Source organism: Pseudodesulfovibrio halophilus DSM 5663 (assembly GCF_059568665.1).
The window spans coordinates 1-57,338 of the sequence record NZ_JCANTV010000001.1; the positions used below are offsets into that span (position 1 = coordinate 1).

Here is a 57,338-nt window from a genome sequence, read left to right on the forward strand (position 1 = left end):
GCCTCCACAGTGATATCGGCCGCGTCGTTGGTGCCGTTGACGGTAATTTGGAGCGTTTGGGTGCTTTCGCCCCCCGCTCCGTCGGAAACTATGTACTCGACCGAGAATGTTTCGCTCTGGCCCTCGGGAAGATAGTCGTAAGCTGCCGCGTTAACCGTGTAAGTACCATCCTGATTGAGCTCAAGTCCCGTCGGCGCGTTATCCGGGTCGGCAAGACGGAAGGAAAGCTCGTCCTGAGAATTGTCGATGTCTTCGGCGACGAGCCTGCCCGAAACCGAGCCATCCTCCTGCACGGAGGTAGAAGCTGCCTCGGGCACGGGAGCATCGTTAACCGGATTCACGATGACCGAACCGCCTCCATCTACCGAAAAAGCACCGTCACTCACGCTGAACTCAAGATCAAGCTCACCGTTGAAGTCGGCGTCGGGCTCGAAAAGCCATGCGCCTGCAGAAATCTGTGTCAGCGTCCCCCCGGAAACCGATACGGAAGTAACGCTCAACTCCGCCCCCGGATCAGGGTCGGTAACGACGGACAGAATATCCGCCTCGGTGATAACCTTTGAACCGTCTTCATCAAGCTCGACGGTAAGTCCGCCCGAGACACTCGGAGCAGTGACGTTTGTCTCGGCGGCAGCCGCCGCTGCGTCAACACCGGGAACGCCGCCCTCAGCCGCTTCATCTCCCGCGCCATCGGCTCCTGCGGCTCCCACTTCCTGAGGCCCGAGACCGGCAATGCCGCCATAAAGCGACCCGCTGTCATCCGAGTAGACTCCGGCACCACTGCCGCTTCCACCCGCTTCAGCCGCCGTCTCGATATCCTCCTGAGGATCTTCGATGTCCGAGAAGGCAAAAAGATATGCGTTGCCGGGGACCAGCTCTCCGCCGGCGAGTTCGAACACCGGGAACTGTCCCCCCTCATTAAGGAGAATGTAATCCTCAAAAACGATCGTGCCCTCGCCGTCAACACGGATGACAAGGTCGTTCCCGTTGCGTGAGAATACGGCATCAGTGACGTCGAATTCAAAAGAAACAAGCATGTCCGGAGACACGTTGTACGCCTGGGTACGGCCTTCGCCGGGCAGTGCGACCTGCAATCTTTGCATGTTCTGATCAGTTACGGTCTCGGGCATAGGGAAACTCCTTGGGAGTGACGTGTTGACGATCTATAGGTGTAACAGCTTTATTATTACACAGGCACGGCAGTGTCAAACATTATAGAGTCAAACATTCCATGCAGTTATGATGTTTAATCAAATTATAAACAAAAAGACTAACCACCTTAAATACAACAATAAAATCAAAAATCAATAAGAGGCAGTTATTTCCTATAGCAACATGTTTTCAACAGCTCTCTGTTTATAAAAATTGGTTGTATCTTGTGATTATTTCACCGATTAAAAGATTTTTAAGTCCACAATTAGTTGATTTTCCCGACTAATTTTAGATAATAAAAATCATTACTGTTAATAAGCCTGTACACAAAAAGGCTGTGCGCGAGACCCGAACTCAATATTTCTACGAGATGCGAAACGCGGAGGTCGGAAAATTCGATTCGCGCATTGTCAACTTGAAGCGGAGTCCGACAATGCCGGACGAAATATGCCTTTTGGCCGTGTGAAGGGTGCGAGACTGAAGCGGGGTTGGCGCGGTGGTCGGGAAGGTTTAGAAATTCAGAAACCAGTACACAAGAGGAATCATGAAAAGGACGAGGAAACACCAGGCGCCGGTTCTCCTGAGCAGATGCAGCAACTGGACTATCAGCGCGTGGTTCCAGTCACCAGAGCCGCCCATGAGGGGCTTCTGCGTGACCTTCCCGAAATAGGAGGTCGGACCTCCCATGCGGGCGCCCATGCTGATGGCGCACGCGGCCATGGGCCAGCCGGCATTGGGGCTTTCCATGCGCCGTGCCTGCTTCGTGACAGTGCGTATCGTGGCAAAGGGCTTTGAGCCGCCGGAAATCAGCACAAGCAGGAAGGCGCTCAACCTTGCCGGGACATAGTTGAGCGCGTCGTCCAGTCTTGCAGGAAACCGACCGAGGCTCCGAAACCGTTCGTTACGGTATCCCCACATGGAATCAAAAGTGTTCACCGACTTATAGAGCCACAAGCCAACCGGCCCGAGCAGGCACAGGTAGAACAAGGGAGCCACGAAACCGTCGCTGAAGTTCTCGGAGAGCGTTTCCGCCAACGATCGACGCATGTCGGCGGCATCCATATTGGAAGTGTCGCGACTCACCAAATAAGACAGACGCGTACGAGCCCCTTCGATCTCACCGTCATGCAGAAGTTTCTCCACATCGGCCCCTTCGTCCAGAAGACATCGGAGCGCCAGCCCCGAATACGCGAAGTAGACGGCCAGCACAAAACCGATCACCGGAATGGAAATCAAAAGGAAAACCGCTGCCGCGACGAGAGAGCACAGCAGGAGAGTGGCACACGCCCCGGCAACGATGAGCCCTTTTTCCGAACCGACCCTGCCCCTGATGGTCTTTTCGGCCTGGTCGATGGCCCACCCGAGCCCACGAACGGGATGATACAGCCATGCCGGATCTCCCAGCCGGGAATCGGCAAGGTATCCCAGCGCTATGGCAAGGGGGGAAAGCGCGGAAGTGAAGAGGGTTGCAAGCATCATGAAAAAAGCGGGGAAGGCGTCTTCCGCCTTCCCCGCTCGTGACGGCTAGTTTTCGAAATAGGACCGGAGCATGGCGCTGCGGACGGGATGCCGCAGTTTGCGAAGCGCCTTGGCCTCGATCTGCCTGATGCGTTCACGAGTGACATTGAACAGCTTGCCCACTTCCTCAAGCGTATGGTCGGACTTTTCACCGATGCCGAAACGCTTGCGAAGGACCTGTTCCTCACGCGGAGTCAGGTCGGAAAGCACGCTGGCTATCTGCTCGCCGAGCTTGGTGCAGACCACTTCCTCGGCGGGTGCGGCGGCCTTCTTGTCCTCGATGAAATCGCCGAGGCTGGAGTCTTCCTCGTCCCCGATGGGGGTTTCGAGGGAAATGGGTTCCTTGGCGATCTTGAGGACCTTCTTGACCTTGTCGAGCGGGTACTCCATACGTTCCGCGATCTCTTCCGGGGACGGGTCGCGACCGAGTTCCTGCACCAGGTACCGAGAGGTGCGGATGAGCTTGTTGATGGTCTCTATCATGTGCACCGGGATGCGGATCGTGCGGGCCTGGTCCGCGATGGCGCGGGTGATCGCCTGACGGATCCACCAGGTGGCGTAGGTGGAGAACTTGTATCCGCGCTGGTATTCAAACTTGTCCACGGCTTTCATCAGGCCGATGTTGCCTTCCTGAATCAGGTCCAGGAACTGCAGGCCGCGGTTGGTGTACTTCTTGGCAATGGACACCACGAGGCGCAGGTTGGCGCGAATCAGCTCCTGCTTGGCCTGCATGGCGGTGCGGTTGCCGTGCTTGATGCGCCAGAGCACTTCCTCGAGGTCGTGGACCGAGTGCTTGCACTTCTGCTGCAGGCGATCCATGATCTCGATCTTGCCCGCGAGCATCTCCTTGAAGGAGAAGAACTCTTCGACGGTCATGCCGAGCATGTCGGCCGCTTTGACCGGGTTCAACTCGCGGTCGTCGACCTGCTTGAAGATCTCCTTGATCTCGGCGCTGGTCTTGCCCACGGACAGAACGTATGCCGAGAGGTCGCGCTGACAGTTGTGCATCTGGCGCACGTAGTCGTTGACCGTCTCGATGATGCGGTCGATAAGCGTTTTCTCGAGCTTGATGTCACGCAGGCGTTCGACGATATCTTCCTTGTACTTGACGATATCCTGATACACTTCCTGCGCGCGTTTGTCGTTCGGGTCGCATTGTTCGAGCTGGTCGTACAGCTCCTGCTTTATGTCAAAGACATCGCTGATTTCGTTAAGGAGGTGGATGACCCGCTGACGCTGGTTCATCTCGTCTTCGGAGGGGTCGTCTTCCTCGATGGTCTTGACTACGTCCTTGAGCTTGACGGTGCCTTCTTCGAGGTCTTCGCCGACCTTGACCAACTCTTCGACGGCCACCGGCACTTCGATGAGCGCGTACAGCACATCCATCTCGCCGGACTCTATCTTCTTGGCGATGACGACTTCACCCTCACGGTCCAGAAGAGGCACGGCACCCATCTCGCGCAGATACATACGCACGGGGTCGGTGCTGCGGGAGGCGAGCTCCACGGGATCCTCTTCGCTCTCGCTGATGACGTTGGAGCTGTCCTCCGAGCTGTCTTCGCTGCTCTTGGCATCCTTGGGAGCGTCCACAATGGAAATGTTCATCTGCTCGAAAAGCGTGATGACCTCTTCCATCTGCTCCGGGGTGTTGGCATCGTTGGGCAGCGCGGCGTTCACCTCTTCAAAGGTGAGATGCCCCTTCTTCTTGCCCTTGGCGATGAGGGTTTTGATCTGCTGAATCTCTTTGATGTTGCTCATTGGTTCCTCCCCAGAAACTCCTGGTAAGCCCGCTGATACTGTTCCAAGAGCGCTCTATCGCCCTGCTCCTGCGCAAGGCGGATATTCTCTCTCAAATAACGCAGATAGGCCTTCTTTCGCGTTTCGTAGATCGAGTTGCAGATGAAGGACCATTCCTGCTGCAGCTCCTGACCGTTCAATGGGTTCTCCGCAAGCTGGTTGCGACACTGGATGAAAAAGCTCTTTTCTTCGGGGTTGAGCCGCGAGAGCATATCTTCGCCCGGCTGCATGACTCTGAGCTTTTCCCACAGTGCCCTGGCCCACTCGGTGGAGAGCACGGAATGCATCTCCTGCCCTTCAAGGTAGGGGATGTATTCCGGGTATTTGATGCAAAACGTCAAATATGTCCGATCGTTCCTGCTTTCCTTTTCCCGTGGCGCGGCCTTCGGTGCGGGCGACGGTGCGGAAGATGTGGCCGGCGCAGGCTCGTTGCGGCCCCGGGCCGGTGCCCTGTCTCCCGTAAACGTCCGCCTCAGCTCGGCCTCGGACAGACCGAGCCCTCCGGCCAGACGGGGCAGAAAAAACGCCGCCAAAGCGGGATCCTTCAGTTCCGAGAGAAAACTCCCGGCCCAGTCCATGATCTCGCGCGGCGAAAAGTCGTCGCGAAGGGTCTTCAGGCAGAAATCCAGCCCGTCCTTCGCATTGTCCAGACACTGTTCGAATCCGTCCCGTCCGTGTTCCTGCAGCACGTCGTCCACGTCTTTCCCTTCGGGGAGCAGCACCACACGGCACTTGGCTCCCTGCAACAGTATCATCCGGCTGCTCTTGAGCGCGGCCTTCCTGCCTGCGCCGTCCCCGTCAAAGACGAGATCGACCCGGTTGCACAGTCCGGCCAGCCGCTTGACCTGATCGGTCGTCAGCGCGGTTCCCAACACCCCGCAGGCGTCCTCATACCCGAACTGGTGCAGCGAAAGCACGTCCATGTAGCCTTCGGTGAGCAACGCCCTGCGGGTGCGGTTCATGGACCGCCGCGCCACGTCGAGGCCGTAGAGGTGCTCGCCCTTTTTGTATATGGGCGAATCACTGCTATTCAGGTACTTTGGTTCTCCATCTGTAATTATTCTGCCGCCGAATGCAATGACCCGACCCGAAAGATTTTTGATGGGGAAGATCAATCTCCCACGGAACCTGTCGTAAATATTGCCTTTCTGATTTTTCGACAAAAGTCCGGCTTCAACGCCGTCCTCGGGTTTTCTGCCCCTTCCCTTCAGAAAATTGTCCAATCCGTGCCAGTCGTCAGGGCTGTAGCCGAGGCCGAAACGCTCGATGATCTCTGGCGAGGTACCGCGACGCTGCAGATAGTCCCGTGCAGGCTGCCCCACGGCGTGCCCCAGACAGTTGTGGAAAAAATGCTGCGCCTCGTCGTGCATCTCCATCAGGAGTTTCTTGCGACGGCTGCGCTCAACATCCTGCTGGTTCTGGCGGTAGCCCTTGAGCTCCACCCCGGCCTCGGTGGCGAGCTGCTCAAGCGCGTCCCGAAATTCCAAGCCGTTGATGCGCATGTAGAAATCTATGACATCGCCGGACGCCTGGCACCCGAAACAATAAAAGAAACCTTCGTCCTCGTTCACGCTCATGGAGGGCTTGGTTTCCTGATGAAACGGGCACGCACCCATCCACCGGCCTGAAACGGGTTTCAGGTCCACGTAGCGGCGTACGATGTCCGCGATATTTATGCGGGCCTTGACGGCCTCGACAGCGCTGCGATCCACAAGCTCCCCAACAGGTTGGGGCCCGAGCCGCCCTTCGCTCGAAATCGGCGGGGGCGAATACGGGTCCTCAGGTAAGCAACACTTCCGTCATGCCGTCCCCTCCCTGATCTTCAGGCGCAAGCGAGAAGGAGGAAACCGCAGGATAATGCTTCAGAAAATCATGTACTTCACGACGCAAGGCACCGGTTCCGCGACCATGGACGATCTCCAGCCGTCCGGCGCCCTTGAGCAGGGCTTCGTCCAGAAAGCGGTCCAGTTCGGCAAGCGCCTCGTCCGCCCTTCGGCCACGAAGGTCCAGACGCAGGGTCACGAGCGAATCGGCAGGCTTCGCCTTGGGAGCGCGCCCCTTGCCGGAAGACGGCTTCGCCCCCCCGGAGGCGCCCGCAGGCTGAAGATGCTCGGCCTTGACCCACATGGCCACGCCGCCGACATCCACCTTGGCCTGCTTCTTTCGCTTATTGACCTCGACCACCTCGCCCTCGCGGTTCCAGGCGGTATAAGTGACCTTCATGCCGGGTTCGAGGTCATCGAATGAAAAAGCCTTCTCAACGGCCTCTTCCGCCTTGTCACCGGTGGAGACAAGCGTTTCGCGGGCATCTGCCAGCTTTTTCTGAGCCTGCTTGCGGCTGATGCGGTCCTGCTTCCATTGCCGGACAACATCCTGCGCCTGCCCTTGAATATCCTTGAGCAACCTGCCCTTGCGCTGCTCGAAGTCAGCCTCGAGCTTGTCATGCTTGTGCTGCATCTTGCGACGCACGGACTCGGCTTCGCGGATTTCCTTTTCACGCTCCACGGCCAGCTCGTTGAGCCGGTCAAGAACCGCGGTGGTGTCGGAACCGTCCATGAGCAGATAGCGTTCTGCACGTTCCAGAATCTCTTCCGGAAGCCCGTTCTCTTTGGCCACGTCCAGCGCGATGGATGCGCCCACCTGATCATAGGCCAGCTCGAAAAGCGGCTGTTTGGTGCGCGGGTCAAAGAGCACGCAGGCCGCACGGACGCCCTCGGTGGCCATGGCATAAGCCTTCAGTGCCGGAAAATGGGTGGCAACAACGGACATGGCCTCGCGTTCGAGCAGGCTGTCGATGACCGCCTGCGCCAGTGCGGCACCCTGCGTCGGATCAGTGCCCGCCCCGAATTCGTCGAGGATAAACAGCGTGTTTTCATCAACACTGTCCCACACGCGGCGGATGTAGGAAATCTGAGCCGTAAAGGTACTGACGCTCTCGTCGAGGCTCTGCTCATCCCCCATGACGACGAAGACGTTGCTCCACGGCGGCAGGACACTGCCCTCTTCCACTGGGACCGGAAGTCCGGAAAGCGCCATGAGCGCACACAGGCCGAGCGTCTTGAGGCACACGGTCTTGCCGCCCGCGTTGCCGCCACTGATGACGAGACTACGGGTAGTCTCCGTAAAAGAAATATTGAGCGGGTGCACATTGCCGCCCGTGGCGAGCAGCGGATGCCGCGCCCCCCTGAGAGTCGGTACGGCGCCTTCGCGAACGTCCACGGCCCGTCCGTCGAGCGCATCGCCGTAAGCCACCTTCGCCATGAGCACATCAAGCGCCACGAGACTGGTGTAGACGCCGAGGACGCCGTCGCGTTCGCGCCGCACGAGACCGGTCAGGTACCGAAGCACCTTGAGCTCTTCTTCCCGCTCTTCGCGCTTGAGTTCCTGAAGACGGTTGTTCATCTCCACGAGGAACATGGGCTCGAAATAACAGGTCTCGCCTGTCTGCGAGTAGTCGTGAATGATACCCTTGACGCGGCCCTTGAAGTTGGCCTTGAGCGGCATCACGTAACGGTCGGACGAAATGGTGATGAAGTCGTCCTGCAGCGCGTTGGAGAGATCCTCACTGAGCACGAAATCCTTGACCTTGCGGGTACAGCGCTGGTGGATGTTGCGGATTTCGCGGCGAACATCGGAAAGCTCGGGGCTGCTCTCGTCGCGGATTCGGCCGTCAGGGTCGAGGCAGCGGTTGATGCCGGACACGGCGGTCTGCGGCCACGGCGCGGAAAACAGCACGCGACCGAGTTCGTCCCAGCCGCGTTCCTCGAAGCCCTTGAGGGATTCGCGGACGGTCTCTGCCTGCCCAAAGACTATTCTCAGAGCGAACAGGTCGTCGTGATCGAGGTGCTCATGCTTGACGTCGAGGTTGGCGAACAGCCCGTCGAGACTCGGAAAAGCCGAAAGGCGAACCTGCGATTCGCCGATCCACAGCGCGGCTTGGCGCAGTTCACGGACGGACGCGGAGACGGCTTCGACATCCTTGAGCGGACGCACATCGAGACACGCTGCGGCTCCGGCTTCCGAAACGGCATACGTGGACAGCGTCTCCAGGACACGGTTGAATTCGAGGAGTCGTAATGATCTGGATTCCATAGAACCCGCAATTTGAGGATTAGGAGAGCTTCGCCTTGACGGCCTCGCTGGCAGCACGACCGTCGATCCGACCCTTGAAACGCTCGTTGAGCAGCTTCATGACCCGGCCCATGTCCTTCATGCCCTCTGCGCCGGTTTCGGCAACAAGGGCGTCGATCTCAGCGGAGAGTTCCTCGTCGGAAAGCCGCTGGGGGAGATATCCCTCAAGAACAGCAAGTTCGGCAGTCTCGCGATCGGCCAGATCGTCGCGTCCGGCCTTGGAATACTGTTCGATGGATTCGCGCCGCTGCTTGGCCTGCTTGAGAACGATATCAAGCACCTCCGCATCATCCGGCTCACGGCCGAACTCCACGGAGGCGTTCTTAATGGCCGTCTTGAGAAGCCTCAAGACGGCCACTTTAACTTCTTCTTTGGCCTTGTAGGCCGCTATGAAGTCCTTATTAATGCATTCGGAAAGCATAATTAGGACGATCTCATCTTGCGGAGCTTTTTGGCGAGACGCTTCTTCGCGGCAGCTTTTTTCTTCTTACGCTGCACGCTCGGCTTCTCGTAGTGCTGACGCTTCTTCAGTTCGGACAGGATTCCGCCCTTCTCCACCTGCTTTTTAAAGCGGCGCAGAGAAATGTCGAAGCTGTCACCATCATCAAGGTAAACACCCGGCAAGAAAATCACCTCCCTTTGTCGCCAACGGGGAATCCGAAGGCAAAGTCAAGAGAAGACTAATTACACACTGTTTCCCCGCTTGGCAAGGGAAGAATACACAAAAAAAGAGCCTGCCGCGCAAGGCGACAGGCTCCGTCTGGTCGTTTGGGATTCAGCGACCTAATGGTCGGGTTGATCCTTCACATCTTTCCAGGACTTGTAGAACGTCCAGGCCAGCCCGAGACCGATGATGCCCAGCACGGCGTACAGGACGCCGAAGAACACGAAATGATCGGGCATCCACCAGGGCAGGTCCTGCGGGAGCGGGCTGTGAACGGTTTCACCATGCAGCATGGTTATCCTCCAATGCCTACTTGACGGCTTCCTTCAGAATTTTGCCGGGGCGGAACTTGACCACCTTGGTGGCGGGAATCTTGATCTCGGCGCCGGAGCGGGGGTTGCGGCCCACGCGTTCCTTGCGTTCTTCCACCATGAAGGTGCCGAAACCGGTCAGGGTCAGCTTGCCGTCGCTCACCAGAGTGGACTCAACAGTCTCCAGAAAAGCGTTGAGAGCGCGTTCGGCATTGGCTTTGGTAAGATTGGACTTCTCAGCAATTTTCACAACCAACTCAGCCTTCGTCATCAGTCCTTCCTCCTCTAATGGTTCTGATACCTTTGGGGTCCGCCTGTCAGCGTCCGGAATAACAAGAAATTCCCTAACGCAGGCCCCCATTATTTACAACATTGGGGATCGCGGCCGATTCGGCCCTGAACAAGCAGAAAAATCACTCTGAATGTTACGAATGACGGGCATATCCGTCATCCGAGCAAGTCCCCTCCGCATCTAAAACAGATTTTTGACTGTTCCGTCAATAGGCAAACCGGGTTTTTTCGCCCGGAATCAAGAAAAAACAAGGGTCGAGAGCTCCCGGAACTGCTCGGGCGACAAATTTTCCGGCCGATCCGTCAGTTTGACGAAGCCGTTTCGGAACCATGCCTCAACCTCTTCATTCATTCTGGATTTCAATATGTTACCGAGCTGCTTCCGTCGTTTCTGAAAACAAAGCTTCAGCAGCTGCGCAAGTGCTTGCGGGTGTGACGGGCGCCGATCCGCGGAAAACGGAATAAATTCGACCACTGCGGAGTCCACCTTGGGTTTCGGACGGAAAACCGTTGGCGGCACCTTGAACAGATACCGGGTGCGGCTGAAGTTCCCCACCCACGCGGTGAGTCCGCCGTACTGCTTGCAGCCCGGCGAGGCCGTCAGCCTTGCCGCAACCTCGTGCTGAACCATGAACGCGCAGGCGCACTGCGTCTGGCTCACGATATCCCAGATGAGCTTGGATCCTATATTGTACGGAAGGTTCCCCGCCACGATCCAATCCGACTCGAGCTCGGCCCATGGATACCGGAGCGCATCCGTGCGCACCACGTCAAGCTCGGGAAACTCGTCCTCCAGCCTGTCGGCGAGATCCTCGTCCCGCTCCAGCACGCGGTAGTCGTCAAAATCGCATTCGGCCACGAAACGCGTAATGGCACCCTTGCCCGGGCCGATCTCCAGCACCCGCTCGCCGGGCAGCCCACAGACCGCATCGGCGATGCGCCTGCATGTATTCTCGTCCACCAGAAAATTCTGGCCGAGACTTTTCTTGGCTCTGTGGCCGTCGCTGGACATATTCATCTCCATGGTTGCCCGACTGTCGGAAACGAGTTGCACTACATCAAAGCGCCGCGCCGATCAACCAATTGACACGGGCCCTTGCGGGAACGTACTCAATCGGGACATTATTTCAAGGAGGAGAACCATGGATCTGCGTTCCCACATCCGCGACATTCCCAACTACCCCAAAGAGGGAATCGTCTTTTTCGACATCACTCCGATGCTCGCCGATCCCAACGCATTCCGCCACACGGTGGACTGTCTCGCAGAGAAGTTCAAGGACTGCGGCGCCACCAAGATTGTCGCCGCCGAGGCGCGAGGCTTCATCTTCGGCGCGCCGCTGGCCTACAGGATGGGCATAGGCTTTGTCCCGGTCCGCAAGCCCGGCAAGCTGCCCTACGAGACCACCTGCGTGACATACGATCTGGAATACGGCACCGACACGCTCTGCATGCACGCCGACGCCCTTGAAGAGGGCGAGAAGGTTCTGGTCATCGACGACCTGCTGGCTACCGGCGGCACCGCTCAGGGCATGGTCAAGCTCGTGGAAGACGCCGGCGCGGACATCGTCGGCATCGGCTTCGTGGTTCAGCTCGGCTTCCTCGACGGCGAGAAGAAGCTCGAAGGCCACGACTTCTGCAATCTCATCATGCTCTAGACAAGGCGGGATCATGGTCAAGATAGGCATCATCGGCGGCAGCGGACTGGACAACCCGGACATCATCGAGGGGGCCTCGGACCTTCAGGCTGAGACCGCCTTCGGCCCGCCCAGTTCGCCCCTCAAGGTCGGCACCATCGCCGGAAACGAGGTAGCCATCATCGCCCGCCACGGCAGGGAACATACCATCCCTCCCCACGCCGTGAACCACCGGGCCAACATCCTCGCCCTCAAGGACTGGGGCGCGGACATGATCATCGCCACCACGGCATGCGGTTCGCTGCGCGAGGAGATCGACCGCGGCCACTTGGTGATCCTCGACCAGTTCATCGACTTCACCCGCCGCCCCGGCAACTCCTTTCATCACCGCTTCGAGCCGCACGGCGCGGTGCATACCGCCATGGCGGAACCGTTCGACGAGACGCTGCGCGCCAAGCTCGTGGCAGCCTGCGAAAGCGGCAGCCTCGACTACCACTCCACGGGCACGGTCATCACCATCGAGGGCGCCCGCTTTTCCACCCGCGCGGAATCCAACATGTTCCGCATGTGGGGCGCGGACGTCATCAACATGAGCGTGGCTCCGGAATGTGCACTGGCCAACGAAGCCGGGGTACCTTACGCCGCCGTTGCAATGAGCACCGACTACGACTGCTGGAAGACCGACGAGGCCCCCGTCACATGGGACGACATCCTCGAAGTGTTCAAAGGGAACGTGGAAAAGGTCACGGCGGTGCTCATAAACACCATAGGCAGCCTGGACGGGTAATCGACATGACGCCTGAACGCGCGACAAACCAATGCGATCTGCTGGTGTGCGCGGACATGGCTTTTCTGGACGGCCGCGTCGTGCACGACGCGGCCGTTGCCGTTTGCGGCGGAACGATCATGGCCTGCGGCGACCGGGGCGACCTCACCGAACGATTCGGAGCAAAGGAAACACTCCGCCTCAGGGATGCGTTTCTTCTGCCCGGGCTGATCAACGCACACACCCACCTGCCCATGACGCTGCTCAGGGGAGTGGGTGATGACCGGCCGCTCCTGCAATGGCTGCGGGAAGACATCTGGCCCGTGGAGGGCAGGCTTACGCCGGAGCTGCTGCGGCTCGGAGCCGCGCTTGGCTGCGCCGAGATGATCCGCACCGGCTGCACGGCCTTCATGAACGGATACTTTCGCGAGGAGAACACCGGCCGCGCCGCGCACGACGCGGGCGTTCGGGCGGTACTCGGAGAAGGCTTCTTCGGCTTCCCCTCCCCCATGTTTCCCGACGCCGAGTCCTGCTGGGCGACGCTGAAGCAGCTTCGGCGGCAATACTCCGGCCATCCGCGCATCCGCACCTCGGTTGCGCCGCACGCCGTCTTCACGGTGGGCCCGGACGACCTCACGGCCAGCCACGCTCTGGCAGCCGAATTCGACCTGCCGTGGCAGATACACCTCGCCGAATCCCCGGAAGAGACCGCGACCTGTATCGAAAAGTATGGCAAGCGCCCTGTGGAGGTGCTGGACTCGCTGGGTATCCTCGACCACCGCTGCACTTTGCATCATTGCGTGGACGTGACGGACGAGGAGATCGAGCGGCTGTCCGCGACAGGGGCAAAGGTCGTTCACAATCCCGCCTCCAACATGAAGCTGGCTTCCGGCATCGCCCCGATCCAGAGGATGCTGGACGCAGGCGTGACGGTCGGCCTCGGCACGGACGGAGCCGCGAGCAACAACCAGCTGAACATGTTTCGCGAAATGGGCCTCGCGGCGCTGGGCGGCAAGGTTCGCGACCACGACGCCCGGGCCGTATCCGCCGCCGACGCTCTGAACATGGCCACTGAAGGATCGGCGCAGTGCCTTCGCTGGCCGGAGCTCGGGACGCTCGCCCCGGGACATCCTGCGGACATGTGCGCGCTGGATCTTGCCGCGCCCAACATGCTGCCGATGAACGACCCTGTCTCACATGCGGCCTACGCGGCTACGGGGCACGAAGTGCGCATGACCATGTGCGAGGGGCGCGTGCTGTATCTCGACGGCGATTTTCGCACATTGGACATCAAGGGCCTGAAAACCGAGGCAGACAAGGCACGACGGTGGATTTCATCCCTTCGCCGTTAAAAAATTTCCGGGAAAATGCTTGACAATTCTAGTTGATCACGCATATCCGAATCGTCTTTGACGTTACCGATACAATCATCTGCCGAACGGGCATCCGTCGAGCCGATTATTTTTAGGAGGATACACCAATGGCCAAGAAAGCAATTGCCGCCACTCTCGATGGCGCCGTCATGACCGATGAAGGTCTGAGCTACAAGGGAGTCATCCTTGAGCCCATCGTTGAACAGTGCGAAGGCTGCGAGCGCGTCATTCCCTTCGAAGACGCCAAATACTGTCCCGCTTACGCCCAGCCTGCACGCAAGTGGGCCCACGGCGTGTGCAACTTCGCCACGCACGTCCGCGCCGGCGTGGACAAGGAAGGCAAGGTCAAGGTCAACCCGCTGAAGGCTTCCAAGCGCGCCGCACGCGGCCGCTAGGCTACAGGCCGGACGGATGCACGGCGGGCCCGATCCCGCCGAGCCGGTTTTGCCAATATCGGCGCGGTGCTTTGTCGCCGCGCCGTTTTTCTGTTTGCAGCAACAAGAGAGCCGACCGCATGAAGACCATCCTTACAGCCATCGACGGCATGACCGAAACCGTGGTGGACATCCAGACCGAACTGGTCTCCCGCCCCGCCCTCTCGCCCGACAACAACGGCACCGGAGAGCGTGAAAAGGCCGACTGGATCATCGGTAAACTGCGCGAAATGGGCGTGAGCGATATCCGCGAATTCAACGCCCCCGACGAACGGACTCCCTGTGGGCACCGCCCCAACGTGGCTGCGGTCATTCCGGGCCGGGACACGTCGCGCACTTTCTGGGTCATCGCCCACATGGACGTGGTTCCCGCGGGCGACGACAGCCTATGGGACTCGGACCCGTGGACGCTCAGGCGCGACGGCGACACCATCATCGGTCGCGGCGTGGAGGACAACCATCAGGGCCTCGTCTCCGGCATGCTTGCGGCAAAGGCAATCCTCGAAGCCGGGAAAACGCCCGAAATGAACTTCGGCCTGCTCATGGTGGCCGACGAGGAGACCGGTAACGAATACGGCCTGAGCTACATCGCGAAAAACCATCTGGACCTTTTCGGCGACAATGATCTGGTGCTCGTGCCCGACTTCGGCAGCCCGGACTCGTCCCTTGCGGAAGTGGCCGAAAAGAGCATGTTCTGGCTCAAGGTCACCGTGGACGGCAAACAGTGCCACGCCTCGACTCCCGATGACGGCCTCAACGCCATGGTCGCAGCCTCGGATCTCGTGGTGCGCATCAGCCGCCTCAAGGACGAGTTCGACGACACCGACGACCTTTTCGATCCGGCACGCTCCACATTCGAACCCACCAAACGCGAAGCCAACGTGGAGAACGTCAACACCATCCCGGGCCGCGACGTATTTTATGTGGACGCCCGCGTGCTGCCGACCTACGACCTCGACAAAATCATCGGCAGGATTGGCGAAATGGGCAATGAGGTGGAAGCAGAGTACGGCTGCTCCGTGAGCGTGGAAACCGTCATGCGCGAGCAGGCGGCTCCCCCGACTCCGGTGGACGCGGAAATCGTGCAGCGCGTGGGACGCGGCGTAAAGGCCGTCACCGGGCTGGACATCAAGCCCACCGGCATCGGCGGCGGCACCGTGGCCGCCCAGCTCAGACACCGCGGCGTCGACGCCCTCGTCTGGTCCACGCTCAACCATTTCGCGCATCAGCCCAACGAGCAGGCATCAATAGCCAACACCATCTCGGACGCCAAGGTCATGACGCACGTGCTGCTGGAGAAATAAAGACTCATGAAACCCGCTTTTCCGGACATATTCGACGCCATCGTGGTGGGCGCTGGCCATGCGGGCTGCGAGGCCGCCATGGCCCTGGCGCGCATGGGACGCAGCACCCTGCTGCTGACCATGAACGTTGACCACATCGGCCAGCTCTCCTGCAATCCCGCCATCGGCGGGCTTGCCAAGGGGCACATGGTCCGGGAAATCGACGCGCTCGGCGGCATGATGGGCCTCTGGGCCGACGCCGCCGGCATCCAGTTCCGCACGCTCAACACCCGAAAGGGCCCGGCGGTGCGCGCCACCCGCGCCCAGATCGACCGTGACGAATACATGCGCGTAGTCAAGCGCGACATCTTCTCGCAGCAGTCGCTCTGGGTCTGGCAGGACACCGCCGAATCGCTCCTCGTGGAGGACGGTCGCTGCGCCGGCGTCACCACTCGTCTGGGCGAGACCTTCAAGGCCCGCAACGTAATGCTGACCACCGGCACCTTCCTGCGCGGCCTGTTGCACGTGGGCCTGAGCAACTTCTCGGGCGGCAGGCTCGGCGACCCGTCGGCCGAAGGCATCTCTGGCAGCCTGAGCGAGCTCGGCTTCGAGCTGGGGCGGCTGAAGACCGGCACCACGCCCCGGCTGTTGAAGGACTCCGTGGACTTCGGCAAGATGGAGGTCCAGCCCGGAGACGACCCGCCGCCGCCCTTCAGCTTCCGCACCTCGCACATCCCCATGCCGCAGCTGCCGTGCCACATGACGTGGACCAACGAGGACGCGCACGAGGCCATCCGTTCCGGTTTCGAGCGCTCGCCCATGTTCACCGGCGTCATCGAAGGCACAGGCGCGCGGTACTGTCCTTCCATCGAGGACAAGGTAGCCCGGTTCCCGGACAAGGAAAGGCACCAGATTTTCGTGGAACCCGAAGGACTGAACCATCCGGAAGTCTACCCCAACGGCATCCCCACTTCGCTGCCGCTGGACGTGCAGAAACGGATGATCAACGCCTGCGTCGGCCTTGAGAACGCCCAGATCGTCCGTCCGGGCTACGCCATCGAATACGATTACATTCCCCCGACGCAATTGCTGCCCACTCTCGAGTCCAAGCCGCTGCCGGGTCTTTGGTGCGCCGGGCAGATCAACGGCACCTCCGGATACGAAGAAGCCGCCGCGCAAGGGCTGTGGGCAGCCATGAACATTCAGGCGGACATCGAAGGGATGGAACCGTTTCTCCTCGGGCGTGATCAGGCCTACATGGCCGTTCTCGTGGACGATCTGGTAACCAAGGGCACCAAGGAGCCGTACCGGATGTTCACCTCAAGAGCCGAGCACCGCCTGCTGCTTCGCGAAGGCAATGCCGACCAGCGGCTCACGGAAACAGGCCGCAGCTTCGGCCTTGTAGACGACGAGCACTGGAATCTTTTCAGCCGTAAACGGGAACAGATCGACAAGCTCTTGCGGGCCATGCACGAAACCGGCGTCAAACCGGACCGTGAAACCCGCGAGACGCTCGAAGGCATCGGCGCCTCGGTGCCCGGCAAAATGGTGGAGCTGGCCTCCATCCTCCGGCAGCCGCAGGTGAACGTCCGCGACCTCGCCCCGCTGCTGTCCATGGTGGAACAGTGCGACGAGGCCGTGCTCGATGAAGTGACCACGGAGATCCGCTACGAAGGCTACCTGCAACGCCAGAAAGAACTTGTAGAGCGTTTCCGGGAACTTGAAAACCTCTCCATCCCCGAGGGCATGGATTATTCACACGTGGCAGGGCTTACCCGTGAAGCCGTGGAGAAGCTCGGAGCCATCCGTCCCATGACCCTTGGTCAGGCGTCGCGCATTTCCGGCATCACCCCCGCCACCATCTCCTGTCTCGAAGTGTACATGAAAAAAGCGGGACTTCTGTAAGTCTCCGTTGACAGACGGTTTTCCGGTGAATACATATTGAAGTCAAAATTGGCCGCCCGTGTCACTGACGCGGGCCTCGTTCCCAACCGCAAAAAGGAGACCCGCCTTGGAAGACGGCTCTGACAGTCCTTTGCGATCCTTCTTCAAGTCGATCTTCAACAAAAACGGCCACGACCTCGAAGACCACATACTCGAAGCGCGCGAAGAAGGCGAAATCGAGGGCGAGGAAGTGTCCATGCTTCTCAACATCCTCGAGCTCGACAGCAGAAAGGTCACGGAAGTCCTTGTTCCGCGAATGGACATGACCTGCGTCGAGGCCGCAAGCACCGTGGCGGAAGCCGCCGCCGCGATCGTTAAACAGGGCAACCATTCCCGCATCCCCGTCTATCACGAGACACGGGACCACATAGTCGGCGTGGTGCACGCCAAGGACCTGCTCCCTCCGCTCATGGAGGGCGACGGCCGTTTTCCCATTTCGGACATCATGCGCCCGGCCCTTTTCGTGCCGGAAGAGACGCAGCTCGACGAGATGCTCAGCCTTTTCAAGAAGGAAAAGGTTCATATCGCCGTGGTTCACGACCATTACGGCGGCACCTCGGGCATCGTGACCATGGCCGACATCCTTGAGGAAATCGTGGGTGAAATGGCTGACGAGCACGAAGCCGAACGCCCTGACGAGATCGAATACACCGAGGACGGCGCCCTGCTGGTGGCGGGGAAAGTTCCCCTCGAAGACGTCTGCGAACTCTGCGCGGTCCACATCGAATCCGAACACGTGGACAGCATCGGCGGCTATCTCGCCGCGCTGGCCGGACATATCCCGAGCCCGGGCGAACATTTCGACCTGGAAAACCGCCGGTTCACCATAATGGCGGCTGACGAACGGCATATCATCCTCATACGCATCGACTCTCTCGAACAAGAGGGAGAAGAAACACAGCAGGTCGAAGACTGATCATGCCCACCCTCGCCTTCATAGCCGTCTTCGGCGCATGGCTGGGGTTCGCCAACCCGGTCTTCCAGTTCCCGGCAGCAGCGCTCGGCTTCCCCCTCGGGCTGGCGTGGATAGGCTTCAGGGCAACCGGATCGCGCAAGGCTTTCCGCTGGGGCTGGCTCACCGGGACCCTCGCCTGCACTGGCCTGCTGTACTGGATGGTCATCCCGGTGGCCATCTACGGCAATCTGCCATGGTACGTGGCGTTGCCCTGCCCCCTGCTTGCGGGGGGCGCCCTCGGACTGCTGTACGGACTTTTCTCCCTGCTTATGCACCACGCGGGACGCGCAAGTGTCTCGCTTTTCGTCGTCCTGACCGCGGGACTCGGCTGGGCATCGCTTGAAACGATCATGTCCTTCATTCTGACCGGTTTTCCGTGGGTCAACCTCGCCTCGGCCTTTGCACCGTGGCCGATCGCCATCCAGTCCGCTTCGGTCGTGGGCGCATTCGCCCTGTCAGGCATTCTCGCGGCGCTGGCGGTCTCCATTCTGCTTTATCGCACCATCCCCGGAGCAGCGGCCGCAGCCGTGACCGTGGTGCTTCTGCTCACGGCCTTCGGCGGCTGGCGCATGTGGACGTTCGACCCTGACGGCGCCCCAGTCAGAGTCGGCCTGATTCAGGGCAACGTAAACCAGAGCTTCAAATGGGACCCCGAATATCAGCGGGCCACGGTTCGAAAATATTTGAACCTGAGCCGCGAAGCACAGGGACAGGGCGCCGAGCTACTCGTCTGGCCGGAGACGGCAATGCCGTTCTACCTTCAGGATCGCACGCCGTATGGTGCGCTGGTCCGCCAGTTCGCCCGCGACAACGAGGCCGAGATCCTCACCGGTGCGCCCGCGTACCGCATCACCAACCCGGACACCCGGCATTACGTCATGCTCAACCGGGCCTTTCTGGTGAAACCCGACGGCTCGGCCGCCACTTGGTACGACAAGGAACACCTCGTACCGTTCGGCGAATACATGCCGTTTCGGGAGTGGATACCGTTTGAAAAACTCGTGCAGGCCGCCGGGACGTTCAAGGAAGGCGACAACACGGCCTCTCTCATCACCGAGGCCGCCCACTCATTCGGCGTCCTCATCTGCTATGAGGCGATTTTTCCGGATCTGGCCCGCAAACAGGTTGCGCTCGGCGCCTCGTTTCTCGTAAATATCAGCAACGACGCATGGTTCGGAAAAACCTCCGCGCCGCGGCAACATCTGGCCCTGACCACCTTGCGAGCCGTGGAGCAGAGCCGATGGCTGGCTCGCGGCACCAACACCGGCATCACGGCCTTCATCGACCCGCTGGGCCGCATAGCATCCCGAACCGAGCAGTTTGAAAAGGCGCAGCTGACCGACACCCTCATGGCCCGATCCGACAAGACGCCTTTCTTTCACGCCCAGCCGTGGCTTGGCGGTGTGATTTTTGCCTGTACGGCCGGGTGCATCCTTTTCATTGCGGTTGCCCTGCGCCGTGGAAAACGGCACAATCGACAGCGAACCATTTAACGACCGATCGAGACTATGCTTGAATATCCAGAAATAAAGTCCCTTTCCACAGAACTGATCGAGAAATTCGACACACTCTGGGGGCGGCTTTGACTATCGTGAATCCTCTGACAGACTCAAGGAAATAGAAGCCGAGCTTTCGCGTCCCGGCGCATGGGACAAACCCGACAGTCTGACTCCGGTACTTCGCGAAAAGAGCCAACTCGAGAGCAGGCTCGCCATGTACGACGAACTCAAAACCGCGCGCGAAGACCTCGATGAATGGCTCCTGCTGGCGCAGGAGGAGACCGACGAGGAGACCGTGCAGGCGCTCAACGAGTCGCTGGAAACCTTTCGCTCCTGCCTCGGCACCACGGAGATGGCGACCCTGTTCACCCACTCCCACGACAAGAACGCGGCCATTCTGGAGATCCATCCGGGGGCGGGCGGCGTGGACTCGCAGGACTGGGCGGAAATGCTCATGCGCATGTATACCCGATGGGCCGAGCGGCGCGGCTTCACGCTGGAACTGCTCGACCTGCAGCCCGGCGACGAGGCGGGCGTGAAAAGCGCCACCCTGCGCATCGAGGGCCTTTACGCCTTCGGGCATCTGCGCGGCGAACGCGGTGTGCACAGGCTGATACGAATTTCACCCTTCGACGCGTCCGGACGGCGCCACACCTCTTTCGCTTCCGTGGACGTGGTCCCGGACATCGAGGAGGATGTGGAGGTAGACGTGCGCGACGAAGACCTGCGTGTGGACGTATTCCGTTCCTCGGGCCCGGGGGGGCAGCACGTCAACAAGACGAACTCCGCCGTGCGCATCACCCACCTGCCCACAAACATCGTGGTGCAGTGTCAGAACGAGAAATCGCAGCTGCGCAACAAGCAGGCGGCCATGAAGGTCCTCAAGGCACGCCTGTACGAAATCGAGATGAAGAAGCGCGAGGAGGAGCAGCAGTCGGACTATGCCGACAAGACCGCCATCGCCTTCGGAAACCAGATTCGCACTTACACGCTCCAGCCTTACAGGCTGGTCAAGGATCACCGTTCCAACTTCGAGGTCAGCAACGTCGATGACGTGCTCGACGGCAACCTGGATGAAATCATCCGAAGCAACCTGATCCACAACCATGCCGAACAATGATCCGCTCAAGCCCAACGAGTCCGCCCTGCTGCGCGAGATGAACGAACTGCAGCAGGAGCTTTGCAATCGGGCCAACGAACACTGCGCGGGCACCGAGGAAGACTCGGCCCTGTGGGTCTGCCGCCTGTTTCCCGGCGTTGATTTCAACGACTGGGAAGAACTCACGGCCAAGAACGCCCTCGAGGAGTGGCTGACGCTGCCCCTTGACGGCTCGGCGGTGCCGAACGTGCGGCTTGTCCAGCGCAACCTGACGAGGCTTTCATACGAGACACGACACGATCCGCTCACGAACCTCGCCAACAGACGCGCCTTCGACCGCATCCTGGATGTGGAAATCGAACGCTCCCGCCGCAACGGCACCCCCTTGAGCCTCGCCCTGCTCGATCTGGATGATTTCAAGCAGGTCAACGACTCCATGGGCCATCCTATTGGAGACCGGGTCCTCACCGAGATCGGGGCAATCCTCAGCAAGGCCGTCCGCCGTTACGATCTGGCGGCCCGTTTCGGCGGCGAAGAATTTGCCCTCGTACTTCCGGGCACCGGGCTGGTCAAAGCCAGACGAGTGCTGGAGAGAATCCTGCTTGCGGTCCGCTCCGCCACCTTCACGGGCGACAAGGGCCAAGAGTTCTCCATGACCATTTCCGCAGGGCTGACCTGTTACAAGGGCACCCGGGACATGTCGGTCAAGAAGATCGTCTCCACGGCTGACGAGGCCCTCTATGCGGCCAAGGACGCCGGCAAGGACAGGGTGGAAGTCGTCAGACTGCCCGAGATGGACGGCGTCCCGCGCGAGTCGCTGGTTCAGGCAAATGAAAAGCAATTTCTCTTCGGAAAATAGAGGATATCGATCATGAACAACGACAACAGCACCCTCAGCCTTTCCATCCTCAGCGGAAAGGGCGGCGTGGGCAAGACCAACATCGTCCTGAACCTCGGCTACGCACTCATCGAGGCCGGATATTCCTCCATGCTCATGGACTGCGACCTCGGTCTCGCCAACCTCGACGTCCTGCTGGGCCTGTCGCCGGAAAGAAACCTTCAGGACCTGCTCCAGTCGGACATGTCCCCTTCCGAGGTGGCGGTCCCCATCGAAGAGGGGCTGGACATCCTGCCCGCCACGAGCGGCGTCCCAGAACTGGTGGAAATGGACGAGGACATGCAGGACATTCTTTTCGGAAAGCTCGTGACGCTCGCGGGTCAGTACGATTTCCTGATGCTGGACCTCGGTGCCGGCATCAACCATACCGCCATGGCCTTTGCCAGCATAACTCAGCTCAGGCTCGTGGTGGTCACGCCCGAACCGACCTCCCTCACCGATGGATACGCCACCATCAAGGTGCTCAATACCCAGCACGGAATCGACGATTTCCTGCTGCTGGTCAACCAGGTGAGTTCGGCCAAGGAAGCCAAGCAGACCCATGAACGACTTGCTGCCGCATGCAAGAACTTCCTCGGCGTGGAGCTGCGCAATCTTGGACATATCCGTCAGGATTCCAACGTTTTGGAATCCGTGCGTCGCCAAACGCCCTTCATGAAGTTCGCCCCCGACTGCAACGCCGCCAAGGACATCCGCAGCATCGCCAGAAAGCTCATCCGCTATCGCAGCGACAACAGCGAGCGCATAGCCGGAAGACACATTCTGAAAGAATTCCCCGTTTAATTGCGAAAGGGGTTGACGAAAAGCCACGGGTTTCGGCATAGTTAGTAAAGTTAAGTCTCTCGAAACACGTTCTCGGACCGATTCCACGCCGAATGTGGAGAACGCAACCCATGGGGGAAAGGAATGAACAAGAGCGAACTGATCAAGGCTCTGGCTGAGGAGAAAAAACTCCACGTTGACGAGTCCACCCAGATCGTGAGCGCCTTCGTCGACTCCATCAAGGAGGCCCTTGTCCGGGGCGACCGCGTCGAAATTCGCGGCTTCGGCAGTTTCAAGATCAAGGAATATGACGGCTACACCGGTCGCAACCCCAAGACGGGCGACGTGGTTCAGGTCAAACCCAAAAAACTGCCCTTTTTCCGTCCCGGCAAAGAGCTCAAGGAATATATCAACGATTAGATGTATCGGATTCTCGCACTTTTTCTGCTTCTGATTCTCGCATTTCCCCACTGGGCTCATGCGGAATCCGTCCTGACGCTTCTTTATACGGGCAACACCCACGGGACCATTGAGCCCTGCCCCACGTGAGGAGGAAAAACGTTGGGCGGGCTGGCCCGGAGGGCCGCCTATCTTCTTGATAAAAACACTGACTCACCGCGCCTCGTCGTCGGTGGGGCTTACGAGTTCACTCACAAGGTCGGAGACGATCCCGGTGCAGCCACTCTGGATGCACTTGCGCAAGCTTACGATTTCATGAATTATGACGTCTCGCTGCTTGCCGATGAGGAACAGCGGATGCTGAAAAATGCCGGGGTACACCCTCCGGCAGCGTGGAAAACTGCCGCAGAGCAGCCCGTCAGCATCATCCGGACTTCCGGCGGCACGGTCGGATTCCTGCGCTTTCCGCCTCTGCCCGAGGACACCGACATCCCGGGCGCGATGCTGGTGGAGCAGGTAACCCGTCTCGTCGCCAAGACCCGGCCCGAAGTCGATCTGCTGGTCGGCCTGAGCTCATGGGGAGCTTATGGCGAAAAGGCCTATCTGGATCAGGGGCCGGACGAGGTTCCGGACATTCTTCTCGGCGGCGGCCGCGGCATGAGCTTCGTCAAGCGTTTTGCTTCAGGGGATCGGGTTCTCTGGTCAAGACCCTATCCTCGCGGGAAAACGGTCACCCGCGTCTCCATCGGGCAGATGCCTGAAGGAGATGACTTCGAATGGAGCAATGACATCATTTCGGTAGGCTCGATCCTGCTTGACGACTCGATCTACGAGCATCCCGACGTCCGCGGGATATTCGAAAAAGCGGACACCAAGTAAGGAAGGAGAGTTACTAATGCAATTCACTGGCGCATACACCGCCCTATCCACCCCTTTCGTCAATCACGAAGTCGATGAAGACGCATACCGCAAGTTCATCGACTGGCAGATAGAACAGGGCATCGACGGCCTCGTTCCCTGCGGCACCACCGGCGAAGCGGCTACCATGACTCACGAGGAGCAGGGCCGCATCATCCGTATCTGTGTCGAACAGGCCAAAGGCCGCGTTCCGGTCATCGCCGGCGCCGGCTCCAACAGCACGAACGAAGCCGCTGAACTGACCCGGCTCGCCAAGGATGCCGGAGCCGACGGGGCGCTGCTCATCACCCCCTACTACAACAAGCCCACTCCCAACGGACTGGTGCAGCATTTCCGGGCCATCGCAAAAGAAGCGTCCATGCCCATCATCGTTTACAACGTGCCGGGACGCACCGGGTTGAACTGCACGCCTGAAACGCTCAAGCGCATCAAGGACGCGGTCCCCGAGGTTGTGGGCGTAAAGGAAGCCTCCGCCGACCTGAAGCAGTGCGCCGAGGTGATCGAACACTGCGGCAAGGACTTCCAGATGCTTTCCGGCGACGACTTCACCACGCTGTCCTTGTTGGCGGCTGGCGGATGCGGTGCGATCTCCGTGGTTTCCAACATCATGCCCGCTGAAATGGCCGGAATGTGCAAGGCTTTCCGCGAACGCGACATGGAAACAGCGCTGGACCTGAGCCTGAAGCTGGCTCCCGTTTGCCGCGCCATGTTCCTGGAGACCAACCCCATTCCGGTCAAGACCTCGCTTCACAAGATGGGCCTTTTCCCGAACCTCGAATTCAGACTGCCCATGGTGCCGCTCGAGCCCGAGAACGACCCCAAGCTGGAGGACATGCTCAAGGAAGCCGGTCTGCTCTAGCACTTGACACATCTACTGATAAAAAGGCCCCGTTTCGCTTGAAACGGGGCCTTTTTCTGTGGATCAGAAAAACAATTCGAGCGCCGTCACGCCTGACTGCAAATATGATCGCCGCCTTCGGACTTGGCTTTGTACATGGCCAGATCAGCCCGGTGGAAAAGGTCATCAAGCGAATCTCCCGGACGGTATTGCGACAGACCGCAGCTTATCGAAATAGGCTCCGGCGCCTCCACCGCCCCAAGCGCGGTCCGAAATCGCTCCACCGCCCGAAGGGCCTGGTCCACATCCCCTTCAAGCAGCACCATGAACTCATCCCCGCCCCATCTGGAGACCGTATCCATTGGACGAACGTCGTTGCTGATGGCTTCGGCCGTGCTCCGAAGGATTCGGTCGCCCTCCAGATGGCCGTGCCTGTCGTTGATGTCCTTGAACCCGTCGAGATCAATGAGCACCATGGTGTAGTCGGTGCCGTTTCGTTCATTACGGTTCACAGCAAGCTCAAAGGCTTCCTCCAAGCCCCTGCGGTTCACTGCTCCGGTCAGCGGATCGGTCTTGATGAGGCTTTCCAGCCGCCCTTGATAGTGGTTGACGAGAGCGACACACAAAAGAATTATCAGCAGCGAGGCGATGCCACCTATGAGCAGGGTACGATAGAGGTTGTCTCTGGCCGCGCGCAGTGCATTTCCCTCGTTCTGCTCGACAAGCAGGTACCACTCGAACTCCGGCACATAGAGCGCGGAAAGCAGTATGTGCTCTCCGTTGCGGTCGAACTCGAAGCTCTCGGGTTTCACTCGGGGTCTGAGCACCTCGTCGGCTATGGCGCCGAGTCCCTGCTCCTTTACAATGGAGTGCGTCTTGATCTTGCCTACGTCAGGGTGAACCTGCACCAATCCGTCGCGATCCACCAGATATACATCCCTGCCGTACTGCTCCCGCGCTTTGGCGAGCAGAGCAGCGGCTTCCGTCATATCCACACCCACCCCGGTGACGCCGAGCAGTTTCCCTTCCGCATCCCGGACCCGGTGGTTGACGAAGATGCTCAAGCGTCCGTTTTCCGCTTCGCTGTGGTCCACGTTGAGCATGTATTCCTTACCGGTTCGCAGAAAGGCATAATACCAGACGTCCAGCGGATCACGGGCGCCGATCTTCTTGAGGACACCCCCATTGTAATAATAGGTGTCACTCAGGTGGGATACGAAAAACGAAAGCAGGAAGTCGTTCTTGTGCCGAAGCTCTTTCAGGTATCTCGTGATGACGCCGATGTTCTTCTCGCCGCCCTTTACCCAGTCCCAGAGAAAGGTGTCGCTGGCCATGGATGAAGCCACAAGAATGGGGCGCATCATGTCGCCATGAATCTCGGAGTAAATGTTCTTGCCCGTCAGCGGCAGGGAAGAATTCATCAGTTCCTCGCGCACCGATTCGCGCGTGACCTGATAATTGATCAGGCTGGTCACGAAAAAAGAGGTCAACAGGATGACCGTCAGAGAGGCAAGAAGTTTGGCCTTTAGGCTTATCCGAATCACAATGCACTCCAGACAAGGAGAACGGGGCGAGATACCCCTAAAAACACAGACGCATGCCGCTGTGCATGGGCCGCACTACGGCATCAAGTCGCTTCATCAATTCAGCTGTGGCTTTTTCGCCGGTGCAGTGCCCCGGAACCACCAGCCCTGCGCCGCACTCGCGCAGCGCCTGTACCGACTGGTCGAGCTTGTCGCGGTCGGCATTGTACAGGTGCAGGCCACCCACAACGGCGTGCACGGATTCAATGCCGTGACGCTCTTTCAGGACGGCAAGGCTGTTGGCAAGCCCGGCATGGCAGCAGCCGAGCAGCACCACCGGGCCGGGGGCGGTTTCCAGCAGCAGGAACGCGTCATCAGGGACGGAGTCCGGGAGTGTACCGGCACGATCCCAGGCAAAGCCGTCCACGGCCTCGAAATGACCCGGAAGTCTGGGTATGTCCGTAACCATGGTGACTCCGGGAATCAGTTCGCTCGAACCGCGAACCGTCTCGAATACGGGCAGCTCGAACGGAATCCCGATCGGCTCGGGTGAACCGCCGGAGACACTGAACCGCTCTTCACGGATAGCACGATGTCCGTAGATGGTCCCTGTGAACCCCGCGTCAAGAAGCGCTTGCAGTCCGCCGGCATGATCATAGTGACCATGGGAGATGGCCAGCGCCCCCAGTTCGGACATTTCCACGCACAGTTCACTCGCATTATCCAGAAAGGCGCCGGTCTGGCCGCAGTCCCAGAGCAGCGCTCCCCCGGCCCCTTCCACAGCGCATGAAAATCCCCACTCCGATGCCAGCCCGTCCCCGGCAACGTTGTCCATGAGTACGCTTATGTGCATTGGCACTATTTCCCGATTTTACGCATATCCTCTCGGAACAGCTTGTAATTGTACGAGTCCACCACGGCCTGCCAGCTGGCCTCGATGATGTTGTGCGACACGCCAACCGTGGTCCAGCGTTCATGAGAGTCACCGGATTCCACGAGAACCCTGACGAACGAAGCGGTACCGCCGGTATCACGAACAGCCCCGGAGAGCACCCGTACCTTGAAGTCGAGCAGGCGAACATCCGCAAGGCAGGGGTAGAACCGTTCCAAGGCCTTGCGCAGCGCCCTGTCGAGCGCATTGACCGGCCCCATGCCCGTGGCTGCGGTGTGCTCCTCCTGATCGCCGACATGGACCATGACCGTGGCCTCGGAGAACGGCTCCGCGTCCTCCTCGCGCTTGGCGTCCACAACGAAGAAGTTACGGAACTTGAAATAGTTGAAATGCGTCCCGGACACGATCTTGTGGAACATGAGTTCGAAAGAGGCCTCGGCGACCGAGTATTCGAACCCTTCGCTCTCGCGCAGCTTGAGCTCCCGGATGAGCTGATCCAGCCTCGGGTCTCCCTTTTCCAGCGGATGCCCGAACTGCTCCGCCTTGTGCAACAGGTTGCTGCGGCCTGCGAGGTCGGAAAGCAACACGCGCTGCATGTTGCCAACATCCGTGGGGATGATGTGCTCGTAGGTGCGGGAGTCCTTGCGGACCGCGCTCACATGCACACCGCCCTTGTGCGCGAAAGCGGAGGCGCCCACGAAGGGCTGGCGCATGAACGGCCGCAGGTTGGCAATCTCGCTGATGTAGTGACTCACTTCCGTGAGCCTGCGCATGTTCTCCGCCCCGATGCTCTCCAGCCCGAGCTTGAGCTCCAGGTTGGGGATTATGGAGCAAAGGTTCGCGTTGCCGCAGCGTTCGCCATAACCGTTCATGGTTCCCTGCACATGTACGGCACCGTGTCGGATGGCTTCGAGTGAGTTCGCCACGGCAAGTTCGCCGTCGTTGTGGGCGTGGATGCCTATCGCTGCGTTCGGTATCCGTGTGCGTACCGCATTGACGCCTTCGGCGATCTGATACGGAAGGGAGCCGCCGTTGGTGTCGCAGAGGACCAGCACATCCGCTCCGGATTCATGGGCCGCCTCAAGGCAGCTGAGGGCAAACTCGGGGTTGGCCCGGAAGCCGTCAAAGAAATGCTCGGCATCGAAAAACACCTCGCGGGCGTGGGGCCGCAAATGCGCCACCGACTGCCGGATGATCTCGATATTGCGCTCGGTATCGATGTTGAGAGCGAGAGTGGCGTGGAGGTCCCAAGTCTTGCCGAAGATGGTGAAGACCTCTGCGCCGCAGCTGAGAAGGGATTGGAATATGGGGTCGGAGTCCGGGTCGGCCTTCGGGTTGAATGTGCTCCCGAAGGCCGCGATGGACGCATTTGTGAAAGTATGTTCGGCGATTTCGTCGAAGAACTGCCGGTCGGTGGGGTTGGAGCCGGGCCAGCCCCCTTCGATGTAATGCACGCCGAGCTCATCGAGCTTTTCGGCTATGCGCACCTTGTCCTTGGTGGTGAGATTGAGTTCCTCGGCCTGGGTGCCGTCCCTCAGCGTCGTGTCGTATATTGCTATCCTGTGCATGATTCCGGTTGTATCCCGCCCTCGTGAAGGGCAAATTCCTTGTGCAGCGTTCGCACTGCGAGTTCCGTGTATTTCTCGTCGATCAGGAACGATACCTTGATCTCCGAGGTGCTGATCATCAGTATGTTGATGTTCTCGTCGGCAAGCGCCCGGAACGCACGGGAGGCGACACCGGAGTGATTGCGCATGCCGACGCCGATAATCGAGACTTTGGACACGTCACTCGATGATAGCAAATCCTCATAGCCGATCTCGTAGCGGAGATCCTCGAGAATCTTGACGGTCTGTTTTATATCCGCCTTGGGAACCGTGAAGGTCATGTCGGTCTTGCTGCCCTTACTCGGGTTCTGGACGATCATGTCCACGAGAATCTTCTTTTCCGCAAGCGGGCTGAAAATTGCCGCGGACACGCCGGGACGGTCCTCCACGTGAACGAGGGTTATCCTGGCTTGATCCTTGTCGTACGCGATACCCGAAACGAGAACTGCTTCCATGTCGTCATCCTCCTGACAGACCAAAGTGCCCTGCTCGTCGGAGAAGGTCGAGCGGACATGCACGGTTACATTGTATTTCTTGGCAAATTCCACGGACCTGATCTGGAGCACCTTCGCTCCCATGCTCGCCATTTCGAGCATCTCGTCGTAAGCAATGCGGTCAATCTTGGTCGCATCGGTGCAGATGTTGGGATCAGTAGTGAATACGCCGGGAACATCAGTATAAATTTCACACACTTCTGCATCCAGAGCGGCAGCCATGGCCACAGCGGAAGTATCGGAGCCGCCACGCCCGAGAGTGGTTATGCGCCTGCCGTCCTCGCAGCCCTGAAATCCGGCCACGACGAGCACGTCATGCTCCTCCAGCATTTCAAACAGCGCAGTGGTGTCGATATCCACGATCCGCGCTTTCCCGAAGCTGCAGTCTGTACGGATCGGTGCCTGAAAGCCCAGGACAGAGCGGGCGCGGATACCCTGATTCTTGAGCAGCATCGAAAAGAGCGCACAGCTCACCTGCTCGCCGGTGGAAACGAGCGAATCCATCTCCGCCGCGTCGGGCGTCGTCACCCACTCGTTCGCAAGCGCCAACAGCCGGTTGGTTTCTCCTGCCATGGCCGAAAGCACGACCACGACCTTGTTGCCCTCCCGGTAAGGGCGCATGACCTTTTTCATGACCTCAAGCTGAGTGCTCAGGCTGGCGACCGATGTGCCGCCGAATTTCTGTACGACGATATTCATTACGATTCCAAGTGTTCTGTATATTCGGCAAGTGCTGGCGCGAGGGCTTCAAGATACTCCCCGGCTCGCCTTCCCATTGCATGCAACCTGAGGACTCGTCCAGTCCTTTCATCTCCCCAGACAAGGTGCAGGGCCTCGTCCGGCCATTCGCCCCCTGGGAGATATTCGATCCACTCCACCAGCGCAACGCTGTGTTCGTCGGCCAGCTGATCGAGCACTTCATCGCCCGGCGGCATTCCCTCCAGACGGTACAGGTCGAAATGGGCCACGGGGGGCGTGGTGGGATACAGGTTGAAAATATTGAAGCTCGGACTCGACACCTCTGCTTCGGCCGCGCCGGGGAGCGACTCGACAAGGCCCCTGACGAGGGTCGTCTTGCCGGAACCGAGTCCGCCCTGAAGCAGGATGGCCGGAGGAGCCGCGGTGTTCGAGAGAAAGCCGGCGAGCGCGCGCCCCAGTTGGAGGGTTTCGCGCTCGTCCCGCAGTCTGATGTCCAGATGCATCGGGCTTCCGCTACTCCTTGGCGATGAGCGTGCCGAGCACGTCTTCCTTGCCCACGACGCCGACGAGCGCGTCACCGTCCACAACGGGCAGGGTGTAGAGCTTCTTGTCGCTCATGATGGCCGCCAGCTCGTCAAGCCCGGTGTCGGGACCGACGGTCACTGCGGGTTTGGTCATGGCGTCATTCACGGTCAGGGCCGTGATCTTCTGCATCTCGCTGTCCAGTTCGTTCAGCGAGGCAAGCGGAAATACACCGTCGAGCAGGGTGAAGAACGAGGGCAGCGACAGTTTTTTCTGCTGCGCCACGAGATCGGTCTGGGTCAGAACGCCCACCACCTTGCCGTCATCCACCACGGGAACGCCGTTGATGCGATTCCCCAGCAGGGTCTTCACTGCGGTGCTGATGTCGGTGTCGGAGGTGAGGGTTATGGGCTCGTTGGTCATGATATCCATTGCTTTCAGCATATTCCGTACTCCTTTGCCGCGCGTGGCAGCATATCGGCTATTTCGCCTGCGAGATTGCCGCGCAGGGGGTGGTCCTCTTCCAGCATCCTCCCGGATACCGCGTGCCAGTAAACACCGAGCGTGGCGGCGTGCATCACGTCCATTCCGGAAGCGGCGAGAGCCGCGATAACACCGGAAAGGACATCGCCGGAACCGCCAACGGAAAGGCAGGGAGCTGAGACGGGGCAGAGCCTCGTCTGCTCCGCATCGACCACAAGGGTCCCGGCTCCTTTGAGAACCAGCGTCGCTCGCGTCTTTTCCACGAATGATTCCGCGGTTTCCAGTCGAGACTGCTGAACCGATGCCGTATCGGTTCCCGCCAGACGGGCCATTTCACCGGGGTGGGGAGTCAGGACGGTTCCGGGCGGGAGCTCACCGGCAAGTTCGGGAGCCTGTGCCAGAGCGTTCAGCCCGTCGGCATCCAGCACGAGCGGCACCGGACACCTTGCAATAAAATGTCGCAGGAAATCAACATTTTTCCCGCCCTGCCCCCAGCCGGGGCCGAGAACAACCGAATCGAAACGAGAGAGTTCCGCAACAACTTTTTCCGCATTTTTTTGGTCCCAATTCTCAAAATCGCGCAACGGAAGCGTCATTATCTCGGGTCGCCCGAACCGGACCTCGGCGCAGGCGTCTCCGGGACAGGCCACAGTGACCAGCCCGGCTCCCGCCCTGAGCGCTCCCAGCGCGGAAAGATGCGGGGCGCCGGTCAGTCCGGGGGAGCCGCCCACAACGAGCACATGGCCCGCCCTGCCCTTGTGGGAATCCGGGACCGGGCGGGGGATGGTCTTCATGACCTCCCGGCCGATCACGAACCGACGCACGGGGCGCGCCTCCCGGACCGCACGGGGGATGCCTATGTCCGTGACGAAAAGTTTACCGGTCCACTGCTCGGCTCCGGGCATGGCCAGCCCGGTCTTGGCCGCCTGAAACGTGACTGTGGCGTCTGCGCGGACGGCTTCCGGAGCCGGGGCGCCGGTATGCCCGTTCAGGCCCGAGGGAACGTCGATGGAATAGACAAAGGAACGCTCGCCCATGCGGTTTATCGCCCGCACCAGCTTCAGTGTGTCGGCGCGCAGGCGACCCTTGAATCCCGTGCCGAGCAGTCCGTCCACGATGATGTCGGGCTGCGGCAGGGAGCCGAGAGTTGCGGTGGCGAGGTGAAAAAGAGGTATGCCGAGCTTTTGGGCCAACACAAGGTTGGCTCGGGTTTCTCCGCGATAATTCTTCTTGGGGCGGGTATGAAAGACCGCCACGGTTCCGGCGCGCTCCACCAGATACCGGGCCATGGCGAAGGCATCGCCACCGTTGTTGCCGGAACCGGCGAAAAGATAGACCGTCTTTCCTTCCAGCGGTCCGGCTTCGGATTCGAGCGTCCGCACGGCCTCTCGGGCCGCGTTTTCCATCAGGACCATGCCGGGAATGCCGAATTCGCCGATGGCTTCGGCATCCCAGGCGGCCATTTCGCCGGGCGTTGGCAGCGGATGAAGCATGGCTCCTCCTAATCTTCTATGATCACCACGGCCGCGGCATTGTCCCGCGAGTGAGTGATCGAAACGTGGGCCCGCCTGCCGCCGAGGGAACGCATGACTTCGCGCCCCTCGTCGCAAAAGGTTATCTCCGGTTTGCCTGAGGAGCCGTGCAGCACCTCTACGCACTGGAAGGTCACGCCCTCGGCAAAGCCTGTTCCCAGGGCCTTCACCCCGGCCTCCTTGGCGGCAAAAAGCGCGGCCAGACGAGAGACCGGATGCTTCGGCAGCTGGGCTATCTCGGCGTCGGTAAGCACTTTCTCGACAAAACGCATCCCGTAACGGCCCCAGGCGCTCTCGATGCGCTCCAGCTCGACAAGGTCGATGCCCATTCCGAGGATCATTCGCTAGTCCTTGAAGGTCCTGATGATTTCGGCCATGTCGCGAACCGCCCGGTCGATGCCCACATAGACGCTGCGAGCGATGATGCTGTGCCCTATGGAGTACTCGCTGATGCCGGGCACGTTCTTGAACGCCATGACGTTGCGATAATTCAGGCCGTGCCCGAGGTTCACCTTGAGTCCCAACGCGCGCGCGTGCCGGATGCCTTCGAGGATCTTTTCCAGCTCCACGTGGCGCTCGCGAATATCCTTGGCGTCGGCATAGTGGCCGGTGTGAATCTCGATAAACTCGGCGCCGCAGGCGTGTGCCGCGTCGATCTGGGCGATGTCCGCGTCAATGAACAGACTGGAGCGGATGCCCTTTTCATGCAATGGTGCCAGAAACTCGGCCAGCTCCTCTTCCCTGTCTATGCAGTTCAGCCCGCCCTCGGTGGTGAGCTCTTCGCGTTTTTCCGGGACGAGGCAGACGGTTTCGGGGTCGGTTTCCAAGGCGATGGACTGCATCTCCCGCGTGGCGGCCATCTCGAAGTGAAGCCGTGTGTTGCAGGTCTTTCGAACCAGCTCGATGTCTCTGTCCTGCACGTGCCTGCGGTCTTCGCGCAGGTGCATGATGATCCCGGCGGCTCCGGCCATTTCGGCCATGTAGGCAGCCGTGACCGGCTCGGGCTCAATCCCCAGCCGGGCCTGACGAAGGGTGGCGACGTGATCGACGTTGACGCAGAGTACAGGCATTATACTATCTCCTTGTGCGGATGATTCATTCGAAGCCACCTGATTACGCCTTCCGGGCGTTGATGGCAACCGCGTGAAGGCGTTTCCCCAGTATTGACAGGAGCGAAGCCACCCGCTACCAACCCACAGAACTGACCAAGACATTACATACGGAGTAATATACATGAAAGTTTGCATCGTCGGAACCGGTTATGTCGGCCTCGTATCCGCTGCCTGCCTCGCTGAAATGGGCAACACCGTCCGTTGCGTGGACGTGAACCCCAAGGTGGTGGAAAAACTCAGGGAAGGACACGTTCACATCTACGAGCCGGGGCTCGAGGAGATGGTCAAGCGCAACCACGCCGAAGGACGTCTTTTCTTCACCACGGACATAGCCGAAGGACTCGAGGGGGCCCGCGTGGCTTTCATCACCGTCGGCACCCCCAGCGGTCAGGACGGCCGCTGCGACCTCTCCTACGTGGACGCGGTCGCCCGCGACATCGGCGCCAACATGCAGGAACCCAAGATCGTGGTGGACAAGTCCACCGTCCCCGTGGGGACGGCGGACCGCGTTCGCGGCATCGTCGCCGGCGAGCTGGAAAAGCGTGGCGCATCCATTGACTTCGACGTGGTCTCCAACCCTGAATTTCTCAAGGAAGGCGACGCGGTCAACGACTTCATGAAGCCCGACCGGGTCATCGTGGGCACCGAGTCCGAAGAGTCCGCCAAGGTTCTGCGCGACCTTTACTCCCCGTTCGCCAGAAGCCGCGAAAAGCTCATCGTCATGGGCACCCGCAGCGCGGAGATGACCAAGTACGCCGCCAACTGCATGCTGGCCACCAAGATTTCCTTCATCAACGAAATCGCCAACATCTGCGAACGCGTCGGCGCCAACGTCACTGAGGTGCGCGCGGGCATCGGGTCCGACTCGCGCATCGGCTACAGCTTCATCTATCCCGGCGTGGGCTACGGCGGCTCCTGCTTCCCCAAGGATGTGAAGGCGCTGATCAACACGGCCCGCGAAGTGGAATACGACGCCAGACTCATTCAGTCCGTGGACACGGTTAACGACGCCCAGAAGCTCGTCATCTCCGACAAGATTCTCGACTACTTCCAGCCGCAGGGCGGCGTCGAAGGCCGCACCCTCGCCCTCTGGGGAATCGCTTTCAAGGCCAATACCGATGACATCCGCGAAGCCCCGGCCCTGTATCTGGTCAAGGCGCTCACCGACGCCGGCATGAAGGTCCGTGCCTTCGACCCCGTGGCATGGGAACGCGGCGCCGAGTACTTTGCCGACAACCCCAACGTTGAGATCGTCCGCGACCAGTACGAAGCCTGTGAAGGCGCAGACTGCCTCGCCGTGGTCACCGACTGGAACCAGTTCCGCGACCCGGACTTCGACGAGGTCAAGGGGCTGCTCAAGACCCCCATCCTCTTCGACGGACGCAACCTCTACAGCCCGCGTCGCATGGGCGACGAAGGTTTCGCCTACTTCAGCATCGGCCGCACGCCGGTCAAGTAGCGCATTCGCCCATACCGCTTTCAACGGCCTGCTCCCATAACCGGGGGCAGGCCGTTTTATTTGGATGCCTCCGCTTGGTCCACCCATCGGCACTGTCCTTGCTTATACCCCGCGGCAGCGTGCCATAAAAAAAGGAACGGCTCCAAACCACTCATGAAAACTCTGTTTGCACCCGAACGGCTGGCCGGGTATCACAGACCTATCGGCGGATTTTCGCCTACTTCCTCCGAAGGCGGTTCATGACCGGCTCATCCGCCATCCAAGCTCACACGAAAGCCACGAGAGTGAAGCCGCATGAGATACTTCAAGGACAGCAGACGAAAAGCCCTCCCCGGCATCATGGGGTTTCTCTCCATGCTGCTCGTGCCGCTGGTGGTGGCGCTGGTGGTGCAATACGACTACCTGCAGGACCTTGAGCGTGTTTCAGAAGAGCGGCTCGCCCTGTACGAGCGGACACTCAATTCAGCCCTGCAGAAGCACGAATACCTGCCCTACCTGCTCTCGCAGACCGGCATCATCAAGGACCTGCTCGCCGACGGAGGCGACAGGATCCGCATGAACTCCTTCCTCCAGTCCGCCAACGAGCGCGCCGAATCCGAGGCCATCTACATCCTTGACACCGACGGCATCGTCATCGCCGCCAGCAACTGGATGAAAAAGACGAGTTTCATCGGACTGGACCTGAGCTTCAGACCCTACTTCAAGGACGCCATGAACGGAGCGGCGGGCAAGTTCTTCGGGGTCGGCATCATGGCGGGGCGGCCCGGTTTCTACATTTCCCATCCAGTACGCGTGAACGGACGCATCGTAGGCGTCGTAGCCACCAAGATCGTGCTCTCGGCTCTGGAGACACTCTGGCAGGAGGGCGGAGAAACCGTGTTCGTGGCGGATTCCAACGGCGTCATCGTGCTCTCCAGCCGTCCGTCGTGGAAATATCGCACCCTCGCCCCCCTGTCCGAAGAGACGCGCAACAAGATCCACGAGCGATGGCAGTTCCCGGACCCCAAGCTCAAAAGCCTGCGGTCGCAGTCCTCCACGCTACTGGGCTTTCCTGAGACCATCATCGACAAGGAGCGGTTTCTCAAGAACTCCCGCTCCATCCCCGACATGAACTGGGAGATAACCTACCTCATGAACGAGGCCCCTCTCTGGGAGCGTACGCTGGGCATGGCGCTCACCTCATTCATTCTCGTGGGACTGGCTATTCTCACCCGCATGTTCGTCCGGGAGAGAAGCCAGCGGGAGCTGTCTCGGCAACAGGCCCTCGAAGCGGAGAAAATCCGCAGCATGAACAAACAGCTCGCTTTGGAGATCGAGGAACGCAAACGCACGGAGCTTGAACTGCGCGAGGCGCAGGAGGAGCTGGTGCAGGCCGGTAAACTCGCGGCTCTTGGGGAGATGGCCACAGCCGTGGCCCACGAGCTGAATCAGCCCATAGCGGCGTCCAAGACCTACATCGCCAGCTGCCGCCTGATGCTCAACCGCGACAAGCTCGACGAGCTGGAACCGACGCTGAACAAGATTTCAGACCTGTGCGACCGCATGGCGAAAGTCACCGGCCAGCTCAAATCCTTCGTTCGCAAGTCGTCCAACAAGAAGACCAGGTTCGACCTGCGGCGCGCGGTCAACGAATCCCTCACGCTCATGCGCCACCAGTTTCAGGTGGAGAACTGCGAGCTACAGCTGGACATGCCGGAGCACCCCATCTTCATCATGGGCGACCACGTCCGGCTTGAGCAGGTACTGATCAATCTTTTCCGCAACGCACTGGACTCCATGCTGCATACGGCCTCGCCCGTCATCGGCGTGGAAATGGCCCACGAGAACGGGCACGCCACCATCCTCGTGCGGGACAACGGTCCCGGCATCGGCACGGAGATAGGCAAGCGCCTCTTCGAGCCGTTCGTCACCAGCAAGAAGGAAGGCGTGGGCATGGGCCTCGGCCTTTCCATCTCATACAAGATAATCAAGGACATGGGCGGAGACATCCGCGGCAGGAACCGCGACGAGTGCGGCGCAGAGTTTCTGCTGACCCTGCCAGTTGCCGACCACGACACCTCCGGAGCCGAAGCATGATGCAGGTCATTCTCGTTGATGATGAAAAGTCAGTCAGGGACTCGGCCAGACAGTGGCTGGAGCTCTCCGACTTCACCGTGCAGGACTTCGAGGACGCCGGCGAGGCGCTCGGAGCCATTCATCCCGACTACGCCGGCATCATCCTTTCCGACGTCAAGATGCCGGGCATGGACGGCCTGCAGTTCCAGAAGGAAATCGCCAAAATCGACCCGCACATCCCGGTCGTCCTCTTCACCGGACACGGCGACATCGCCATGGCCGTAGAGGCGATTCGCGGCGGCGCGTACGACTTCGTGGAAAAGCCCTTCGACCCGGAACGCATCATCGAAACCATCAAGCGCGCGCTGGAGAAACGTCGGCTCGTACTGGAGAACCGCCAGCTCAAGAAGGCGCTGGAAGAAAACGAAGGACTCGACTCCAGACTGGTGGGCACCTGCAGGCCCATGCGCGAACTCAAGCGGGAGATAAACCACCTCGCCCCGACCATCGCCAATGTGCTGGTCCTCGGCGAAACGGGCACGGGCAAGGAGGTCGTGGCCCGCTCCATCCACGAACTCAGCGACCGCCGCAAACGCCCCTATCTGGCCCTCAACTGCGCCACCATCCCGGTCAACATGGCGGAGAGCGAACTCTTCGGCCACAAACACGGGGCATTCACCGGAGCCCAGAGCAGACGCATCGGCAAGCTGGAGGCAGTGCAGGGCGGCACTCTCTTTCTGGACGAACTGGGCTCCATGCCCTTGGACGTACAAGGGAAGCTCCTGCGGGCACTGGAGTGCCGCGAGATAACTCCGCTCGGCAGCAACACGCCGCGCCCGGTGGAGTTCCGGCTCATCTCCGCCATGAACGAGGATCCGCGCAAGGCCATCGAGGAAGGGCGCCTGCGCGAGGACCTCTACTTTCGGCTCAACACCATGGAGATAACCGTGCCCCCGCTTCGGGAGCGCAAGGAAGACATCCCCCTGCTCTTCTCCTTCTTTCTCGATCGGGCCGCAGACACCTACGGCCGCCCCGCCGACTCCCTGCCGCCGGAAAGCGCCGCCGCCATGATGAGCCACGACTGGCCCGGGAACGTGCGCGAGCTGAAGAGCCTCGCCGAACGCTTCGTGCTCTCCAGCCTGCCGCCCGACCAACGCATCCCGAAACTGCTCTCCGGCACCGTGGTGGACTGCGGCGACTCCTCGGTGTCCCTCAAGGAGCAGATCAACCTCTTTGAACGGCACCTCATCCAGAAGTCACTGGCGCGGCATGACGGCAACATAAAGTGCGTCATGGACGAGCTGCGAATCCCCCGCCGCACCCTCAACGAGAAGATGGCGAAATACGGCCTCTCCCGAACCTGACGTCACATCGGCGGAATTCCGCTCACGCTCTCCGGGCGCATCGGCGATTTTCCGCCGATGCGCTTTTTTATGGCGAGTCAGACCCAGCGCTGACGGGAACAATCGCGTTACGGTCCATGGCACACCTGTTGCTCTGTCGGGATGTTGCGATCCGGTTTTCCGCCAACCTTCTCACCGGAGGATGCCTCAATGCACCAAGGCGACTCTGCCGCCATCTCCCGAAGGGACAAGGGATTGCCAGCCGGAGAATCCCCTTGAGCCCCCTTTTCACACCGCTTCGGAAAACGGCCTTGCCCTCTTCAATTCCACAACCCCACAGGTGAACCCTATGATGAAAGCCAATCCGACATCCGCCGCGGGCACATCCCGTCTGGACGCAGGGCTCGACTGGCTGCAGATGCTCACCGGCGCCGGGCTGATCCTCTTCATGTGGTGCCACATGATATTGGTCTCCTCGGTGGTCATCTCACCCAGTATCATGAACGCCATCGCCCACTTCTTCGAAGCCACCTACATGGCTCAGGTGGGCGGCCCGCTGATCTTCCTTACCTTCCTACTCCATTTCGTCCTCGCCGCCCGAAAGATTCCGTTCCGCGCCGAGAGGCAGGGAGTCATCCTCGGACACGCCAGAATGCTCAAACACCGCGACACGTGGCTCTGGGTCGTTCAGGCCGGAACCGCCATGATCATCCTGATACTCGGCGCCATCCACATGTGGGTGGTGCTCACCGACCTGCCCATCACCGCAGCCAAGTCGGCCGCGCGCATCCAGCAGTTCTGGTGGTTCATCTTCTACATGATCCTTCTGCCCTGCGTGGAGCTGCACGTGAGCATCGGCTTCTACCGCATCGGCGTGAAGTGGGGCTTCGTCAAATCCGAGGACCGCAAGGGATTCAAGAAGTTCGAAAAGACGCTCTTCACCATCTTCATGGTCATCGGCGTCATCACCCTGATCCGTTTCGCAACGTTAGGCTAGCGAGGTTTCTTCAATGCAAACGCACTACTCAGATCTGCTGGTCATCGGCGCCGGACTCGCCGGAGAACGCGTCGCCTGCGAAGCGGCACAGAACGGCTTCAAGGCCACGTGCCTGTCCATAGTCCCGGCACGCCGCTCCCACTCCTCTGCGGCACAGGGCGGCATGCAGGCCGCGCTCGGCAACTGCGCCAAGGGCGACGGCGACTGTCCGGACGTCCACTTCATCGACACGGTCAAGGGCTCCGACTGGGGCTGCGATCAGGAAGTGGCGCGACTCTTCGCCGACACCGCGCCAATCGAAATGCGCCGCCTCGCACACTGGGGCGTCCCGTGGAACCGTGTGGTCCCGGGCAAATCCACCTTCTTCAAGGGCGGCGAAAAATTCGAGAAATACGAAAAGGAAGAGAACGAAGGGCTGATCACGGCCCGCTCCTTCGGCGGCACCGCCAAATGGCGCACCTGCTACACCTCGGACGGCACCGGCCATGCGGTCATGTGCACCATGGACAACCGCTGCGCCGAGCTGGGCATCGACGTCTTTGACAAGAAGGAGGCCGTCTCGCTCATTCATGACGGCGAGACCTGCACCGGCGCCGTGGTTCGCTGTCTGCGCACCGGCGAGCTGGAAGTCTTCCTCGCCAAGGCCACGGCCATCTGCACCGGCGGATTCGGACGCATCTACAAGGCCACCACCAACGCCGTGATCTGCGACGGCGGCGGACACATCATCGCCCACGACACGGGCGTCGTCCCCATCGGCAACCCCGAGGCAATCCAGTTCCACCCCACCGGCATCGTCCCCACGGACATCCTCGTCACCGAGGGCTGTCGCGGCGACGGCGGCACGCTCCTCGACGTGAACGAAGAGCGGTTCATGAACATCTATGAGCCGGACAAGGCCGAGCTGGCCTCCCGCGACGTGGTATCGCGCTGGATGACCCACCACATGCGGCAGGGCAAAGGCGTGAAGAGTCCCTACGGCGAACACCTCTGGCTCGACATCCGGCACCTCGGCAACGAGCACATCTCAACCAAGCTGCGCGAAGTGGACGAGATTTGCCACCACTTCCTCGGCGTGGACCCGAGGCACGAGCTCATCCCGGTCCGTCCCACCCAGCATTACACCATGGCCGGCATCCGTACGGACAAAAACGGTTCGGCTTACGGCCTCAAGGGTCTGTTCTCCGCGGGCGAGGCAGCCTGCTGGGACATGCACGGCTTCAACCGCCTCGGCGGAAACTCGCTGGCCGAAACCGTGGTCGCGGGCGGCATCATCGGTGCCAAGATCGTCGAATTCCTCAAGGGCTACGAAACCACCTTCAATACCCAGACCATCAATCAGGCGGTCACCAAACAGCGCGAACGCATCGACAACCTGATCCGTGGCAAGAACGGCAGACTCAACGTCTATGAAGTGCGCAACGAGATGCAGGATGCGCTCATGAAGGGCTGCTTCGTCTTTCGGAATCAGCAGGGACTGGAAGAATGCGTGGAAACGCTTCAGGGCACCCTCGACAAGGCCAAGCGCGTGGGACTGGTCTCCGACGGCACCGGGCCGAACTACGAGCTCGCCGCCGCGCTCAAGATCAAGGGACAGGTCAGGCTGGCACTGTGCATCGCGCAGGCCGCCCTGCAACGCACCGAATCGCGCGGGTCGCACAACCGCGAGGACTACCCCGAGCGCAACGACAAGGACTGGCTCAACCGCACGCTGGCCTACTGGCCCGAAAACGCGGACATGCCGGAGCTCTCCTACGAGGACACCACCGCCAGATTCGAAATTCCTCCGGGCGACCGGGGCTACGGCGGCGGAACCATCATTCCGGCCGACGAGGAATACGTGCGCGAACGCACCGTGGAAAGTCCCGTGAACGAACTCGGCACGAAGAAGTAACCCGGTTCAAGGAAGGAACGCATCATGGGTAGACAACTCGAATTCGAAATATTCCGATTCAATCCGCAGAAGCAGGGCGACGTGCCGCGCATGCAGACGTACGTCCTTGAGGAAACCACCAACATGACCCTGTTCATCGCCCTGAACAGGCTGCGCGAAGAGCAGGACCCGAGCCTCGTCTTCGACTTCTGCTGCCGCGCGGGAATCTGCGGGGCGTGCGCCATGGTCATCAACGGCCGCCCCGGGCTGGCCTGTCAGACAAAGACCAAGGATCAGCCCGGCAAGATCACCCTGCATCCGCTTCCGGTGTTCAGGCTCGTGGGCGACCTGGCCGTGGATACCGGCGTCTGGTTCCGGGAAATGTACGACAAGACCGAGTCGTGGATTCACACGAACCGCACCTTCGATCCCGCAGCGCAGGAAGAGCGCATGGACAATGCCGTGGCGGAACAGATCTACGAGCTGGAGCGCTGCATCGAGTGCGGCTGCTGCGTGTCCGCCTGCGGTACCGCACGCCTGCGCGACGACTTCATGGGAGCCGCCTCCCTGAACCGCATCGCCCGGTTCGTGGTGGACCCGCGCGACCAGCGCACCGACAGCGACTACTTCGAGATCATCGGCAACGACAACGGCATCTTCGGCTGCATGGGCCTGCTGGCCTGCGAGGACGTGTGCCCCAAGGGACTGCCGCTTCAGAACCAGCTCGGCTTCCTGCGCCGCAAGATGGGCATCACCGCAATCAAGGAAATATTCAGGAAGTAGACGCCATGCGAATCATCCATACCAACGACATAGTGGACGCCGTCGCAAGGATGTGCGTCAAGGCCAACACGGAATTGCCGGACGACGTCCGCAACAGGCTCTCACAGGCCATGGAAGAGGAAACCAGCCCCTCGGCCAAGGAGGTGCTTCGCCAGCTTCTGGAGAACGCCGACCTCGCCGCTGAGACCAAATTGCCCCTGTGTCAGGACACCGGGCTCGCCGTCTTCTTCGTGGAAGTGGGCGATGAAGCCCGCGTGGAAGGCGGAAACCTTCGCGACGCCATCAACGAAGGCGCACGCAAGGGCTATCAGGAAGGCTACCTGCGCAAATCCGCATGTGACCCTTTCAGCCGCGCCAACACCGGCGACGGCACCCCGGCAATCATCCACTTCGATTTCGTCCCCGGAGACAAACTCAGGATCGTTTTCATGGCCAAGGGCGGCGGCAGCGAGAACATGAGCCGCGTGACCATGCTGGCCCCGGCGCAGGGCTGGGAAGGCATCAAGCAGTTCGTGATCGAACGAGTGGCCGAGGCCGGGCCGAACCCCTGTCCGCCCACGGTGCTGGGCATCGGCATTGGCGGCACCTTCGACCACGCTGCCAAGATCGCCAAGAAATCCCTGATGCGTCGCCTCGACGATACGCATCCCGACCCGGAGATAGCGGCGAAGGAGAAGGAACTGGAAGAGGCCGTGAACAAGCTGGGCATCGGCCCCATGGGACTTGGTGGAAAAACCACCGTGCTGGGTGTCAAGATGACCGTTGAACCGTGCCATCTGGCGAGCCTGCCGCTGGCCGTCAATGTCCAGTGCCACTCCCAGCGGCACGAGGAGGTTGTTCTGTAATGGCGGAATACAAGCTGAACACCCCGCTGACCGATGCAGACATCGCCCCGCTCAAGGCCGGAGACGTGGTCTTTCTCACCGGCACCATCTACTCCGCCCGCGACGCGGCGCACAAGAAGCTCGTGGAGCTGCTGGATCAGGGCGAAGACCTGCCCTTCGATCTGCAGGGCGCGGCCATCTACTACGTCGGTCCGAGTCCGGCGCCTCCGGGGCGTCCCATCGGCGCCGCCGGGCCCACCACCAGCTACCGCATGGACTCGTACGCGCCCCGCCTTCACAGGCTCGGCCTCAAGGCCACCATCGGCAAGGGCAAGCGCAACGAAGCCACCAGAAAAGCCCTTCAGGACCACACCGCCGTCTACTTCGGAGCCACCGGCGGCGCGGGCGCCCTGCTCTCCAACTCCATCAAGGCGTCCGAAGTCATCGCTTTCGAGGAACTGGGACCCGAAGCGATCCGCAAGATGACCGTGGAGGACTTCCCCCTGCTGGTCATCAACGACTCCCACGGGCAGGAACTGTACGCCGTGCCTGACCGCAAGGCCGCAGGCATCGAATAACGCATCGAAATCACGAGGAGATATCACAATGGCACTGTTCACCAGACAGGAAGCGCTCGACTACCACTCCATGGGCAGAAAGGGAAAGGTCGAGGTCGTGCCGGTCAAACCGTGCGTGACCCAGAAACACCTTTCCATGGCCTACAGCCCGGGCGTGGCCGAGGCCTGCAAGGAGATCGCGGCCGATCCCGAGAAGTCCTTCGAGTATACCGCGCGGGGCAATCTTGTGGCGGTCGTCTCCAACGGCACCGCCGTGCTCGGCCTCGGCAACATCGGCGCCGCCGCAGGAAAGCCGGTGATGGAGGGCAAGGGCGTACTGTTCAAGGTCTTTGCGGACGTGGACGTTTACGACATCAACCTTGCCGTCACCGACCCGGACCAGCTCATCGAAATCGTCAAGGCCATGGAGCCGACTTTCGGCGGCATCAACCTTGAAGACATCAAGGCACCGGAATGCTTCTACATCGAGGAAAAGCTCAAGAAGGAAATGAACATCCCGGTGTTCCATGACGATCAGCACGGCACCGCCATTGTCACGGCGGCGGGCATGATGAATGCGCTGGAGATCTCCGGCAAGAAGGCCGAGGACCTGCGCGTGGTCGTCTCCGGAGCCGGAGCATCGGCAATAGCATGCACCAACCTCTACAAGAGCATGGGCGTGCACCCCGAGAACATAGCCATGTTCGACTCGCGCGGCCACATCAACAAAAGCCGCTCTGACCTGAACGAAACCAAGCAGGCTTATGCCACCGAAAAGGAATACGGCTCACTGGCCGAGGCCATGCAGGGCGCAGACTGCTTCCTCGGACTCTCGGTGGCGGGCATGGTCTCCAAGGACATGGTCAAATCCATGGCCGACAATCCGATCATCTTTGCCTGCGCCAACCCGGACCCGGAAATCACCTACACCGATGCCAAGGAAGCCCGCCCGGACGCCATCATGGGCACCGGACGCTCGGACTTCCCCAATCAGGTCAACAACGTGTTGGGCTTCCCCTTCATCTTCCGCGGCGCGCTGGACGTGGGCGCCACGGCCATCAACGAAGAGATGAAGCTCGCCGCGGCCAAGGCGCTGGCGGATCTGGCCAAGCAGCCCGCCCCGGAATACGTGTGCAAGGCCTTCGGGGTGGACAGCCTCGAATTCGGCATCGACTACATCATCCCCAAAGCTCTTGATCTGCGCCTGATCGAATACGTTTCCGTGGCGGTCGCCAAGGCGGCGATGGAAACAGGTGTGGCGCGCAGGAGCATCGACCCGGAAGCATACGCAAGCGAACTGCGCCACCGCATAGCCGATTCCACGGCGCGGGTGAGCAGCTACGTTGAGTCGTACAATCTGGGCATTTAGCATCCCGGGGGCGGAATGTGAGGAGTTCCGCCCCTTCGACCGGCACGGGCATGCTTCCATCAATCGCGGTCCGCCGCAGCAACCCAAGGAGAGGAATCCATGAGCGCACAAGCAGGAGACAGCGGAAACGGCAGAAAAGTCGGCTTTTTCCTCGGTCCCATCGTTTTCATCCTGATGCTTCTCATCCCGGCCCCTGAGGGAATGAAAGTCGAAGCATGGCGAGTGGCAGCCGTCACCGCCCTTATGGCCATCTGGTGGATCACCGAAGCCATCCCCATCCCCGCAACGTCATTGCTGCCCATCGCCCTTTTCCCGCTTCTCGGCGTTATGAAATCCAACGCGGCCACCGCTCCATACGCAAACCATCTCATCTACCTCTTCATGGGCGGCTTCTTTCTTGCCGTGACCATGGAACGCTGGAACCTGCACAGGCGCGTGGCCATCCACACCATCCGCACGGTGGGGACGAGTCCGGGCAGAATGATCCTCGGGTTCATGATCGCCACTGGCTTTCTGTCCATGTGGGTCTCCAACACGGCAACGACCATGATGATGGTCCCCATCGGCCTCGCAGTGGTTCAGCAGGCCACCGGGTTCGACTCCAAGGACATCCGCGCCTGCGTCAGCAACGCCGGTCCCGAGTCCAACTTCGGTAAATGCCTGATGCTCGGCATCGCCTACGCTGCCTCCATGGGCGGCGTGGCCACCATCATCGGCACCCCTCCGAACACGGTCATGGTCGGGATGGTGGAAAAGATGTTCGGCGTGCAGATCGGCTTCGGCCAGTGGATGCTCTTCGGCGTTCCCCTCGCCGTGATCATGGTCGCCCTGTCCTGGATCCTGCTCACAAAGCTGCTCTTCCCCATGGGCAAGATGGAGCTGGCCGGCGGAAAGCAGATCATCGAGGAAGAGCTGCGCAAGCTCGGCCCCATGGCATCGGAAGAAAAGAAAATCGTCATCGTGGGCTGCTTCGTGGCGGCCTTCTGGCTCTCCCGCGGCTTCCTGAAGAAAATGCCCTTCGTCCTCGATATGATGCCCAACTTCGGATACATCCACGATGCAACCATCGGTATCCTCGGTGCGCTGGTGCTCTTCGCCATCCCCTCAAACTTCAAGAAGGGCGAGTTCCTGCTTGACTGGAAGACCGCGGTCAAGATTCCCTGGGATGTCATCCTGCTCTTCGGCGGCGGTCTCGCCATCGCCAACGGCTTCGCCAAGACCGGACTGGCGAACTACATCGCCGCACAGCTTGGCGGGCTCGAAGGCGCGAGCATCCTCGTCTTTGTGGCCACCGTGGTGCTGATTACCATCTTCCTGACGGAGATCACCTCCAACACCGCCACCGCCACCCTGCTTGTCCCCATCATGGGCAGCGCGGCCATCGCAATGCACATCCATCCGTTCGCGACCATCATCGGGGCTTGCGTGGCGGCGTCCTTCGCCTTCATGCTCCCGGTGGCGACGCCGCCCAACGCGGTCGTCTTCGGCAGCGGATGCATATCCATCAAGCAAATGGCCAAGACAGGCATATGGCTCAACATCCTCGGCACGATCCTTATCACGGCCTTCGTGGTCTACATCCTGCCCGCAGTGTGGGGCGTTGACCTCGCCACCCTGCCTGAGTGGGCGCCTGCCCCGTAACCCGCGCCACTCTCCGGGCGGCCCCGGCGGCCGCCCGCAGCAAACAAAAAGGGCTCCTCAAGAGGAGCCCTTTTTCAGTGCAAAAGATCATCCCCTTTCCGGAGATGACAGGTGTTCCGTCTAGCTGCGCAGTACCTGCCTGACGACTTCGTCGATGCCAACCTTTTCCACGAAACGGGCGGCGCGCTGGCGCTTGCCGGAATTGTCACGGTAGAAATCGATGAAACGAGTCAAGACTTCGCGGGCTTCGCCACGGCTCAGGTCTTCGGCAAGGACGTCGCCGATGCGCGGCCTGCCGGAAGCGTTGCCGCCGACAACCACGGTCCAGCCCTTCTTCTTGCCGATGAGGCCCACGTCGCGAACGTAAGACTCGGCACAGCACATGGGACAGCCGGAAATGCCGATCTTCAGTTTGGCGGGCATCTCGTAACCCACGAAATGGTCTTCAAGCTCAAGGCCGAAGCCGAGAGAATCGCGCTGACCGAGGCTGCAAACCTCGGTGCCCGGACAGGCTTGAACATAGTGAACGCAAAGTCCGACCGCCGGACCGATTTCCATCTTGAGGTCTTCCCAGACCTTGTCCACGTTCTCCTGCTCGAGTCCAACCATGGCGATGCGCTGGCCCGAGGTGATCTTCATGATGGGAACGTCGTATTTTCTGGCCGCCCGCGCGATCGCTTCGAGGGAGTCGGGGGTCACGAGTCCCACCGGCGTGCGCGGGACGATGGCGTATGTTTTCTTGTCACGTTGAAGGATGGCGCCTTTGGGCGTGGCGGACATGCTTTACTCCTTGGGGTCACTCAGGCTCGGGGTTCTGCGCCGCCTGCCGGACGGCTTCCATGCCGACCCTTTCCGCAAAGCCTGCGGCGCGCTCCCCTTTCTTGGCGTTTCCCGCAAAAAAATCAAGCGTTCGCTTCACATATTTCAATACATCTCCGGCGCAAAGGTGTTTTGCCACAATTTCACCCGGTCGCGCCTTGCGCCCTGCGGCACCGCCGAAAAGCAGCGTCCAGCCTTTCGCATCACCGAGAAGCCCGATGTCGCGCACCCAGCTCTGTCCGCACCCGCGTGGGCAGCCGGACACCCCGAACTTCGGCCGCACCGGGATGCCGGCCATCCCTTCGAGCATGTCCTCTAGGGCTGATGCCATGGTGCGAGTGTCCTGCAGGCCGCGCGAACACTGGCCCTTGCCGAGGCAAAGCGTCATCATGAACGGGCATCTTCCGTCGAGCGGCCCCACAGCCTCGGCCACCGCGTCCACGGATTCCGGCGGAATCCCGTGGATTTCGATCCGCTGGGCACCAGTGGCACGCACGCCCGGAAGACCGTGATCACGCACCACTTTCGCGACTCGCATGAGCGACTCGGCGTCCATGAATCCCTGCGGCATTGCCGGGCGGAGAGCGCAGAGCCCGTCCGCCCGGCAGGAAGCCGCTCCGAAGGTGTCATGAACCGTTTTCATGGCCTTTGAACCTAGATCGGGGGCGCGATGTGGACCAGCAGGCGGGTGCGGCTCTCGGCGCGAAATCCGTGCGGATCCGCGATTTCGCTCACCAGCACGTCACCGGGCTTGGCCGGGATTTCCGCGCCGTCGGCACCGAGGAACTGGCCGCCGCCCTCAAGCACGGTGATGGTCAGCTCGCCTTCGATGTCGTGACTGTGCACGGGCAGCTCCTGCCCCGGTTCGAAGTTGAAGTTGATGACCTTCACGTACGCGCAGTCGTGCACGAGCATGTTGCTGAAAGTCTTTTCCTTGAATCCGTTTTCGGCGATGAGGTCGATCTTGCGCATGGTTATTGCCTCCTTACGCTTCGATGGTTTCGGTGTTGATGACGCGGCCGTCCAGCGAGACGGTCAGCTTTGTCACGGGGACCCGCCTTCCCGCCATCTCGAAAGCCTTGTCCAGAATGACGCTCATGGTGGAGCAACAGGGAACCTCCATCTCCATCACCGTGATGGAGTTCAGGTTCGCGGTGTTCACCATGTCCGCCAGCTTGTTGGCATATTCCATCTGGTTGTCGAACTTGGGGCATCCCATCAACACGACCTTGCCCGCCACGTAGTCCGAGTGGTAATCGGGCAGCGCAACGGGTACGCAGTCCGCGGTCAGCAGCACATCGGCGTTCTGCAGAAACGGCGCGGTCGGCGGGACAAGGCGCAGTTGCACGGGCCAGTGGGACAGGCTGGAGCCCTCGGCGGTCTTCTGTTCCTTGGGCTGATTGGCCTGACCGCAGGGCGTCATCTTGCGCAGCTGGGAACCGGGACAACCGCCGCCCATGGGTCGCACGGGGGTGCCGCGCACTTCCTCGGTGGTGGGCAGGTGATCCGGGATATCGCGTCCCTGCTTCTTGAGGTGCTCCTTCACGGCTTCCGGTTCAAAGTCCTCGGCCGGACGCTCTTCGATGGTAAGCGCACCCTGCGGGCATTCGCCGATGCACGCGCCGAGGCCGTCGCAGAAGTTTTCCTTCACGAGCCGCGCCTTGCCGTCGATTATCTGCAGGGCGCCCTCGTCACAGCCGGTGACGCACAGGCCGCAGCCGTCGCACTTCTCTTCGTCGATGCGGATTATCTTTCTATTGGTAATCATATCGTCCTCCTGATTCTTGCTTATTGCTATATTCTTGCAACGCCGAGGAATACGGCGTGCAGGCCGACAACCATGACCACAAACGCTGCGCGCGCTGTCTCGGCGGTCAGGCCGGGAAATGCATATCCGAGCTGCCCGTGACGGCAGGCTCCCACGCAGTCACCGCAGAGCGTACAGCTCAGGGACGGTCTGCCTTCCTGCAGGGCCCGGGCATCCAGAGCAGAGTACCGGCAACGGCTGAAGCAGACGTTGCAGCCGGTGCAATCCTTGCCGATGCGGATGCGCCACGGGGAAATTTTTCCAAACACATTTGCCACCACACCCATGGGGCAAAACGTCGTGCAGTGTACCATGGTTCCCATACGTCGAGAGACCGTCGCCATGATAATCACGCCCACCATGCCGAAGAGCGCCGCGCTCCATGCCGCCGTCACCCAGGAGACTCCGGCAAGACGCATGGCGTATGCCGCTGCAACGACCACCACGAGGGACGCGACGCGGGTCAGCAGGACGGTCCGCCGCCCCAGATTGGCCGGACGTCGCGATCCCGTGCGGGAAGCGGCGTCATCCCACGCGCCGATGTAGCAGAGATGACTGCACCATGCAGGGCCGACAAGGATAAGAGTCGCGCCGAACAGGATCGGCATGAAAAATCCTTCACCACGGAAGATCGGCCCGGCAGCGATCAGCGCGGGGACAGGCAGATGCAGTTCGCCAGTCATGAGCATACGGTCCGCGCCAAGCAGCCCCATGAGCAGTTGCAGGAAGAAGACTGCCGAAAATCCGGCCCAGATGCGCCTGCGGACGATCGGCTGCTTTGTGCGGTCCAGCATCATGTTAACGATCCACTGGGCATAGACGGCGAGGAGGATGATCTCCAGCCAGCCCCAGCCCGGAGCAAAGCGGTCAAGCAACAGTACGGGGAAAGACACCTTGGCGCTCGCGATGCCGAGTCCGATGCAGGTCAGCACAAATACGGTTCCGCGAGCCTGTGCGTTTTCCGTGGCCTTGCGATACCAACGTCCGTTCGCGGGGGCGATGTTCAGCAGCACGGCGGCCAGCGTTACCAGCATCACCGCACCCATTATTACCACCAGTCGCTCCCAATCTACTCCCATGAGGATGCGCATGCGGACGAAACCGTAAGTAGCGTCGGCCCATGTCCAGGCACCCCAGAAGAGCGCGAAGAGCACCGGCAAACGCACCCATGCACGGCGGGCGAGGAACAGCGCCGCCAGAGTCAGCATTGCGGCGGTCAACCCCGGTTCGCCGAAGCGAAGGTGATGCGCGCCGAGCAGAACCAGCGACAGGGATGTCAGTATGGCGATAAGGATATTCATGTGTCTCTCCACGGCCCCACAATGGACAAATCAGGGGCATCGTGACATGATTCAAGTCAAATCGACTAGAATGAAAGCAATTTTTTTGGAGATAGATAATGGAGAGCATTGACGCGGTACGTTCGGTTTCCCTGTTTCAGGGGCTGCCGGACAACCAACTGGAGCGGCTGGCGCAAATCGCCGTCTGCAAGCACTACAAGCGAAACGAGCTGATCTTTGAATCCGACACCCCGGCAAACGGTTTCTACGCCACACTTTCGGGACGGGTGAAAATCTTCCGCATGTCCCCCTCCGGCAAAGAACAGATCCTGCACATTTTCGGAGCGGGTGAATCCTTTGCGGAAGTCCCGGTCTTTCAGGGCTCCACCTTCCCGGTCCATGCCCAGACGCTGGACCCCTCCGAGCTCATGTTCATTCCGCGTCGCGAGTTCGAACGCATCATCAGCCAGGATCCCGACCTGGCCATGAAGATGATGGGACAGCTTGCGGAGCGGCTGAGAATCCTTGTGAACAAGATAGAGGAACTAAGCCTCAAGGAAGCCCCGTCACGCGTGGCCTCGTATCTGCTTCTGCTGGCATCCTCTCACGACTCCAACACATTCAGACTGGACCTGCCCAAAGGCCAGATCGCCTTTTATCTCGGCACCATTCAGGAAACACTCTCCCGCATACTGAAACGCTTCACCGAGGACGAACTCATCGAAATGTCCGGCAAGGACATAACTGTTCTCGACCCTGACGGGTTGCGCGAAATTGCGGACGAAGGACGCTGAGGTCACAGGTCATACAAGCTGAGAGCTGTCCCCGCGGACGGCATCCCAACCAGAAGGGCCCCGCCATAAAAACATGGCGGGGCCCTTCTGGACGTCTTCTTAAGACAGCAAGCACGAAAACCCGCCCTGCCGAAGCAGAGCGGGTTCTAAAAGTCGGATGACGTCCGAGCAGTTAGCCGATCTTGTTGACGGCCTGCTGCAGACGGGAGACGCGGCGCTGAGCCTGACGCCAGTGGATGACTTTCTTGCGGGCGGCCTTGTCCATGACGGAAGTGACTTCCTTCATGGCTTCGGTTGCCTTGGCGGCATCCTTTTCTTCAATGGCAGTCTGGACGGCCTTGACGGAATTCTTGATGCGGGTCTTGGCCATGCGGTTGCGCAGGTTGCGGACCAGGCTCTGGCGGTGCCTTTTTACGGCGGACTTGTGGTTAGCCAACGGTACTTCTCCTCAAGCTTGTCTTATTCTTATGCGTTAAAAAACGGTATTTTCAAAGCGAAGGCAGAGCTACTTATCTAGCACTGCCCCCGTTTGTCAAGCATTTTCTAGACCTGAAGGGCATTGAAGTCGGCAAGGCGTCCCAGCCTATCGACCAATGCCTTCAGCAGATTCAGGCGGTTGGCCCTGAGTGAAGGATCTTCACACATGACCATGACATTGTCAAAAAAGGCGTCCACGCTGGGCCGCAGCTCGGCAAGCTGACCGAACAGGCCGTCGAAGTCGCCGTCGGCCCAGAGCTGCTCGAAGCGCGGAGCGGTCTCGTCCATGCGCTGGGCAAGCGCCTTTTCGGCGTCGTCCTCAAGCATGTCGACCTCAAAGCCGCCGGTAAGCTCCTGACCGACCTCCTCGCCCTGCTTGCGGATGATGTTGGCGGCACGCTTGAAGGTCAGCACCGCCTGTTCGAAGCCTTCGCCCTCACTGAAGCGGGACAGGGCCTCAAGGCGTGCCTTGAGGGTGTGAATGTCGCTAAACCCGGCGCCGATGGCGGCATCGACCACGCGGGTGGCGAAGCCCTGTCCGGTGAACATGGCGCGCAGCCGCTGGGCAAAGAAGTCCAGCAGCATTTCGAGCGACTCCTCCTGCGACACCTTCCACTTCACGTCCTCGGAGTACGCGGCCTGAGCATGGCGCAACAGCTGCTCAAGGTCGAGGTCAAGGCCGTGCTCCATGATGATGCGGCAGATGCCCAACGCGCAACGGCGAAGCGCGTAGGGATCGTTGGCGCCCGTGGGCACCTTCTTGATGCCGAAGCAGCCCGCGAGGGTGTCGGCCTTGTCCGCCATGGAGAGGACGGCTCCCGGCAGCGTGGAAGGAACCGGGGTTTCCGGTCCGGCAGGCAGATACTGTTCCGCCACGGCATCGGCAACGATGTCACCCTTTCCGGCGCGGCGGGCATAGATGCCGCCCATCAGGCCCTGAAGCGAATCGAATTCGTTGACCATCTCCGAAACCAGATCGGCCTTGGAGAGTCGTCCGGCGCGAGCGAAGCGCTCGATATCCGCGGGCAGGAGTTCCTTGGAATCACCCAGCTCGTCAGCCACCCAGCCACAGACCTTTTCCAGCCTGCGGGTCTTGTCGCCCATGCTTCCCAGCGGTCCGAGGAACACGACCTTGTCCAGTTTGGCGAGCCAGTGTTCAAAGTCAGTCTTGATATCCGCTTCCCAGAAGAAACGCGCGTCTTCAAGACGAGCCTTGAGCACCCGCTCCCAGCCCTTCTTGACCAGCGCGCGGTCACGCGGCTCGATGTTCAGGGTGGTCAGGAAATGCGGCAGCAGCGAGCCGTCATCCTTCTGCACGCCGAAGCTCTTCTGGTGCGACTGCATGCTGGTGAGCAGCACCTCGCGCGGCAGCTCGAGATACATCTCCCCGATGTCCCCGAGAATGGGGACGGGGTACTCGACGAGGTTGGCGACCTCGTCCAGCAGCGCATCCTTCCAGACGATGCTTCCGCCCGCTTCGGACGCGAGGCGGTTGCCTTCCTCGACGATGAGATTCTTGCGCTTCTCGGGATCGATGACGACCTTGCAGTCCTCTTCCATGATGCGGAAGTAATCGGCTGCGGCAGCCACTTCAAAGGGACCCGGCCCCATGACGCGGTGTCCGCGGGTGGTGCGGCCCGAGGTCAGGTTCTCAAGCGTGAACTCGACCACCTTGTCATCGAGCAGCGCCAAGAGCCAGCGGACCGGACGCCCGAAAAGCAGGTCATAGTCCCCCCAGCGCATCCGCTTGGGAAAACTTAATCCATCCAGCGCATTGGAGCAGAGCGCGGGGAGAATGTCGAAGGTATCACCGCCGCCGACGGTCTTGGTGGCGGCCAAATATTCGCCCTTGCCTGTTTCCAGCTTGTAGAGCTGATCCTCGGCCACGCCCTGCGTCTTGGCAAAGCCCTGCCCCGCCTTGGTCAGGTTGCCGTCCTCGTCAAAGGCAATACGCACCGGAGGCCCGGTGACGGTCTCCTCCTCGGAGCGCTGCTTCGCGGCGATTCCCACCACATGGGCGGTGATGCGACGCGGGGTGGCGTAAGTGTCCACGCTTTCGAAGCCGATCATGGCTTCCTTGAGCGAGGCGCGGAAAAGTTGTTTCAGTTCAGCCGCGAGCTTCGGCACGAAGCGGGCGGGCATTTCCTCGGTTCCGATCTCGAAAACGAATTCGGCCATGGTGTGTCTCGTCTATTTGATGGCGTGAGCCGCCGTTATTTACCCAGCATTGGATAACCCATTTCCTCGCGCTGCGCGGCGTAGAGGTGGGCGATCTTCGAGGCCAGATTGCGCACGCGACCGATATAGGCGGCCCGTTCCGTGATGGAAATGGCGCCCCGGGCGTCCAGCAGGTTGAAGCTGTGCGAGCACTTGAGGCAGTAATCGTACGCGGGCCAAGGCAGTCCCTCTTCGCACAGGTTCAGACACTCGGCCTCGAACTTGTCGAACAGGTCGAAAAGCATGTCCTGATTGGACAGCTCGAAATTGTATCTGGACATCTCCACCTCGTTCTGGTGGTAGACATCGCCGTAGGTGACCCGGTCGTTCCACTGCAGGTCGTAGACGGATTCCTTTTCCTGCAGGTACATGCAAATGCGCTCCAGCCCGTAAGTCAGCTCCACGCTCACCGGCTTGAGGTCGATGCCACCCACCTGCTGAAAGTAGGTGAACTGCGTAATCTCCATGCCGTTGAGCCAGACTTCCCAGCCGAGGCCCCATGCGCCGAGCGTCGGGGACTCCCAGTCGTCCTCCACGAAACGGACGTCGTGCTCATCGGCCTTGATGCCAAGCGCGGCGAGGCTCTCCAGATACAGCTCCTGCACATTGTCGGGCGAAGGCTTCAGGATCACCTGAAACTGGAAGTAATGCTGTAAACGGTTCGGGTTCTCCCCGTAACGCCCGTCGGTGGGACGGCGGGAAGGCTCGACATAGGCCACGTTCCATGGCTCCGGCCCGATCACCCGGAAAAAGGTGGAGGGGTTGAAGGTCCCCGCGCCCACCTCGATATCAACGGGCTGAGTGACGACGCAGCCGTTTTTGGACCAGAAATCCTGCAGGGTCAGAATAACATCCTGAAAATTCATTCAATAACTCCGAATCAAACCTTTTTGTAATACCCGTTCTCCCATTGGAGCCCGAGGTGGTAGGCAACGAACGCCTCGATGAGGCGGCGGCTTTGACGGGCCACGTCCGCTGTCATGCCGAGACGCGCCCAGTCGGCGGGGCGGGAGTTCCGGATCCATTCCAATGACCTGAGGACTCCCGGCGAGACCCGGCGAACCACTCCGTCTACCGCTTTCCGCCGCGATTGACAAGCGGCGCAGAACACCTGTCCGGACTCCACGCTCACCAGCGGAGCGCGCATGCCCTCTGCTTCCTTTCCGCACGAGGCGCAGATATCGAAGGCCGGACGATATCCGAGATCGAACGCCGCCTTGGCACGGAACAAAAACGGCACCATATCGCCGGAAGGCAGCTTCTCCTCCAACATCTCCAGCGTTTCCAGAAGCAGGTCATAGACAATGCGCGAATCCTGCCCCGGCGAAGGGTCAAGCATCCGCGCGAACTGCACGCAGTTGATCGCCAGCCCCTGCACGGCAGGGTTCTTCTTGACCTCCTGAAAACCGTGAATCAACGATCCTTCTTCAAGGGAGTAATAGGTGCCGGTCTTGTTGGCCGCTATGGAAAAGAGAACGTGGTTGAGGGTGTCGAGGCAGCCAGTGAAGCGTCTGCGGCTGCGAAGCCCTCCGAAGGCGAATGCGTTGAATATTCCGTGGGTGGGGGTCAGGATGCGGACCCAGGCATCGGCTTCCCGGAACCGGCCGACCTTGAGCACTATGGCTTTTTCGGTGGACCGCATGAAGCCGCCGGGTTAGGGGACATCGAATACGAGCGTCTTGACGCTGCCCTTTTTCGCATTGAGTTCCATGGGTTCGCCGTTGTGCGTCACTTCGACGCCTCCGGCGTTGCCGATGCGGATACGGCGCTTGCTGTTGAACTTGAGGCGAAGCGGTTCCCCGTTTTGCAGTATGAAATCCCTGTAAAGATCTTCCTCGTCGCCCTTCCAGACACCGACCCACGTGCCGGCCTCGGTCACTGCGCGGATGACGATGTTGTGCGCATAGCGAAACTGGTCCTGCGGCTCGCCAGACTCCTCCCCAACGGACTCGACGTCGTCGGGAATCGTCGCCTCGACGGTTTTTGCCACATCATCAGCCTCACTCGCGGCCGGGGCTTTTTCGACAGCCTCGGCCGCAACCGTTTCAGCCTCTTGAGCGGACTCTGCAACATCAACCGCTTCCTGCCCGGCCTCGCCAGCGTCGGCGACCGGGGCTTCTGCGGCATTGTCTGCACCTTGCTCCGCCTCGTCAACGGCGTCCGCCACCTGCTGCTCTTCCGAAGCGGGCGCGGGAGCGACCTGCTGCTCAGGGGCAGCCGCCGATTCATCCGCGCTCGCTGTCTCAGCCTGTTCTTCCACCGATGCGGTCGGCTGCTCCAGCACGGTGTAGAGCTTGCCGAAGTAGATGACCGCGCCTATGAGCGCAGCGAGCAGGACGATGAACAGCAGAATGGAGGGCAGCCGGCTTTTGCCGGATCCGCCGGAGGACTCATGCGCGGCAAGGGCCCTGTCGGCCTCTCTGGTGTCCCCGTACCCGGAGGGGAGGTTGTCCTCGTGCTCAGGAATGATCTGATCCACGACCATCGCCAGTTCTTCGGCGTCGAGCCCGAGCAGCCGAGCGTAGCTCCTGACGAATCCCTTGGCGTAGACCGGGTGCGGCAGATGATCGGTATTGCCCTCTTCCAGCGCCACAATGTTTCTGCGACTTATCTTGGTGATTTCGACGACTTCGTCCAGAGACATGCCCCGGCTTTCGCGCGCCTTTCTGAGCTCCTCGCCCATTTCCTGAAATGTCATGCCGTTTATTCTCCGCCTTTATTACTGTCCATGTACGTAATGACTGCCTTTTCGTGCAGTTCCTCGAAGTATTCCTCGAAAATTTCCCTGCGACGTTCGCCCATCATGCGCTTGAGGAGCTTGTCTTTGACTTCCTTGAAGGGGGTCACCTTGCCCGGTTTGACTTTACGAAGCAGGATGATGGTCTCCTTGCCGCCGATGAGAGTGGGCTCCGTCATCTCGCCCGTCTCCAGCCCCTTAAGGGCGTCCTGCCACTCCTTGGCGAGCGCCTCCCGCATGACGTCGTTGACCTTGCCGCCATCTCCGGCGCCGGGGCCGATGGAATACTGGTCGGCCGCCTCGGCAAAGGTCATCTCACCGTCGCCGATGCGCTTGAGCACCTCTTCGCTGGCAACGTCCGCAGGCAGGACGATCACCGAAATATCAACCATCTCTCCGGTGGAGTATTTGTCGATATTCTCCTCGTATTCCTTCTTGAGCTCCGTATCGGTAACCAGCACCTTGTTGTGGACCATGTGGTTCACGATGCGGTTCTTCTTGATGGTGTCGCGCAGCTGTTCGCGGAAGTCCGCGATGGTCAGGCCATCCTGCGAGAGAAGCTCAAGCAGGTCGTCGTCCGAGAGATTCTGCTTGCTTTTGATGTAGGCGATCTCCTCGTCGATGTCCTCGTCGTCCACCGTGATGCCGTAGCTCTGCGCCTCCAGATCGAGCAGCAGGTCTTCGACCATTTTTTCCAGAATCTTGGACCGAATCTGCTTCATGGCCTCGGGGGATATTTCCTTGCCCTGCTCTTCGGCTTTCTTCTTGATGTCCTT

55 protein-coding genes (1 of these 55 running past the window's edge) are annotated in these 57,338 nt (G+C 60.4%); 25 read left to right on the forward strand and 30 right to left on the reverse strand.

What is annotated here, in order from left to right:
- From BR24_RS00005 to rsmA, 10 genes are all read right to left on the reverse strand, one after another.
- Window positions 1-1,130 (reverse strand): cadherin-like domain-containing protein (locus tag BR24_RS00005; protein ID WP_496539461.1); only part of this gene is annotated, 1,130 nt, incomplete at its 3' end.
- A gap of 532 nt (window positions 1,131-1,662) precedes the next feature.
- Window positions 1,663-2,631, reverse strand: a complete 969-nt coding sequence (gene cbiB / locus BR24_RS00010; RefSeq protein ID WP_496539462.1) for an adenosylcobinamide-phosphate synthase CbiB — start codon at window positions 2,629-2,631, stop codon at window positions 1,663-1,665.
- Window positions 2,632-2,676: 45 nt separating this feature from the next.
- Window positions 2,677-4,428 carry an RNA polymerase sigma factor RpoD gene (gene rpoD, locus BR24_RS00015; RefSeq protein ID WP_496539463.1) on the reverse strand — a complete coding sequence of 584 codons (1,752 nt, stop codon included), beginning with the start codon at window positions 4,426-4,428 and terminating at the stop codon, window positions 2,677-2,679.
- Window positions 4,425-6,179 (reverse strand): DNA primase, encoded by a 1,755-nt coding sequence (gene dnaG, locus BR24_RS00020; protein WP_496539464.1) that lies wholly within the window; start codon window positions 6,177-6,179, stop codon window positions 4,425-4,427. The genes rpoD and dnaG overlap by 4 nt, the downstream gene beginning before the upstream one ends.
- Before the next feature lie 67 nt (window positions 6,180-6,246).
- Window positions 6,247-8,559, reverse strand: coding sequence for an endonuclease MutS2 (locus BR24_RS00025; RefSeq protein WP_496539465.1), 2,313 nt, complete (start codon window positions 8,557-8,559; stop codon window positions 6,247-6,249).
- A gap of 19 nt (window positions 8,560-8,578) precedes the next feature.
- Window positions 8,579-9,019, reverse strand: coding sequence for a GatB/YqeY domain-containing protein (locus BR24_RS00030; RefSeq protein ID WP_496539466.1), 441 nt, complete (start codon window positions 9,017-9,019; stop codon window positions 8,579-8,581).
- 2 nt (window positions 9,020-9,021) lie between these two features.
- The gene (gene rpsU / locus BR24_RS00035) at window positions 9,022-9,222 is read right to left on the reverse strand and encodes a 30S ribosomal protein S21 (protein WP_496539467.1); all 201 of its coding nucleotides are present in this window, start codon (window positions 9,220-9,222) and stop codon (window positions 9,022-9,024) included.
- Between the two features lie 159 nt (window positions 9,223-9,381).
- Window positions 9,382-9,555 (reverse strand): hypothetical protein, encoded by a 174-nt coding sequence (locus BR24_RS00040; RefSeq protein WP_496539468.1) that lies wholly within the window; start codon window positions 9,553-9,555, stop codon window positions 9,382-9,384.
- Between the two features lie 16 nt (window positions 9,556-9,571).
- The gene (locus BR24_RS00045; protein ID WP_496539469.1) at window positions 9,572-9,934 is read right to left on the reverse strand and encodes an HU family DNA-binding protein; all 363 of its coding nucleotides are present in this window, start codon (window positions 9,932-9,934) and stop codon (window positions 9,572-9,574) included.
- Between the two features lie 168 nt (window positions 9,935-10,102).
- Complete coding sequence (rsmA, locus tag BR24_RS00050) at window positions 10,103-10,888, reverse strand: 16S rRNA (adenine(1518)-N(6)/adenine(1519)-N(6))-dimethyltransferase RsmA (RefSeq protein ID WP_496539470.1); 786 nt, start codon at window positions 10,886-10,888, stop codon at window positions 10,103-10,105.
- 118 nt (window positions 10,889-11,006) lie between these two features.
- Here rsmA and BR24_RS00055 point away from each other — a divergent pair, with 118 nt between their 5' ends.
- The 14 genes from BR24_RS00055 (at window position 11,007) to dapA (ending at window position 24,687) form a co-directional block, all read left to right on the forward strand.
- Window positions 11,007-11,519: an adenine phosphoribosyltransferase gene (locus BR24_RS00055; protein ID WP_496539471.1), complete on the forward strand. Its 513-nt coding sequence runs from the start codon at window positions 11,007-11,009 to the stop codon at window positions 11,517-11,519.
- A 13-nt stretch (window positions 11,520-11,532) separates the two neighbouring features.
- Window positions 11,533-12,285 carry an S-methyl-5'-thioadenosine phosphorylase gene (mtnP, locus tag BR24_RS00060; protein WP_496539472.1) on the forward strand — a complete coding sequence of 251 codons (753 nt, stop codon included), beginning with the start codon at window positions 11,533-11,535 and terminating at the stop codon, window positions 12,283-12,285.
- Between the two features lie 5 nt (window positions 12,286-12,290).
- The gene (locus BR24_RS00065; RefSeq protein ID WP_496539473.1) at window positions 12,291-13,616 is read left to right on the forward strand and encodes an amidohydrolase family protein; all 1,326 of its coding nucleotides are present in this window, start codon (window positions 12,291-12,293) and stop codon (window positions 13,614-13,616) included.
- 128 nt (window positions 13,617-13,744) lie between these two features.
- Window positions 13,745-14,032 (forward strand): PxxKW family cysteine-rich protein, encoded by a 288-nt coding sequence (locus tag BR24_RS00070; protein ID WP_496539474.1) that lies wholly within the window; start codon window positions 13,745-13,747, stop codon window positions 14,030-14,032.
- 119 nt (window positions 14,033-14,151) lie between these two features.
- Window positions 14,152-15,375, forward strand: coding sequence for a M20 family metallo-hydrolase (locus BR24_RS00075; RefSeq protein ID WP_496539475.1), 1,224 nt, complete (start codon window positions 14,152-14,154; stop codon window positions 15,373-15,375).
- A gap of 6 nt (window positions 15,376-15,381) precedes the next feature.
- Window positions 15,382-17,259: a tRNA uridine-5-carboxymethylaminomethyl(34) synthesis enzyme MnmG gene (gene mnmG, locus BR24_RS00080; RefSeq protein ID WP_496539476.1), complete on the forward strand. Its 1,878-nt coding sequence runs from the start codon at window positions 15,382-15,384 to the stop codon at window positions 17,257-17,259.
- A 106-nt stretch (window positions 17,260-17,365) separates the two neighbouring features.
- Window positions 17,366-18,214, forward strand: a complete 849-nt coding sequence (locus tag BR24_RS00085) for a hemolysin family protein (protein ID WP_496539477.1) — start codon at window positions 17,366-17,368, stop codon at window positions 18,212-18,214.
- Between the two features lie 2 nt (window positions 18,215-18,216).
- Window positions 18,217-19,746 (forward strand): apolipoprotein N-acyltransferase, encoded by a 1,530-nt coding sequence (lnt, locus tag BR24_RS00090; protein ID WP_496539478.1) that lies wholly within the window; start codon window positions 18,217-18,219, stop codon window positions 19,744-19,746.
- A gap of 15 nt (window positions 19,747-19,761) precedes the next feature.
- Window positions 19,762-20,872 (forward strand): peptide chain release factor 2 gene (gene prfB, locus BR24_RS00095; protein WP_496539479.1). Its coding sequence is split into 2 segments (ribosomal slippage): window positions 19,762-19,836 and window positions 19,838-20,872, totalling 1,110 coding nucleotides; the frame shifts between segments, so codons are not numbered across the junction.
- On the forward strand, window positions 20,859-21,710 hold the full coding sequence (locus tag BR24_RS00100; protein WP_496539480.1) for a GGDEF domain-containing protein: 852 nt from the start codon (window positions 20,859-20,861) through the stop codon (window positions 21,708-21,710). The genes prfB and BR24_RS00100 overlap by 14 nt, the downstream gene beginning before the upstream one ends.
- Before the next feature lie 12 nt (window positions 21,711-21,722).
- A complete protein-coding gene (locus tag BR24_RS00105) occupies window positions 21,723-22,532 on the forward strand; it encodes a MinD/ParA family protein (RefSeq protein ID WP_496539481.1) in 810 nt (269 codons plus the stop codon).
- A gap of 123 nt (window positions 22,533-22,655) precedes the next feature.
- A complete protein-coding gene (locus tag BR24_RS00110; protein ID WP_496539482.1) occupies window positions 22,656-22,931 on the forward strand; it encodes an HU family DNA-binding protein in 276 nt (91 codons plus the stop codon).
- Window positions 22,932-23,072: 141 nt separating this feature from the next.
- Complete coding sequence (locus BR24_RS00115) at window positions 23,073-23,789, forward strand: UshA-like (seleno)protein family 2 (RefSeq protein WP_496539483.1); 717 nt, start codon at window positions 23,073-23,075, stop codon at window positions 23,787-23,789.
- 16 nt (window positions 23,790-23,805) lie between these two features.
- Window positions 23,806-24,687: a 4-hydroxy-tetrahydrodipicolinate synthase gene (gene dapA, locus BR24_RS00120; RefSeq protein ID WP_496539484.1), complete on the forward strand. Its 882-nt coding sequence runs from the start codon at window positions 23,806-23,808 to the stop codon at window positions 24,685-24,687.
- Between the two features lie 86 nt (window positions 24,688-24,773).
- Here the strand turns inward: dapA and BR24_RS00125 are convergent, their stop codons facing one another.
- The 9 genes from BR24_RS00125 to BR24_RS00165 all read right to left on the reverse strand — a co-directional run bounded on the left by BR24_RS00125 (window position 24,774) and on the right by BR24_RS00165 (window position 33,488).
- Complete coding sequence (locus BR24_RS00125) at window positions 24,774-26,141, reverse strand: sensor domain-containing diguanylate cyclase (protein WP_496539485.1); 1,368 nt, start codon at window positions 26,139-26,141, stop codon at window positions 24,774-24,776.
- Window positions 26,142-26,247: 106 nt separating this feature from the next.
- Window positions 26,248-27,042: an MBL fold metallo-hydrolase gene (locus tag BR24_RS00130; protein ID WP_496539486.1), complete on the reverse strand. Its 795-nt coding sequence runs from the start codon at window positions 27,040-27,042 to the stop codon at window positions 26,248-26,250.
- 5 nt (window positions 27,043-27,047) lie between these two features.
- Window positions 27,048-28,649: a citramalate synthase gene (gene cimA / locus BR24_RS00135; RefSeq protein WP_496539487.1), complete on the reverse strand. Its 1,602-nt coding sequence runs from the start codon at window positions 28,647-28,649 to the stop codon at window positions 27,048-27,050.
- Window positions 28,637-29,881, reverse strand: coding sequence for an aspartate kinase (locus BR24_RS00140; protein ID WP_496539488.1), 1,245 nt, complete (start codon window positions 29,879-29,881; stop codon window positions 28,637-28,639). The genes cimA and BR24_RS00140 overlap by 13 nt, the downstream gene beginning before the upstream one ends.
- Window positions 29,881-30,384 (reverse strand): tRNA (adenosine(37)-N6)-threonylcarbamoyltransferase complex ATPase subunit type 1 TsaE, encoded by a 504-nt coding sequence (gene tsaE / locus BR24_RS00145; protein WP_496539489.1) that lies wholly within the window; start codon window positions 30,382-30,384, stop codon window positions 29,881-29,883. Before tsaE ends, BR24_RS00140 begins: the two co-directional genes overlap by 1 nt.
- A 10-nt stretch (window positions 30,385-30,394) precedes the next feature.
- A complete protein-coding gene (locus BR24_RS00150; RefSeq protein WP_496539490.1) occupies window positions 30,395-30,847 on the reverse strand; it encodes a CBS domain-containing protein in 453 nt (150 codons plus the stop codon).
- Window positions 30,841-32,379, reverse strand: coding sequence for an NAD(P)H-hydrate dehydratase (locus BR24_RS00155; protein ID WP_496539491.1), 1,539 nt, complete (start codon window positions 32,377-32,379; stop codon window positions 30,841-30,843). Before BR24_RS00155 ends, BR24_RS00150 begins: the two co-directional genes overlap by 7 nt.
- 8 nt (window positions 32,380-32,387) lie before the next feature.
- A complete protein-coding gene (locus BR24_RS00160) occupies window positions 32,388-32,759 on the reverse strand; it encodes a holo-[acyl-carrier-protein] synthase (protein WP_496539492.1) in 372 nt (123 codons plus the stop codon).
- 3 nt (window positions 32,760-32,762) lie between these two features.
- On the reverse strand, window positions 32,763-33,488 hold the full coding sequence (locus tag BR24_RS00165; protein WP_496539493.1) for a pyridoxine 5'-phosphate synthase: 726 nt from the start codon (window positions 33,486-33,488) through the stop codon (window positions 32,763-32,765).
- 163 nt (window positions 33,489-33,651) lie between these two features.
- Here BR24_RS00165 and BR24_RS00170 point away from each other — a divergent pair, with 163 nt between their 5' ends.
- The 10 genes from BR24_RS00170 (at window position 33,652) to BR24_RS00215 (ending at window position 46,431) form a co-directional block, all read left to right on the forward strand.
- Window positions 33,652-34,989: a UDP-glucose dehydrogenase family protein gene (locus BR24_RS00170; protein ID WP_496539494.1), complete on the forward strand. Its 1,338-nt coding sequence runs from the start codon at window positions 33,652-33,654 to the stop codon at window positions 34,987-34,989.
- Between the two features lie 294 nt (window positions 34,990-35,283).
- A complete protein-coding gene (locus BR24_RS00175; protein ID WP_496539495.1) occupies window positions 35,284-37,065 on the forward strand; it encodes a sensor histidine kinase in 1,782 nt (593 codons plus the stop codon).
- Window positions 37,062-38,408 (forward strand): sigma-54-dependent transcriptional regulator, encoded by a 1,347-nt coding sequence (locus BR24_RS00180; protein WP_496539496.1) that lies wholly within the window; start codon window positions 37,062-37,064, stop codon window positions 38,406-38,408. The genes BR24_RS00175 and BR24_RS00180 overlap by 4 nt, the downstream gene beginning before the upstream one ends.
- A gap of 328 nt (window positions 38,409-38,736) precedes the next feature.
- Window positions 38,737-39,384: a succinate dehydrogenase/fumarate reductase transmembrane subunit gene (locus tag BR24_RS00185; RefSeq protein ID WP_496539497.1), complete on the forward strand. Its 648-nt coding sequence runs from the start codon at window positions 38,737-38,739 to the stop codon at window positions 39,382-39,384.
- A gap of 13 nt (window positions 39,385-39,397) precedes the next feature.
- Window positions 39,398-41,278: a fumarate reductase flavoprotein subunit gene (locus tag BR24_RS00190; RefSeq protein WP_496539498.1), complete on the forward strand. Its 1,881-nt coding sequence runs from the start codon at window positions 39,398-39,400 to the stop codon at window positions 41,276-41,278.
- Between the two features lie 24 nt (window positions 41,279-41,302).
- Complete coding sequence (locus BR24_RS00195) at window positions 41,303-42,040, forward strand: fumarate reductase iron-sulfur subunit (RefSeq protein ID WP_496539499.1); 738 nt, start codon at window positions 41,303-41,305, stop codon at window positions 42,038-42,040.
- 5 nt (window positions 42,041-42,045) lie between these two features.
- Entirely contained in the window at window positions 42,046-42,885 is an 840-nt protein-coding gene (locus BR24_RS00200) for a fumarate hydratase (RefSeq protein ID WP_496539500.1), read from the forward strand.
- Complete coding sequence (locus tag BR24_RS00205) at window positions 42,885-43,442, forward strand: Fe-S-containing hydro-lyase (RefSeq protein WP_496539501.1); 558 nt, start codon at window positions 42,885-42,887, stop codon at window positions 43,440-43,442. Before BR24_RS00200 ends, BR24_RS00205 begins: the two co-directional genes overlap by 1 nt.
- Window positions 43,443-43,470: 28 nt before the next feature.
- Complete coding sequence (locus BR24_RS00210) at window positions 43,471-44,790, forward strand: malic enzyme-like NAD(P)-binding protein (protein ID WP_496539502.1); 1,320 nt, start codon at window positions 43,471-43,473, stop codon at window positions 44,788-44,790.
- A 99-nt stretch (window positions 44,791-44,889) separates the two neighbouring features.
- Window positions 44,890-46,431, forward strand: coding sequence for an SLC13 family permease (locus BR24_RS00215; protein ID WP_496539503.1), 1,542 nt, complete (start codon window positions 44,890-44,892; stop codon window positions 46,429-46,431).
- Between the two features lie 120 nt (window positions 46,432-46,551).
- Here BR24_RS00215 and BR24_RS00220 read toward each other — a convergent pair whose 3' ends face one another.
- From BR24_RS00220 to BR24_RS00240, 5 genes are read right to left on the reverse strand one after another with little or no spacing between them, the layout of a single operon-like run.
- Entirely contained in the window at window positions 46,552-47,211 is a 660-nt protein-coding gene (locus tag BR24_RS00220; protein ID WP_496539504.1) for a ferredoxin-like domain-containing protein, read from the reverse strand.
- A 16-nt stretch (window positions 47,212-47,227) separates the two neighbouring features.
- Window positions 47,228-47,893 (reverse strand): ferredoxin-like domain-containing protein, encoded by a 666-nt coding sequence (locus BR24_RS00225; RefSeq protein WP_496539505.1) that lies wholly within the window; start codon window positions 47,891-47,893, stop codon window positions 47,228-47,230.
- A gap of 11 nt (window positions 47,894-47,904) precedes the next feature.
- On the reverse strand, window positions 47,905-48,222 hold the full coding sequence (locus BR24_RS00230; protein WP_496539506.1) for a cupin domain-containing protein: 318 nt from the start codon (window positions 48,220-48,222) through the stop codon (window positions 47,905-47,907).
- 13 nt (window positions 48,223-48,235) lie between these two features.
- Complete coding sequence (locus tag BR24_RS00235; protein WP_496539507.1) at window positions 48,236-49,018, reverse strand: ATP-binding protein; 783 nt, start codon at window positions 49,016-49,018, stop codon at window positions 48,236-48,238.
- A gap of 26 nt (window positions 49,019-49,044) precedes the next feature.
- Window positions 49,045-50,358, reverse strand: coding sequence for a 4Fe-4S binding protein (locus tag BR24_RS00240; protein ID WP_496539508.1), 1,314 nt, complete (start codon window positions 50,356-50,358; stop codon window positions 49,045-49,047).
- Window positions 50,359-50,456: 98 nt separating this feature from the next.
- On the opposite strand from BR24_RS00240, the gene BR24_RS00245 reads away from it, so the two are divergent.
- Window positions 50,457-51,131 (forward strand): Crp/Fnr family transcriptional regulator, encoded by a 675-nt coding sequence (locus BR24_RS00245; RefSeq protein WP_462966044.1) that lies wholly within the window; start codon window positions 50,457-50,459, stop codon window positions 51,129-51,131.
- A gap of 172 nt (window positions 51,132-51,303) precedes the next feature.
- On the opposite strand, the gene rpsT is transcribed toward BR24_RS00245, so the two are convergent.
- The 6 genes from rpsT to BR24_RS00275 all read right to left on the reverse strand — a co-directional run.
- Complete coding sequence (gene rpsT / locus BR24_RS00250) at window positions 51,304-51,567, reverse strand: 30S ribosomal protein S20 (protein ID WP_018123570.1); 264 nt, start codon at window positions 51,565-51,567, stop codon at window positions 51,304-51,306.
- A gap of 107 nt (window positions 51,568-51,674) precedes the next feature.
- Window positions 51,675-53,786, reverse strand: a complete 2,112-nt coding sequence (glyS, locus tag BR24_RS00255; RefSeq protein ID WP_496539509.1) for a glycine--tRNA ligase subunit beta — start codon at window positions 53,784-53,786, stop codon at window positions 51,675-51,677.
- Window positions 53,787-53,821: 35 nt separating this feature from the next.
- On the reverse strand, window positions 53,822-54,691 hold the full coding sequence (gene glyQ / locus BR24_RS00260) for a glycine--tRNA ligase subunit alpha (protein WP_496539510.1): 870 nt from the start codon (window positions 54,689-54,691) through the stop codon (window positions 53,822-53,824).
- A 14-nt stretch (window positions 54,692-54,705) separates the two neighbouring features.
- A complete protein-coding gene (gene recO, locus BR24_RS00265) occupies window positions 54,706-55,467 on the reverse strand; it encodes a DNA repair protein RecO (protein ID WP_496539511.1) in 762 nt (253 codons plus the stop codon).
- 12 nt (window positions 55,468-55,479) lie between these two features.
- A complete protein-coding gene (locus BR24_RS00270; RefSeq protein ID WP_496539512.1) occupies window positions 55,480-56,523 on the reverse strand; it encodes a helix-turn-helix domain-containing protein in 1,044 nt (347 codons plus the stop codon).
- Window positions 56,524-56,528: 5 nt separating this feature from the next.
- Window positions 56,529-57,338, reverse strand: the 3' portion of a protein-coding gene (locus BR24_RS00275; RefSeq protein WP_496539513.1) for a SurA N-terminal domain-containing protein. The gene runs 141 nt beyond the window's last position; the window shows 810 of its 951 coding nt (coding positions 142-951); its start codon lies beyond the right edge, outside the window — the gene reads right to left on this strand; its stop codon occupies window positions 56,529-56,531.

Excerpts from the sequence above, each read along its gene's own strand:
- BR24_RS00030 (WP_496539466.1), bottom strand. The coding sequence starts at position 9,019 with ATGCTTTCCGAATGCATTAATAAGGACTTCATAGCGGCCTACAAGGCC.
- glyQ (WP_496539510.1), bottom strand. The coding sequence starts at position 54,691 with ATGAATTTTCAGGATGTTATTCTGACCCTGCAGGATTTCTGGTCCAAA.
- BR24_RS00110 (WP_496539482.1), top strand. The coding sequence starts at position 22,656 with ATGAACAAGAGCGAACTGATCAAGGCTCTGGCTGAGGAGAAAAAACTC.
- BR24_RS00210 (WP_496539502.1), top strand. The coding sequence starts at position 43,471 with ATGGCACTGTTCACCAGACAGGAAGCGCTCGACTACCACTCCATGGGC.
- BR24_RS00270 (WP_496539512.1), bottom strand. The coding sequence starts at position 56,523 with ATGACATTTCAGGAAATGGGCGAGGAGCTCAGAAAGGCGCGCGAAAGC.
- BR24_RS00065 (WP_496539473.1), top strand. The coding sequence starts at position 12,291 with ATGACGCCTGAACGCGCGACAAACCAATGCGATCTGCTGGTGTGCGCG.
- glyS (WP_496539509.1), bottom strand. The coding sequence starts at position 53,786 with ATGGCCGAATTCGTTTTCGAGATCGGAACCGAGGAAATGCCCGCCCGC.
- BR24_RS00130 (WP_496539486.1), bottom strand. The coding sequence starts at position 27,042 with ATGCACATAAGCGTACTCATGGACAACGTTGCCGGGGACGGGCTGGCA.
- BR24_RS00225 (WP_496539505.1), bottom strand. The coding sequence starts at position 47,893 with ATGAAAACGGTTCATGACACCTTCGGAGCGGCTTCCTGCCGGGCGGAC.
- BR24_RS00205 (WP_496539501.1), top strand. The coding sequence starts at position 42,885 with ATGGCGGAATACAAGCTGAACACCCCGCTGACCGATGCAGACATCGCC.
- BR24_RS00045 (WP_496539469.1), bottom strand. The coding sequence starts at position 9,934 with ATGGGGGCCTGCGTTAGGGAATTTCTTGTTATTCCGGACGCTGACAGG.
- BR24_RS00070 (WP_496539474.1), top strand. The coding sequence starts at position 13,745 with ATGGCCAAGAAAGCAATTGCCGCCACTCTCGATGGCGCCGTCATGACC.
- BR24_RS00140 (WP_496539488.1), bottom strand. The coding sequence starts at position 29,881 with ATGAATATCGTCGTACAGAAATTCGGCGGCACATCGGTCGCCAGCCTG.
- BR24_RS00175 (WP_496539495.1), top strand. The coding sequence starts at position 35,284 with ATGAGATACTTCAAGGACAGCAGACGAAAAGCCCTCCCCGGCATCATG.
- BR24_RS00160 (WP_496539492.1), bottom strand. The coding sequence starts at position 32,759 with ATGATCCTCGGAATGGGCATCGACCTTGTCGAGCTGGAGCGCATCGAG.
- dapA (WP_496539484.1), top strand. The coding sequence starts at position 23,806 with ATGCAATTCACTGGCGCATACACCGCCCTATCCACCCCTTTCGTCAAT.
- BR24_RS00240 (WP_496539508.1), bottom strand. The coding sequence starts at position 50,358 with ATGAATATCCTTATCGCCATACTGACATCCCTGTCGCTGGTTCTGCTC.
- BR24_RS00235 (WP_496539507.1), bottom strand. The coding sequence starts at position 49,018 with ATGATTACCAATAGAAAGATAATCCGCATCGACGAAGAGAAGTGCGAC.
- BR24_RS00245 (WP_462966044.1), top strand. The coding sequence starts at position 50,457 with ATGGAGAGCATTGACGCGGTACGTTCGGTTTCCCTGTTTCAGGGGCTG.
- cbiB (WP_496539462.1), bottom strand. The coding sequence starts at position 2,631 with ATGATGCTTGCAACCCTCTTCACTTCCGCGCTTTCCCCCCTTGCCATA.
- BR24_RS00170 (WP_496539494.1), top strand. The coding sequence starts at position 33,652 with ATGAAAGTTTGCATCGTCGGAACCGGTTATGTCGGCCTCGTATCCGCT.
- cimA (WP_496539487.1), bottom strand. The coding sequence starts at position 28,649 with ATGCACAGGATAGCAATATACGACACGACGCTGAGGGACGGCACCCAG.
- BR24_RS00185 (WP_496539497.1), top strand. The coding sequence starts at position 38,737 with ATGATGAAAGCCAATCCGACATCCGCCGCGGGCACATCCCGTCTGGAC.
- recO (WP_496539511.1), bottom strand. The coding sequence starts at position 55,467 with ATGCGGTCCACCGAAAAAGCCATAGTGCTCAAGGTCGGCCGGTTCCGG.
- BR24_RS00230 (WP_496539506.1), bottom strand. The coding sequence starts at position 48,222 with ATGCGCAAGATCGACCTCATCGCCGAAAACGGATTCAAGGAAAAGACT.
- BR24_RS00180 (WP_496539496.1), top strand. The coding sequence starts at position 37,062 with ATGATGCAGGTCATTCTCGTTGATGATGAAAAGTCAGTCAGGGACTCG.
- rpoD (WP_496539463.1), bottom strand. The coding sequence starts at position 4,428 with ATGAGCAACATCAAAGAGATTCAGCAGATCAAAACCCTCATCGCCAAG.
- BR24_RS00155 (WP_496539491.1), bottom strand. The coding sequence starts at position 32,379 with ATGCTTCATCCGCTGCCAACGCCCGGCGAAATGGCCGCCTGGGATGCC.
- BR24_RS00150 (WP_496539490.1), bottom strand. The coding sequence starts at position 30,847 with ATGCTGAAAGCAATGGATATCATGACCAACGAGCCCATAACCCTCACC.
- BR24_RS00200 (WP_496539500.1), top strand. The coding sequence starts at position 42,046 with ATGCGAATCATCCATACCAACGACATAGTGGACGCCGTCGCAAGGATG.
- BR24_RS00105 (WP_496539481.1), top strand. The coding sequence starts at position 21,723 with ATGAACAACGACAACAGCACCCTCAGCCTTTCCATCCTCAGCGGAAAG.
- lnt (WP_496539478.1), top strand. The coding sequence starts at position 18,217 with ATGCCCACCCTCGCCTTCATAGCCGTCTTCGGCGCATGGCTGGGGTTC.
- BR24_RS00215 (WP_496539503.1), top strand. The coding sequence starts at position 44,890 with ATGAGCGCACAAGCAGGAGACAGCGGAAACGGCAGAAAAGTCGGCTTT.
- tsaE (WP_496539489.1), bottom strand. The coding sequence starts at position 30,384 with ATGCATCTGGACATCAGACTGCGGGACGAGCGCGAAACCCTCCAACTG.
- BR24_RS00195 (WP_496539499.1), top strand. The coding sequence starts at position 41,303 with ATGGGTAGACAACTCGAATTCGAAATATTCCGATTCAATCCGCAGAAG.
- BR24_RS00075 (WP_496539475.1), top strand. The coding sequence starts at position 14,152 with ATGAAGACCATCCTTACAGCCATCGACGGCATGACCGAAACCGTGGTG.
- BR24_RS00055 (WP_496539471.1), top strand. The coding sequence starts at position 11,007 with ATGGATCTGCGTTCCCACATCCGCGACATTCCCAACTACCCCAAAGAG.
- rsmA (WP_496539470.1), bottom strand. The coding sequence starts at position 10,888 with ATGGAGATGAATATGTCCAGCGACGGCCACAGAGCCAAGAAAAGTCTC.
- mtnP (WP_496539472.1), top strand. The coding sequence starts at position 11,533 with ATGGTCAAGATAGGCATCATCGGCGGCAGCGGACTGGACAACCCGGAC.
- BR24_RS00165 (WP_496539493.1), bottom strand. The coding sequence starts at position 33,488 with ATGCCTGTACTCTGCGTCAACGTCGATCACGTCGCCACCCTTCGTCAG.
- BR24_RS00220 (WP_496539504.1), bottom strand. The coding sequence starts at position 47,211 with ATGTCCGCCACGCCCAAAGGCGCCATCCTTCAACGTGACAAGAAAACA.
- BR24_RS00100 (WP_496539480.1), top strand. The coding sequence starts at position 20,859 with ATGCCGAACAATGATCCGCTCAAGCCCAACGAGTCCGCCCTGCTGCGC.
- BR24_RS00040 (WP_496539468.1), bottom strand. The coding sequence starts at position 9,555 with ATGCTGCATGGTGAAACCGTTCACAGCCCGCTCCCGCAGGACCTGCCC.
- BR24_RS00190 (WP_496539498.1), top strand. The coding sequence starts at position 39,398 with ATGCAAACGCACTACTCAGATCTGCTGGTCATCGGCGCCGGACTCGCC.
- mnmG (WP_496539476.1), top strand. The coding sequence starts at position 15,382 with ATGAAACCCGCTTTTCCGGACATATTCGACGCCATCGTGGTGGGCGCT.
- BR24_RS00025 (WP_496539465.1), bottom strand. The coding sequence starts at position 8,559 with ATGGAATCCAGATCATTACGACTCCTCGAATTCAACCGTGTCCTGGAG.